Annotated in this window: 50 protein-coding genes and 2 pseudogenes (2 of these 52 cut by a window edge); 34 read left to right on the top strand and 18 right to left on the bottom strand. The window is 58.5% G+C overall.

Annotated elements, in window-relative coordinates:
* The 7 genes from AC3I0A_RS02915 to AC3I0A_RS02885 form a co-directional block, all read right to left on the bottom strand.
* On the bottom strand, nucleotides 1-304 hold the 5' portion of the coding sequence (locus AC3I0A_RS02915) for a hypothetical protein (RefSeq protein WP_489376159.1). The gene continues 398 nt to the left of window position 1, outside the view; the window shows 304 of its 702 coding nt (coding positions 1-304); its start codon is at nucleotides 302-304; its stop codon lies off the left edge, out of view.
* Between the two features lie 67 nt (nucleotides 305-371).
* A complete protein-coding gene (locus AC3I0A_RS02910) occupies nucleotides 372-1142 on the bottom strand; it encodes a hypothetical protein (protein WP_489376157.1) in 771 nt (256 codons plus the stop codon).
* A 209-nt stretch (nucleotides 1143-1351) separates the two neighbouring features.
* Complete coding sequence (cobJ, locus tag AC3I0A_RS02905; protein ID WP_489376156.1) at nucleotides 1352-3058, bottom strand: precorrin-3B C(17)-methyltransferase; 1707 nt, start codon at nucleotides 3056-3058, stop codon at nucleotides 1352-1354.
* Nucleotides 3058-3789 (bottom strand): precorrin-2 C(20)-methyltransferase, encoded by a 732-nt coding sequence (locus tag AC3I0A_RS02900; RefSeq protein WP_489378393.1) that lies wholly within the window; start codon nucleotides 3787-3789, stop codon nucleotides 3058-3060. The genes cobJ and AC3I0A_RS02900 overlap by 1 nt, the downstream gene beginning before the upstream one ends.
* Nucleotides 3789-4415, bottom strand: coding sequence for a precorrin-8X methylmutase (locus AC3I0A_RS02895; protein WP_489376155.1), 627 nt, complete (start codon nucleotides 4413-4415; stop codon nucleotides 3789-3791). Before AC3I0A_RS02895 ends, AC3I0A_RS02900 begins: the two co-directional genes overlap by 1 nt.
* Nucleotides 4408-5712: a precorrin-3B synthase gene (gene cobG, locus AC3I0A_RS02890; RefSeq protein ID WP_489378392.1), complete on the bottom strand. Its 1305-nt coding sequence runs from the start codon at nucleotides 5710-5712 to the stop codon at nucleotides 4408-4410. Before cobG ends, AC3I0A_RS02895 begins: the two co-directional genes overlap by 8 nt.
* 189 nt (nucleotides 5713-5901) lie before the next feature.
* Entirely contained in the window at nucleotides 5902-6690 is a 789-nt protein-coding gene (locus tag AC3I0A_RS02885; RefSeq protein ID WP_489376154.1) for a hypothetical protein, read from the bottom strand.
* Nucleotides 6691-7056: 366 nt separating this feature from the next.
* On the opposite strand from AC3I0A_RS02885, the gene cbiE reads away from it, so the two are divergent.
* From cbiE to ureC, 23 genes and pseudogenes are all read left to right on the top strand, one after another.
* Nucleotides 7057-8268 carry a precorrin-6y C5,15-methyltransferase (decarboxylating) subunit CbiE gene (gene cbiE / locus AC3I0A_RS02880; protein WP_489376152.1) on the top strand — a complete coding sequence of 404 codons (1212 nt, stop codon included), beginning with the start codon at nucleotides 7057-7059 and terminating at the stop codon, nucleotides 8266-8268.
* Nucleotides 8261-9358 carry a cobalt-precorrin-5B (C(1))-methyltransferase gene (locus tag AC3I0A_RS02875; protein ID WP_489376151.1) on the top strand — a complete coding sequence of 366 codons (1098 nt, stop codon included), beginning with the start codon at nucleotides 8261-8263 and terminating at the stop codon, nucleotides 9356-9358. Before cbiE ends, AC3I0A_RS02875 begins: the two co-directional genes overlap by 8 nt.
* The gene (locus AC3I0A_RS02870) at nucleotides 9355-10083 is read left to right on the top strand and encodes a cobalt-precorrin-6A reductase (RefSeq protein ID WP_489376150.1); all 729 of its coding nucleotides are present in this window, start codon (nucleotides 9355-9357) and stop codon (nucleotides 10081-10083) included. The genes AC3I0A_RS02875 and AC3I0A_RS02870 overlap by 4 nt, the downstream gene beginning before the upstream one ends.
* A 176-nt stretch (nucleotides 10084-10259) precedes the next feature.
* Nucleotides 10260-10562 (top strand): type II toxin-antitoxin system RelE/ParE family toxin, encoded by a 303-nt coding sequence (locus AC3I0A_RS02865; RefSeq protein WP_489376148.1) that lies wholly within the window; start codon nucleotides 10260-10262, stop codon nucleotides 10560-10562.
* A 4-nt stretch (nucleotides 10563-10566) separates the two neighbouring features.
* Nucleotides 10567-10857, top strand: coding sequence for an addiction module antidote protein (locus AC3I0A_RS02860; RefSeq protein WP_489376147.1), 291 nt, complete (start codon nucleotides 10567-10569; stop codon nucleotides 10855-10857).
* A 97-nt stretch (nucleotides 10858-10954) separates the two neighbouring features.
* Entirely contained in the window at nucleotides 10955-11356 is a 402-nt protein-coding gene (locus AC3I0A_RS02855; RefSeq protein WP_489376146.1) for a DUF2946 domain-containing protein, read from the top strand.
* Nucleotides 11357-11404: 48 nt separating this feature from the next.
* A complete protein-coding gene (locus AC3I0A_RS02850; RefSeq protein WP_489376145.1) occupies nucleotides 11405-11899 on the top strand; it encodes a copper chaperone PCu(A)C in 495 nt (164 codons plus the stop codon).
* 111 nt (nucleotides 11900-12010) lie between these two features.
* Entirely contained in the window at nucleotides 12011-12358 is a 348-nt protein-coding gene (locus tag AC3I0A_RS02845) for a DUF2946 domain-containing protein (RefSeq protein ID WP_489378390.1), read from the top strand.
* A gap of 113 nt (nucleotides 12359-12471) precedes the next feature.
* Nucleotides 12472-13854: a PepSY-associated TM helix domain-containing protein gene (locus AC3I0A_RS02840; RefSeq protein ID WP_489376143.1), complete on the top strand. Its 1383-nt coding sequence runs from the start codon at nucleotides 12472-12474 to the stop codon at nucleotides 13852-13854.
* 240 nt (nucleotides 13855-14094) lie between these two features.
* Nucleotides 14095-14631, top strand: a pseudogene (locus AC3I0A_RS02835) (ABC transporter ATP-binding protein); the annotation flags it as partial.
* Nucleotides 14632-14879: 248 nt separating this feature from the next.
* Complete coding sequence (locus AC3I0A_RS02830; protein ID WP_489376142.1) at nucleotides 14880-15839, top strand: ABC transporter substrate-binding protein; 960 nt, start codon at nucleotides 14880-14882, stop codon at nucleotides 15837-15839.
* The gene (locus AC3I0A_RS02825; protein WP_489376141.1) at nucleotides 15836-16846 is read left to right on the top strand and encodes a FecCD family ABC transporter permease; all 1011 of its coding nucleotides are present in this window, start codon (nucleotides 15836-15838) and stop codon (nucleotides 16844-16846) included. Before AC3I0A_RS02830 ends, AC3I0A_RS02825 begins: the two co-directional genes overlap by 4 nt.
* Before the next feature lie 307 nt (nucleotides 16847-17153).
* The gene (urtA, locus tag AC3I0A_RS02820) at nucleotides 17154-18419 is read left to right on the top strand and encodes an urea ABC transporter substrate-binding protein (RefSeq protein WP_489376140.1); all 1266 of its coding nucleotides are present in this window, start codon (nucleotides 17154-17156) and stop codon (nucleotides 18417-18419) included.
* A gap of 164 nt (nucleotides 18420-18583) precedes the next feature.
* Nucleotides 18584-20086 carry an urea ABC transporter permease subunit UrtB gene (gene urtB, locus AC3I0A_RS02815; RefSeq protein ID WP_489376138.1) on the top strand — a complete coding sequence of 501 codons (1503 nt, stop codon included), beginning with the start codon at nucleotides 18584-18586 and terminating at the stop codon, nucleotides 20084-20086.
* Nucleotides 20086-21170, top strand: a pseudogene (gene urtC / locus AC3I0A_RS02810) (urea ABC transporter permease subunit UrtC). The gene urtB and the pseudogene urtC overlap by 1 nt, the downstream one beginning before the upstream one ends.
* Complete coding sequence (urtD, locus tag AC3I0A_RS02805) at nucleotides 21167-22027, top strand: urea ABC transporter ATP-binding protein UrtD (RefSeq protein ID WP_489376137.1); 861 nt, start codon at nucleotides 21167-21169, stop codon at nucleotides 22025-22027. The pseudogene urtC and the gene urtD overlap by 4 nt, the downstream one beginning before the upstream one ends.
* A 115-nt stretch (nucleotides 22028-22142) precedes the next feature.
* Entirely contained in the window at nucleotides 22143-22841 is a 699-nt protein-coding gene (gene urtE, locus AC3I0A_RS02800) for an urea ABC transporter ATP-binding subunit UrtE (protein ID WP_489376136.1), read from the top strand.
* 30 nt (nucleotides 22842-22871) lie between these two features.
* A complete protein-coding gene (locus AC3I0A_RS02795; RefSeq protein WP_489376134.1) occupies nucleotides 22872-23711 on the top strand; it encodes an urease accessory protein UreD in 840 nt (279 codons plus the stop codon).
* Nucleotides 23712-23941: 230 nt separating this feature from the next.
* Nucleotides 23942-24244, top strand: coding sequence for an urease subunit gamma (ureA, locus tag AC3I0A_RS02790; RefSeq protein ID WP_489376133.1), 303 nt, complete (start codon nucleotides 23942-23944; stop codon nucleotides 24242-24244).
* 9 nt (nucleotides 24245-24253) lie between these two features.
* Entirely contained in the window at nucleotides 24254-24787 is a 534-nt protein-coding gene (locus AC3I0A_RS02785) for a GNAT family N-acetyltransferase (RefSeq protein WP_489376132.1), read from the top strand.
* 6 nt (nucleotides 24788-24793) lie between these two features.
* On the top strand, nucleotides 24794-25330 hold the full coding sequence (locus AC3I0A_RS02780; RefSeq protein WP_489376131.1) for a GNAT family N-acetyltransferase: 537 nt from the start codon (nucleotides 24794-24796) through the stop codon (nucleotides 25328-25330).
* A complete protein-coding gene (locus AC3I0A_RS02775; protein WP_489376130.1) occupies nucleotides 25327-25632 on the top strand; it encodes an urease subunit beta in 306 nt (101 codons plus the stop codon). Before AC3I0A_RS02780 ends, AC3I0A_RS02775 begins: the two co-directional genes overlap by 4 nt.
* A gap of 140 nt (nucleotides 25633-25772) precedes the next feature.
* Entirely contained in the window at nucleotides 25773-27473 is a 1701-nt protein-coding gene (ureC, locus tag AC3I0A_RS02770) for an urease subunit alpha (RefSeq protein WP_489376129.1), read from the top strand.
* 65 nt (nucleotides 27474-27538) lie between these two features.
* On the opposite strand, the gene AC3I0A_RS02765 is transcribed toward ureC, so the two are convergent.
* The 3 genes from AC3I0A_RS02765 to AC3I0A_RS02755 all read right to left on the bottom strand — a co-directional run bounded on the left by AC3I0A_RS02765 (nucleotide 27539) and on the right by AC3I0A_RS02755 (nucleotide 38149).
* A complete protein-coding gene (locus AC3I0A_RS02765; protein WP_489376128.1) occupies nucleotides 27539-32683 on the bottom strand; it encodes an NEL-type E3 ubiquitin ligase domain-containing protein in 5145 nt (1714 codons plus the stop codon).
* 255 nt (nucleotides 32684-32938) lie between these two features.
* The gene (locus tag AC3I0A_RS02760; RefSeq protein WP_489376127.1) at nucleotides 32939-35116 is read right to left on the bottom strand and encodes an NEL-type E3 ubiquitin ligase domain-containing protein; all 2178 of its coding nucleotides are present in this window, start codon (nucleotides 35114-35116) and stop codon (nucleotides 32939-32941) included.
* Nucleotides 35117-35245: 129 nt separating this feature from the next.
* Nucleotides 35246-38149, bottom strand: a complete 2904-nt coding sequence (locus AC3I0A_RS02755; RefSeq protein WP_489376126.1) for a dermonecrotic toxin domain-containing protein — start codon at nucleotides 38147-38149, stop codon at nucleotides 35246-35248.
* Nucleotides 38150-38405: 256 nt separating this feature from the next.
* On the opposite strand from AC3I0A_RS02755, the gene AC3I0A_RS02750 reads away from it, so the two are divergent.
* Nucleotides 38406-39542 carry a sensor histidine kinase gene (locus AC3I0A_RS02750; protein ID WP_489376125.1) on the top strand — a complete coding sequence of 379 codons (1137 nt, stop codon included), beginning with the start codon at nucleotides 38406-38408 and terminating at the stop codon, nucleotides 39540-39542.
* A gap of 63 nt (nucleotides 39543-39605) precedes the next feature.
* Here the strand turns inward: AC3I0A_RS02750 and AC3I0A_RS02745 are convergent, their stop codons facing one another.
* Both AC3I0A_RS02745 and AC3I0A_RS02740 read right to left on the bottom strand, forming a co-directional pair.
* Nucleotides 39606-39914, bottom strand: a complete 309-nt coding sequence (locus tag AC3I0A_RS02745; RefSeq protein WP_489376124.1) for a chaperone modulator CbpM — start codon at nucleotides 39912-39914, stop codon at nucleotides 39606-39608.
* Nucleotides 39915-39916: 2 nt separating this feature from the next.
* Entirely contained in the window at nucleotides 39917-40870 is a 954-nt protein-coding gene (locus AC3I0A_RS02740; RefSeq protein ID WP_489376122.1) for a DnaJ C-terminal domain-containing protein, read from the bottom strand.
* Nucleotides 40871-41156: 286 nt separating this feature from the next.
* Here AC3I0A_RS02740 and AC3I0A_RS02735 point away from each other — a divergent pair, with 286 nt between their 5' ends.
* Nucleotides 41157-42425, top strand: coding sequence for an Hsp70 family protein (locus tag AC3I0A_RS02735; protein ID WP_489376121.1), 1269 nt, complete (start codon nucleotides 41157-41159; stop codon nucleotides 42423-42425).
* 163 nt (nucleotides 42426-42588) lie between these two features.
* On the opposite strand, the gene AC3I0A_RS02730 is transcribed toward AC3I0A_RS02735, so the two are convergent.
* Together AC3I0A_RS02730 and AC3I0A_RS02725 are read right to left on the bottom strand one after the other, a co-directional pair.
* The gene (locus AC3I0A_RS02730) at nucleotides 42589-43599 is read right to left on the bottom strand and encodes an AI-2E family transporter (RefSeq protein ID WP_489376120.1); all 1011 of its coding nucleotides are present in this window, start codon (nucleotides 43597-43599) and stop codon (nucleotides 42589-42591) included.
* A 172-nt stretch (nucleotides 43600-43771) separates the two neighbouring features.
* Nucleotides 43772-44662 (bottom strand): esterase/lipase family protein, encoded by an 891-nt coding sequence (locus AC3I0A_RS02725; protein ID WP_489376119.1) that lies wholly within the window; start codon nucleotides 44660-44662, stop codon nucleotides 43772-43774.
* Nucleotides 44663-44968: 306 nt separating this feature from the next.
* Between AC3I0A_RS02725 and AC3I0A_RS02720 the strand changes: the two genes are divergently transcribed.
* A complete protein-coding gene (locus AC3I0A_RS02720; RefSeq protein WP_489376118.1) occupies nucleotides 44969-45733 on the top strand; it encodes a hypothetical protein in 765 nt (254 codons plus the stop codon).
* A gap of 99 nt (nucleotides 45734-45832) precedes the next feature.
* Nucleotides 45833-46561: a hypothetical protein gene (locus tag AC3I0A_RS02715; RefSeq protein WP_489376117.1), complete on the top strand. Its 729-nt coding sequence runs from the start codon at nucleotides 45833-45835 to the stop codon at nucleotides 46559-46561.
* A gap of 92 nt (nucleotides 46562-46653) precedes the next feature.
* Here the strand turns inward: AC3I0A_RS02715 and AC3I0A_RS02710 are convergent, their stop codons facing one another.
* Nucleotides 46654-48720, bottom strand: coding sequence for an AsmA family protein (locus AC3I0A_RS02710; protein WP_489376116.1), 2067 nt, complete (start codon nucleotides 48718-48720; stop codon nucleotides 46654-46656).
* Nucleotides 48721-49084: 364 nt separating this feature from the next.
* On the opposite strand from AC3I0A_RS02710, the gene AC3I0A_RS02705 reads away from it, so the two are divergent.
* From AC3I0A_RS02705 to AC3I0A_RS02675, 7 genes are all read left to right on the top strand, one after another.
* The gene (locus AC3I0A_RS02705) at nucleotides 49085-49555 is read left to right on the top strand and encodes a hypothetical protein (protein WP_489376115.1); all 471 of its coding nucleotides are present in this window, start codon (nucleotides 49085-49087) and stop codon (nucleotides 49553-49555) included.
* Between the two features lie 169 nt (nucleotides 49556-49724).
* On the top strand, nucleotides 49725-50357 hold the full coding sequence (locus tag AC3I0A_RS02700; protein WP_489067798.1) for a TetR family transcriptional regulator: 633 nt from the start codon (nucleotides 49725-49727) through the stop codon (nucleotides 50355-50357).
* Nucleotides 50358-50655: 298 nt separating this feature from the next.
* A complete protein-coding gene (gene ureE / locus AC3I0A_RS02695; protein WP_489376114.1) occupies nucleotides 50656-51156 on the top strand; it encodes an urease accessory protein UreE in 501 nt (166 codons plus the stop codon).
* On the top strand, nucleotides 51153-51827 hold the full coding sequence (locus AC3I0A_RS02690) for an urease accessory protein UreF (RefSeq protein WP_489376113.1): 675 nt from the start codon (nucleotides 51153-51155) through the stop codon (nucleotides 51825-51827). The genes ureE and AC3I0A_RS02690 overlap by 4 nt, the downstream gene beginning before the upstream one ends.
* Before the next feature lie 9 nt (nucleotides 51828-51836).
* Nucleotides 51837-52451 carry an urease accessory protein UreG gene (ureG, locus tag AC3I0A_RS02685; protein ID WP_489376112.1) on the top strand — a complete coding sequence of 205 codons (615 nt, stop codon included), beginning with the start codon at nucleotides 51837-51839 and terminating at the stop codon, nucleotides 52449-52451.
* A gap of 54 nt (nucleotides 52452-52505) precedes the next feature.
* The gene (locus AC3I0A_RS02680) at nucleotides 52506-53081 is read left to right on the top strand and encodes a HupE/UreJ family protein (RefSeq protein ID WP_489376111.1); all 576 of its coding nucleotides are present in this window, start codon (nucleotides 52506-52508) and stop codon (nucleotides 53079-53081) included.
* A gap of 233 nt (nucleotides 53082-53314) precedes the next feature.
* A complete protein-coding gene (locus AC3I0A_RS02675; RefSeq protein WP_489376110.1) occupies nucleotides 53315-54448 on the top strand; it encodes an AGE family epimerase/isomerase in 1134 nt (377 codons plus the stop codon).
* 159 nt (nucleotides 54449-54607) lie between these two features.
* Here AC3I0A_RS02675 and AC3I0A_RS02670 read toward each other — a convergent pair whose 3' ends face one another.
* The 3 genes from AC3I0A_RS02670 to AC3I0A_RS02660 all read right to left on the bottom strand — a co-directional run.
* Nucleotides 54608-55375, bottom strand: a complete 768-nt coding sequence (locus AC3I0A_RS02670) for an SDR family oxidoreductase (RefSeq protein WP_489376109.1) — start codon at nucleotides 55373-55375, stop codon at nucleotides 54608-54610.
* 792 nt (nucleotides 55376-56167) lie between these two features.
* Nucleotides 56168-56884 (bottom strand): ABC transporter ATP-binding protein, encoded by a 717-nt coding sequence (locus AC3I0A_RS02665; protein WP_489376107.1) that lies wholly within the window; start codon nucleotides 56882-56884, stop codon nucleotides 56168-56170.
* Nucleotides 56881-57671, bottom strand: partial view of an ABC transporter ATP-binding protein gene (locus AC3I0A_RS02660; protein WP_489376106.1) — the 3' portion only. Its footprint extends 85 nt past the window's final position; 791 of the gene's 876 nt are visible here — the last part of the coding sequence; its start codon lies beyond the right edge, outside the window; the stop codon is at nucleotides 56881-56883. The genes AC3I0A_RS02665 and AC3I0A_RS02660 overlap by 4 nt, the downstream gene beginning before the upstream one ends.

Below are 57671 nucleotides of genomic sequence, written 5' to 3'. Positions count from 1 at the left end.
CAAGCTGCGCCTTGAGGGCTTCATCCAACATTGTCTTGGCGACCATATCCTTGAGGCTGACGCAGGATCCAGCTTCAAACGAGTAAAACTGCTGCGTCTCCCGCCTGAGCGTCCAGGCGCAGCGCGTCAGAGAATAAACCAAAGCGCTATACCATTCGGAGCTCTCGCTCACGTGGCTCGACGCCATGATCCGGGAAGCGATCAACGAATACAGAATATCGCGCTTTAGTTGGCTTTCGACCGAGTCAGAAAAGACACTTATTGCAGCGGAATCGACATATGACTCCTGGCAAAAACTGTTCATATGCAAACCTGAATATTGTTGACACCTAAAAAAGTGAGAACTCCAAACCTTGAAGTTCTCGCTCGTATTACAGAGCTGTTTTGAAATACTCCAGCCTGTGCTTGTCAACCGCTGCTTGAATTACATCCTTGATAACGTTAAAAGCACGTCGATTCAAGGTGCGTCGCGTGGCAGCATTGTACAGTTTCACGTCTTCAGCCTTGTACTTGAAAAAGAGCACCTTATTGATGACGTCCTTGCTCTCCATTTGCATAGCACAGACGGTCATGGTTGCTCTTCCGCCCGAGACGATGCACGGCGTTAACTGAAAGTTGGCAGCGTTGTTCTTTTTGCTTTTCAACTCCATCAGTTTGATTGCGCCATCATCCTTTTCCAGTTTATCCAAAGCGCCAGAGATCAATGGCAAGATTTTCAACTTATCGACACCGGCCGCAACCGCGATAATTTTCAATGCTGCTTCATCCATTGTGAAGCTCAGCTCTTGACTGATGTACTCCTTGTAGGGGTCATTCAGCGTAGGCCAGCCGCAGTTCGTCAGTGCCTTGCTATATTCGCCATACCATTCGCGACGCTGGGTTTCACGCTGAAAAAGTTTGTCTGCACGAATTTCTGCATAAAGAATAGTGTCGTCGAACGCCTCGCGATCTGCCTCGCTCACGCCTTCGTCATAAGCAACTACTGTCGAGCCTAAAAGAGCGCCTGACTCATCCTCAATTTTTGTAGCGAAATGGCGGGCACGTGGAGCACGCCACTGATGTGCTGAATCATCAACACCTGCAAAATACCTGGCTTGCGCCGAATAATTAAAAGCTTCATCCACAACATCAAATTCGGTCATTTATATTACATCCTGTAGTTATTCAAGCTTACACCCTGTAAGCAACTAAAACCTAACCGTCAATCCAGGAGAAGTCAACGCGAACTAACAGCCATATCATTCAAAGCGTTACTGTCCTCCAAACACTAACAACAAGAACACAGCAGCGCATTTATACATCGCCAATTACACATCGGTAATGAAAAACGGCCCCGAAGGGCCGCAGTCACTCAAGAGGCGGGTTTGTCGCCGTACCAGCGCGGCGTATACACCCACTCACCACCCTCGGCACGAGGGAACACGCAGGTAGTGGACGAACCGATCAGCACCATGGTGCGCATGTCCACCTGGTCCGGGGTCAATTGGCCCAGGGTGGTGACACGCAAGGTTTGGCCCGGGCGGCCAATGTCACGACCCAACACCACAGGTGTTTCAGCTGTGCGGTGCTGTGCGACGATCTCCAGTGCCCGGCCCAACTGCCACGGACGCGAACGGGAGATCGGGTTGTAGAAGGCCAGGGCCAGATCGGCCTGGGAGGCCAGGTCGAGACGCTTCTCGATGATCGCCCAGGGCTTGAGGTTGTCCGACAGCGACATCACGCAGAAGTCATGTCCCAGCGGTGCGCCGGCCTGAGCGGCAGTGGCCAGGGACGCAGAAACGCCGGGGAGAATTTCCAGATCGACGTTGTGCCAGTTTGAATCGGACGATTCGTGCAAAGCCTCCAGCACCGCGGCAGCCATGGCGAACACACCCGGATCCCCCGAAGAAACCACCACCACCGAGCGCCCCTGAGCCGCGAGTTCGAAAGCGTGGCGGGCACGCTGCATCTCTTCGCGGTTGTCGGTGCAGTGCATCACCTGATCGGCGCGGAACGGGCCGGCCATGCGCACGTAGGTTTCATAACCCAGCACGTCATTGGCCCTCGCCAGTTCGGCCTTGACCGCCGGCACCATCAGTTCGGCCGCGCCCGGGCCCAGACCAATCACCGCCAGACGCCCGCGAGGACGGCCGACCAGCAGCGGATCGACAGGCTCGGCGGCGACCACGATGACCAGGTCGCTATTGGCCTCGATCACCTTCAACGCAGAGGGCGCCGCGTTCCGTGCGTGATCGAGCACACTGCCGGGCCGGGCGCTGAAACGCAGCGGCACACCCAGTTCAAGCGCGGCTTCGCGCAATGCGCCGTTGGCCATGTCGCTTTCGCCGGCCAACAAACAGGCCAGAGATTGCAGCGCAATGTTCGCCTCATGCAGAGCTGTGCGAATGGCGTTAGTCAGATCAGGCGTTGCCGCCGTCACGGCCACCACGACGTTGCGTGGATAAATCATTAGCTCGTCGGCACTTGGCTGGCGCTCGATATGACCGACATGAATCGTCAATCGCGCCTGTCGATCTTCCGGCAATTGCGCCTCGGCCAGCCAGGGCGCCGGACCTTCGATACGCACCGACTCGCCCGCGAGCAAATCGCTGACAAAGCGTTTGCCCAGTTCCAGATCGCCAAGGGTATAGCCGCTGGGCGGGTTGAGCAGACAGGTGCCGAAACGCAGTTCGCCGCTGGTAGTGATGGCCGCCGCGACGTCCAGGGCGGCAGCGATTTCCCGCGCTAAAACATTCACCCCGCCCAAGCCACCGAGCAGCGGCACCACGGCGCTGCCGTCCTCGGCCACGGCCAATACCGGCGGCTCGGCGCCTTTCTCCAGCAACAACGGCGCCAGGGTGCGGATGACGATACCGGCCGCACACAGAGCAATGATCGGCGTGTCCTGCTGATAGAACTCACGCAGGGTCGCACCGAACTCGTGATACGTGCGGTCGGCGCCTTCAACCCGTTCGGCCAGGCCGTGAATCAAGGCCTCTGGATAGCGCTGCTGGATCCTGCGCGCCGTAGCGAGGCTGCCGTTGCCCAGAACGACAATGGCCGGAGCAGGACGGGCCATCAACCTTGCCACCGTTCGCCGGGGACGATAATCAGCGAGAAGTACGGCGACGACATCGGCTCGACTTCACCCAGCGGAACAATCTTCTGATTGGCCATGGTCGCGCGCTCGACGTACAGCGCACGCTCAGCCAGACCGAGCTCTTCCAGCACTTGCCGGACCTTGGGGAAGTTGCGCCCCAGTTTCATGATGACCGCCGCATCAGCATCGGCCAGACGGCGCTTGAGGTCGTCGTGAGGCAGCACACCAGACAGCACCGACAGGCTCTGATTGCGATACACCAGCGGCGCACCCAGTACCGAAGCACCACCGAGCATCGAGCACACACCTGGCACCACTTCGGCTTCATAACGGCCGGCCAGGCGGTCATGCAGGTACATGTAGGAGCCGTAGAAGAACGGGTCGCCTTCGCAGATCACCGCCACGTCGCGACCGGCGTCCAGATGCGCCGCAAGCTGTGCACTGGCGGTGTCATAGAAATCGCTGATCACTTGCTCGTAGGACAACGGCGCGGGCAACGCTTCAGTAGTCACCGGATACACCAGCGGCAGCAGGTTTTGGGCATCCTGTAAATGCGCCTCGATGATGCCGAAGGCATTGCCCTTTTTGCCCTTGGCGACGAAGTACGCCACCACCGGCGATTCGCGTAGCAGGCGCAGGGCCTTGACGGTAATCAGTTCCGGATCACCAGGGCCGACGCCAAGGCCGATCAAACGTCCAGGTTGCTGCATCATTCGATCTCCGTGGCGAGGGCATTGACGGCGGCGGCGGCCATGGCGCTACCGCCCAGCCGGCCTTGCATGATGACGAAGGGCACGCCGCGACTGTCGGCCGCAAGCATCGCCTTGGATTCGGCGGCGCCGACAAAGCCCACCGGGAAGCCGAGGATCAGCGCCGGTTTCGGGGCGCCGGCGTCGAGCATTTCCAGCAGATAAAACAGCGCGGTCGGCGCGTTGCCGATCACCACCACGCTGCCTTCCAGATGCGGGCGCCACAGTTCCAGCGCCGCGGCGGAACGGGTGTTGCCCAACTCCCGGGCCAGATCAGGAACGCTGTCATCGCGCAGGGTGCAGATGACCTCGTTGTTCGCTGGCAAACGAGCGCGGGTCACGCCTTCGGAAACCATTCGCGCGTCACACAGAATCGGCGCACCAGCAGCCAGCGCATCGCGCCCGGCCTTGCCCGCGCCTTCGGAGAACTGCAGACCGTCAATCGCATCGACCATGCCACAGGCGTGAATCACCCGGACCGCGAGTTTTTCCAGATCGGCCGGGATTCGCTCGAGGTTGGCCTCGGCGCGAATGATCGCGAAGGAGTTGCGATAGATCTCCTGACCGTCGCGGATGTAATCAAGCATCAAGGGGGCTCCGTGAGCGGACGTCGAGCAAGGCGTCGACCGCTTCAATAGTAAGGTTGCGTGCGTGCAGGGCGCCGAAACCCGGCTGCCCCGCATCGAAGAAATAGAGGTCGTAGTGACCGGGGGCGACTGCCAGCAAAGTAACCGGCGCCACATGGGCGGCGGCGCAGGAACGCTGGCAGCCGGATAGATGCACGTTCAGAACATGACCATGACGTTGCAGCAGCGCGGCCAGTTGCAGGGCATCGCCCTTGGTCTCGGCCAGGCCTTTTGCGCAGCCGCTGGAGCCAGTGCAGGCGATCAACCGTGATAACGGCTGATCGGCTTTGCACAGCAGGCCCAGCTCTTCCAGGCGCTGGATGACCTCAGGCACATCCTCTTGGCGAACATTGGGCAACAACAGACTTTGCCATGGGGTGAACCGCAGGCAGCTGTCGCCGAACTCAACGGCCAGTTGCGCCGCGCCCCTGAGCATGGAGGGATCGAGACGCCCCAGAGGCGGCACGGCACCGACGTAGAAACGATCGGCTTGCGCCTGCGGATTAGCGCCGATATGCAGAACGTCCGGGCTCGATGAGCGCTGCCAATCACCGATGGATTTCAATGACAGGCGTTCGGCCAGTCGAGCGAGGAACCCGGCGACCGGGTATTCAGCCAGCAAATGACGCATACGCGTCTGTTCGGGACGCGCCAGCTCGAGAAACAACTCAAGCACCGCGACCACCAACGTGTGGCCGTCCTCCCGGCGCACCACGCCGGCCGGAGCCTGCGTCGGGCATCCGGCCAGACCGAAGGCCAGCCATTCCTCGCCGTCTCGTTCAACGGCGCTCAACCACAGATCATGAGCATGTTCGAGCATCGCCAACGCCTCGCCACCATCGAGTTGCACCGCAAACTTGGGGCTGAGGTCGTGGAAATGAGGGTGACTTTGCAAAGTCACAAGCAATTGCTCGGCCAACGGACGCGTGTCGAACAACATCTGCCGATCAATCCCGGCAGTCGGGCTGAGCATCAGGTTACGCACATCGTCGCCCGCCGCAGTGCGTGGGCCCAGGCCTGCGGCGAGCAGGCTGTCGATCAATGCCCGTTGCCCATCACCTATCCCGCGTATCTGCAGGTTGGCACGGTTGGTTGCCTCGATCACCCCCCCGGCGAAGCGCTCAGCCGCATCGGCCACCGCTTCGGCCTGAGCCGCACTGATCGAACCGCCATTCAATTTGATCCGACAGATCCCGCCATCCAGGGCCTGGACGATACGCAGCAACCCCGGGCAAGCCGAGGGACGCAGCGTCGAAATGGAAGAATGTACCGCAGCTGGTGTTTTCAAAATGCGCCCGTGGTGAAGCACTTCCCTATGGAAGGCGCCGTATTATGCCTGCTTTGAGCCGGGGGATGAAAAGCTGCCTGACAAGGTGCCGGATCAATGCCGCGCGAGACCTTTGCACCGGCACTCGTGTGCACTGATTCGACAATATTTATGGAAGGGTCACAGCTTCATATTCACCAGATAACTCATGCTTCGCTCGGTGATCTTATTACGCATCGCCTCAGCGAGTTCGCAAAAGCGCTTGCGATCGAGGGTAAACACACCGTAATGCATGACCAGCGTGACATCGTGATTCTCCCATCGCAAAAAGAGAAACTGTTCTGTGGTTTTGGCATAGGCAAACCACAAATGATGGAAGGCGATCGTCAAGTTACCCTGGCGATCATAGTTGCAAGGCATAACTTGAAGGTCCCGCCCCTTCTCCCGCGAACTTTTCAAACTCAGCGTCTGGGACGCCTCCAGATTCTCTTTCAATGCCAGGAACGCACGGGAAGTCACATCATACAAAGAGGGTGTGACGACGGGTTTTAGTTTTTCCAGAACAACATCGCAGATCGGCTCATAGAGCGTTGTCTTGAGCGACTCCAGCATGACCGGGCGTTCATGCCGCCATCCGAGCTGCCATAACCCCAACGTATAGTGCTGCAGCCACTCATACCACTGGGTTTTCCGATCGTAGACGGTATCGGTGTATTGCTCCAGGTACAGCGTGCAATCCAGTACTGCCTGCTGATCTTGCGCAGAAACATCCCCGGTAAAAGTAGCCAGCGTACTTCCCGCGACCGTTGCTCGTCCATTACTGGAAACAGAGCCGGCCTGGTTCGAACTGATCTCAGGGGAGCGCTTCGGTGTAGTCTGAAAGACTGGCTGTCCCGGTGAAGGACGCTCTAGCTGGAGAAAGTCCAATCGCTCTTCAAGACTCGCAGAATCCTTGGTTATTTCAAACATATCAACTTCCTTTTAAATGGCCAACCCACAATAAACACTCAGTAAAAACCCGGACAAGCAAACAACTGCCCTTGCCCAGCAACATACAAATAACGGATACAAGGGAAATTTCAAGCAATCAGATCAATCCCGTCACATTCAATCAAAACAGAATATTTTATGGCTCAAGTCAAATAACCAGCGATCCATTCGGCAGGCCGTAAAAATTTAAAGCACAACAAACCTCTTGCGAAAAAGCGGGCTGACGGAATTCTGTTTCTCCAACGCATGGCACACGAAAAAACACCTCAAGCGAGGTATCATCCCTGATTGATTCCAACTGATAACAACCGACGCAGTTGTGCAGTATTTTTCCGAGGAGCAGGCATGACGCCCTGGCTGACAGTAACAGGCATCGGTGAAGACGGCTTCAAAGGCCTGGGCAAGAACGCCCGACGCGCTCTGCTGGGCGCTTCACGCATCTTCGGTAGTCAGCGCCAGCTGGATTTACTGCCTGTATGCATTCGCGGGGAGCGCCAATTGTGGCCCAGCCCATTTTCACTTACGCCAGTGCTGGATCGACGCGGAGAGCAAGTCTGCGTACTGGCCAGTGGCGATCCAATGTTGTTCGGCGTCGGCGCCAGCCTGGCTCGGCAAGTTCCTGGCAATGAAATGTTGATTCTCCCGGCGCCCTCCTCTTGCTCCCTCGCTGCGGCGCGGATGGGCTGGCCGTTGCAGGACGTAGTGACGCTGTCGGTGGTCGCCCGCCCCATTGCCGCTCTTAACGCGCAATGGTTCAGCGGCGTTCGTTTACTGGTCCTGAGTAATGACGGCCAAAGCCCAGCCACCATCGCCACACTGTTGCGTGAGCGGGGCTTCGGGCCAAGCCGGATCACGGTGCTGGAGCATTTGGGTGGCCCTGCTGAACGACGCGTCGAAGGCATTGCCAACGACTGGAGCGAGCCGACCATCGCCGATCTGAACCTGATCGCCATCGAATGCATCGCCGAACCCGATACGCCGCGCCTGTCGCGACTGGCCGGCCTGCCGGACTCGGCCTTCAAGCACGACGGCCAACTGACCAAACGCGACGTGCGCGCGATCACCCTGGCCCGCCTGGCCCCGGTCCCCGGCGAACTCTTGTGGGACGTCGGCGCCGGCAGCGGTTCGATCAGCATCGAATGGATGCGTGCCCATCCGAGTTGCAGGGCGCTGGCCATCGAGGCTGATGAAGGGCGGCAGGCGTTGATCGAGCACAACCGCGACACCCTCGGTGTGCCCGGCCTGCAACTGATTCGCGGCAGTGCGCCGCAAGCCCTGGACGGACTCGAACGCCCGGATGCGATTTTCATCGGTGGCGGGGTAACCCGCTTGGGCGTACTCGACACTTGCTGGGCCGAACTCAAGCCCGGCGGCAGATTGATCGCCAACGCGGTCACGCTGCAAAGTGAAATGACCCTGATGGCCTGGCGCGAACAGCATGGCGGGGAGCTGACGCGCATTCATATCGCTCAGGCGCAGCCCTTGGGGGATTTCGATACCTGGCGCCAGGCGTTGCCGATTACGCTATTAGAAGTGACGAAGCCCTTCGATGCGTGACGAAACCGCCGAACAACCTGCCCCACTGCGCAGCGGCCTGACCACCGGTAGCTGTGCGACTGCCACCAGCCTTGCTGCCGCGCGCTTGTTGCTCAGCGGGGTGAGTCATGACGCGGTGGACATCGTCCTGCCTAAAGGCAAGAACGTGCAGATGCGCCTGGAGTTTTGCCGTCTGGCCGAGGGTGGCGCCGAAGCCGGAACGATCAAGGATGCCGGCGATGATCCGGACGTCACCCACGGCGCGCTGCTGTATTCCCATGTGCGCCTGAATGCCGAACCGGGGATACGTTTCAGCGCAGGCTTGGGTGTCGGCACGGTCACTCGGCCGGGATTGGTGCTGGGTGTTGGCGAACCGGCGATCAACCCGGTGCCGCGCAAGATGATCACCGATCACCTGCTGCAACTGGCGCAAGAGCGCAATTACGACGGCGGCTTTGAGGTCACGGTCAACGTCGAGGGCGGCGAAGCCCTGGCACTGAAAACCATGAATCCACGGCTGGGCATCCTCGGTGGTTTGTCGATTCTGGGTACCAGCGGCATAGTCCGGCCGTTTTCCTGCGCGGCCTATATCGCCTCGATCCACCAGGGCATCGATGTCGCCAAAACCAACGGCTACCTGCACATCGCCGCCTGCACCGGCAACGCCAGCGAAGACACCATGCGCCGCGTCTACGACCTGCCGGAAATCGCCCTGATCGAAATGGGCGACTTCGTCGGCGCGGTGCTCAAGCACCTGCGCAAAGTGCCTGTGGATAAACTCAGCATTTGCGGCGGCTTCGGCAAGATCAGCAAACTCGCCGCCGGACATATGGACCTGCACAGCCGTCATTCGAGCATCGACCTGCCGCAACTGGCGCAATGGGCAGCGGACGCCGGCGCCGATGACGCTTTGCAGCAAGCCATTCGTGGAGCCAATACCAGTCAACAAGCCTTGGCCATGGCCAGCGCTGTCGGAGTCGCCCTCGGCGATGCAGTCTGCCAACACGCCCTGGACTTCGCCCGCAGCGTGGTGCCGGCGCAGGTTCAGGTCGAGGTATTCGCCATCGACCGTCAGGGTGGCATCGTCGGCCATGCCGGAGGTTTTCAGTGAAACGTTTACTGCTGCTCGGCGGCGTTACCGAAGCCTTGGCGATTGCCCGCACCCTCGGCCCGCAACATATCTACAGCCTGGCGGGTGTCGGTCGGGTGCCAACGGACTTGTCCTGTCAGGTCCGGGTTGGCGGTTATGGCGGCGCGGCAGGCCTGGCGCAGTTTATCCAGGACGAAGGCATCGATTTGCTGCTGGACGCCACTCACCCCTACGCCGCGCAAATCAGCCAGAACGCTGCCACCGCGGCGCAATTGCGCGGCATACCCTGCTGGGCGCTGCGGCGACCGGCGTGGCAAGCACAAGCGGGGGATGACTGGCAGGAAGTCAGCGACTGGGCCGAACTGGTTGAAGCGCTCAAAACCTTCAAACGCCCGCTATTCACCCTTGGTCGTGAGCCGCTGCAACATCTGGATGAAATCCCGCAAGGGCAGTTCTGGACCTTGCGCGCGCTCGACAGCTATCCCGGCAATTCGCGTTGCGAAGTGATCGGCGCCCGTGGGCCGTTTCTGCTGGACGATGAGCGGGAGCTGTTCGAGCGGCGGCAGATTGATGTGCTGATCAGCAAAAATAGTGGTAGCAGTGCGACCGAGCCCAAGCTTGAAGTGGCGCGGGTACGTGGGGTCCCGGTGTTGATCTTGAAGCGGCCGGAGCTGGCGGGGGTTGAGCGGGAGTTTGGGACGGTGGATGAGGTATTGGAAGCTCTGGAGCGACAAGGGCTGATTTGATTCACGGCCTTGCGTACGCTGGCGACTTTACACACAGCACAATACGAAAGACCTGACTGGCTCAGCCAAAAGCCACTGCCCTATATTTCCTCGCCCCACTCCTCCTGCCGACATCGCCGCTCCTCCGCACAGCGTCGACAGCTTGCCAAATCGTATCCCAAGGAATACGCTTCAAGATGATCGATTTTGAACAATCCATTGAGTTCGCTAACTGGCTTACGGCCTTGAAAGACAAAATCGGCAAAGTCCGTGTCCTGGCAAGACTTAGAGCCGCGGAACTGGGAAACTTTGGTGATTGTGAACCCGTGGGAGAAGGGGTCTCGGAAATGCGAGTTCATTATGGTCCCGGGTATCGGATCTATTTCACGCGTAAAGGCGCAGTGATCTATCTGCTACTCACCGGAGGCGATAAATCGACTCAACAGCGAGACATCAAACGCGCTAAGCAAATGGCGCAAAACCTCGGAAGTGAGGAGTAAAAACATGACAGAACAATTTACCCGCTTCGATGCCGCCGAATATCTCAAGACACCCGAAGATATGGCGGCGTACCTTGATGCCTGTTTCGACGAAGACGCAGGCGACGGCGTACTTGTACGAGCAGCACTCAACGATATAGCCCGAGCTCAAGGCATGACTCAGGTTGCACGCGACGCAGGCCTCGGCCGTGAAAGCTTGTACAAAGCTCTGGGTAGCAACGGCAATCCTGAGTTCGCGACTATCATGAAGGTCATGAAAGCCCTCGGCCTGAAACTGCACGCCACTGCGGCCTAAGTGCGCTGCGACACCAAACCGCACGCGGTCTTTTTACTTATCGCCCTTGATCAGGCTAAATACCCCGCTTGATCGTCCACCTCAACGGATCTGACCGATGTCCCGACAACGGCTTGCATTTGCCTGGATCGCCTGCTTCGCAGTGCTGTTCAACATGCTCGCCATGCCGATTTCCGGGACGATGGCCCAGGCGGCGAATCAGTCGCCTGCCGAGCAGTTGTTGTGGGGCAGTTTCTGCTCCTCGAACGGCAGCAAACTGATGGCGACTTCGTTGGGCACGCTTGAGCAAAAAGCTCCGCAAAACGACGATCACTCCAACATGCAGCATTGCTGGTGCTGTTCGGGTTCTGCACCATTGGTGGCGCTGCCCGGGCATGTGCCGCAGTTGTATTTCGCGCACTTTGAATCCACCCAAAGCCTGCCAGCGCACTCCCTTGAAAAGCCCACGCCGCGCCAGCAATGGCCGAGCCTCAATCCCCGCGCTTCCCCTCTGAGCTGATTGCTTCTCGCAACTGATCTGCGTTTTCAATCGTTCTGGAGAACTGCCATGTTGAAACAATCCCTAGTGAAGCAATCACTGCTTCTCGCCGCGCTGCTGTTGCCTGCCTGCTTTGCCAATGCTCACGAATACACTGCCGGCGAGTTACACATCGCTCATCCGTGGTCACAGGAACTGCCACCTAATGCCCCGACCGTCGCGGCCTATTTCGTCATTCACAACAACGGCAAAACCGCCGACCGCCTGCTCAGCGTGGCCTCACCGATTTCCGGCAAGGCCGAGTTGCACGAGCATGTAAGGCAAGGCGATCTGATGAAAATGCAGCAAGTACCCAGTGTGGAAATTCCTGCCGGTGGCGACATTACTTTTGCTCCGATGGCGTACCACGTGATGCTGCTGGAACTCAAAGACCGTAGCCTTCTGAGTGACGGAAAACGCTTCCCGCTGACCCTGCATTTCGAGAAGTCCGGCGATGTAACAGTTGAGGTCGCCGTGCAGAAGCAAGCGCCAGCAGGCACTGAAAAGCACATGCACGCCCAGTAATCACAGACCACAACACCTGTGAACGCCCTGCGCTCGCCAAGCGGCAGGCGATCAGCGCCACGTCATGATTTGTTGAGGGTCAAGCGCGGTAGCTGGATCAGCCTGTTCGCCATGCTGATGATCTTTATCGGTCCGCTGATTTCCCAAGCGATGCCGATGGATCACGCCATGCCAATGAACATGTCGATGAACATGCGCATGGACGAGCCCGGCTGCCACGACACTGCGCAACACGATTCCAAACCCGTCAAGGCTCCCGCCAAGCAGCAAATGCTCTGGGAAAAGTGCGGGTATTGCAGCCTGCTGTTCAACTGCCCGGCGCTGCCCGGTAGCCTGTCGTTCTCGGCATTCGACACACCGCCGTCGACGAGCTTTTGCAGCCCTTCCCCGCACCTGGGTCATGCCCGGCAAGCAGTCTTCCCCGGTGCCCGCACCCGCGCCCCGCCCATCGTCACGTAAGCACCCACACCTCACATCGCCCGGCCGACTGTAGAAAAGACAGCCGCAGGCTGCTGGCCGTGCTGTTTACGATCGAACATTAAAAGATCCACTGTCGAAGCGGAGCACTCATGATGAGTCAACCCAAAGTGTCTTTCTACAACCTCGCCTGGCGCTGGCATTTCTATGCCGGGCTGTTTGTCGCGCCGTTCATGGTGATGCTGGCCCTGACCGGGATCATCTACCTGTTCAAACCCCAACTCGACCCGTTGATGTACGGCAACCTGCTAAACGTCCCCGCGGGTCATCACACGCTGAGTGCCGATGAACAACTGCGGCGCGTGCAAGCCGCTTATCCACAGGGGCAGATCAAGCAATACCTGCCGCCAGTCAACATTGAGCGCAGCGCGCAGTTCGTGGTGAAAAACGACGGTCATGAACTTAACGTGTTTATCGATCCTTATCGTGGGGAAATCCTCGGCGACCAGGACGCCAAGAGCAATCTGCAAGCCATCGCCCGCGCCATTCATGGTGAGTTGATGATCGGTACCGTGGGTGATCGACTGGTCGAACTGTCCGCTGGCTGGGGCATCATGCTGGTGATTTCCGGCCTGTACCTGTGGTGGCCACGAGGCAAGTCGTCGGCCGGTGTGCTGTGGCCACGCTTGAGCAATCGCGGGCGCCTGTTCTGGCGCGACCTGCATGCGGTGACCGGTTTCTGGGGCGCGGCGTTTCTGCTGGTGATGCTGCTCAGCGGCATGACCTGGACCGGTGTCTGGGGCAAGCAATACGCCGACCTCTGGAACCGCTTCCCGGCAGCCATGTGGAACGAGGTGCCCAAGTCCGATCAGGAGGCGCGCAGCCTCAATACCGCGACCCGCCAGACCGTGCCGTGGGCCATGGAAAACACGCCGATGCCGATCTCCGGCGACCATGCCGAACACATGGCTCATGGTGCGGCGACCTCCGCTCCCGCTGCTCCGACTATTTCCTTACAAGACGTGCAGAACATCGCGGTCCAGCGTCAGGTCGAGCCGGGCTACAGCATCACCTTCCCGACCACCGCCACCGGTGTGTTCACCATCGCCCTGTTCGCCGACGACCCGCGCAACGATGCCACCCTGCACGTCGATCAATACACCGGCAATGTACTCGCCGATGTGCGCTGGCAGCACTACAGCACCGTCGCCCGCGCCACGGAAGTCGGCGTGATGCTGCATGAAGGCAAGATGTTCGGCGCGTTCAATCAGCTAGCCGTCCTGCTGGTGTGCCTGATGATTTTGCTCAGCGCGGTCAGCGGTGTGGTGATCTGGTGGAAGCGTCGTCCACAGGGTCGACTCGGTGTACCGCCGTTACGCCATGACCTGCCAAAGTGGAAAACCGCGATGGTCATCATGTTCGCGTTGGCGGTGGCATTTCCGTTGGTGGGGGCTTCGTTGATTGTGGTGTGGGTCTTTGATCGGGTGCTGCTGTCGCGTTTGACGGGGAAAGCTGAGTCGGCCTCATCTTTAACCTGAAGACTGCGAGATACATAAAACGGCTTGGCAGGCTCTACAATGCCAGCCCGCACCGAATCGTCGACGAACGAGCTCTTGTGGCGAGGGAGCTTGCTCCCGCTGGGTTGCGAAGCAGCCCTGAAATCAGCGACCCGGTTCCATCAGGCAGACCGCGAGCGATGGTTTTACGGCTGCTTCGCAGCCCAGCGGGAGCAAGCTCCCTCGCCACAGGGTTACGCACGACCTTAGAATGAGTATCGAATGACCTCGCTGAACCTCACCAACCTGTCCTGGACCCCTCTGGGTCACGGCCATTGTCATCACCAGTTCCAATTGCGTGAGGCCAACCTGCATGTAGCGGCGGGTGAGTTCGTGGGTTTGATCGGGCCTAACGGCAGCGGCAAGACCAGCCTGCTGCGCTGTGCCTGGCGCTTCAGCAAACCGCAAAGCGGCGAGGTCAGACTCGAACATCACAACGTCTGGAAACAGTCACCTCGCTGGTGCGCGCAACGCATCGCGGTGGTGCTGCAAGAATTCCCCGATGCCTTCGGCCTGACCGTCGATGAAGTGGTCGCCATGGGCCGCATGCCGCACAAAGGTCTGTTCGATGGTGACAGCCGGGAAGACCGCCGCATCAGCCAGCAAGCACTGGAATCGGTTGGCCTGTCGGGCTTCGAGGACCGCGCTTTCGCCACCCTGTCCGGTGGCGAAAAACAGCGGGTAATCCTCGCCCGCGCACTCGCTCAGCAACCGCAACTGCTGCTCCTCGACGAGCCGACCAACCACCTCGACCCACGCTATCAGCTGGAGCTGTTGCAACTGGTCAAACGCTTGCAGATCGGTACCCTCGCGAGCATCCACGACCTTAATCTCGCTGCGGCATTTTGTGACCGGCTGTACGTCATCGACGGCGGGCGCATCGTCGCCAGCGGTACGCCGAGCGAAGTACTGACCGTCCCTTTATTGCGCGAAGTGTTCGGTGTCGAGGCCTTGATCGATCAACACCCACTGTCCGGCTACCCCCGAATTACCTGGATAACCCAACCATGATGTTGCCTTCCTTACTGCGCACCAGCCTGTCCATCGCCCTGCTTTTGGGCGCTGCCCAGGCATTCGCCGAGGCCACCCATTACCCGCTGACGATTCACAGCTGCAACCGGCAGGTGACCTTCAAACAGGCGCCGAAACACGCCCTCAGCCACGACATCAACATGACGCAAATGATGCTCGCCCTCGGCCTCAAACCGAGCATGGTCGGGTACAGCGGCATCAGTGGCTGGAAAGCGGTGACGCCTGAAATGCAGACCATTCTCGAGGGCTTGCCGGAACTGGCGGCCAAATACCCGTCGGTGGAAACCCTGCTCAATGCCAACGTCGACTTCCTCTTCGCCGGCTGGGATTACGGCATGCGCGTGGGCGGTGACCTGACGCCGCAGACCCTCGGCCCGCTGGGAATCAACGTCTACGAACTGACCGAGTCCTGCGCCTTCGTGATGAAGCGTCCGCCAGCCACTCTTGAAGATACTTACAACGACCTGCGCAACCTCGGGAAGATTTTCGACGTGCAGGATCGCGCCAACCAGTTGATCGCGCAGATGCAGCAACAGATCGCCGATGTTCAGCAGGGTCTGCCAGCAGAAAAACCCCGAGTCTTCCTCTACGACAGCGGCGAAGACCGCGCCATGACCTCCGGACGCCTGGGCATGCCACAAGCGCTGATCGACGCCGCCGGCGGGCGCAATATCCTCGATGACGTCGAGGCCAGCTGGACCCGGGTCAACTGGGAAAACGTGGTCGAGCGCAATCCGCAGGTGATCGTGATCGTCGACTATGGCGAAGTCAGCGCCGGACAGAAGCAGCAGTTCCTGTCGAGCAACCCGGCATTGCAATCGGTGGACGCAATCAAGAACCAGCGTTTCATCGTCATTCCCTACGTCCAGGCCACGCCGGGCATCGATAACGTCGCGGCGATTGAAACCATGGCCAAGGGTTTCCACGGCGAATGATCAACCGTCGTTATGCCTTGCTGCTGATCGGTCTCGGCGCGCTGCTGCTGGTGTCCTGCGTGGTGTCGCTGGGTTTTGGTTCGGCGCGGGTGCCGGTGGACGTGGTCTGGCGGATTCTGCTGCACAAGGCATTCGGTCTCGGCGAGGTGAGCTGGAGTGCCGGGCAGGAACACATCGTCTGGCTGATTCGCGTACCGCGGATGTTGCTCGGTGCACTGGTGGGCGCCGGGTTGGCGTTGATTGGCGCGGTGCTGCAAGCGGTGACCCGCAACCCGCTGGCCGATCCGCACCTGCTGGGCGTGACCTCCGGCGCCACGTTGGGCGCGGTGATCGTGGTGTTGCATGTCGGTGAAATCGTCGGCCTGCTGACCCTGCCCATCGCGGCGTTTATCGGTGCCTTGCTGAGCATGCTGGTGGTGCTGGCCATCGCCAATCGCAATGGTCGGCTGGACAGTGATCGGCTGCTGCTGTGCGGCGTCGCGGTGTCCTTCGTGATGATGGCGATCGCCAACCTGCTGCTGTTTCTCGGTGATCACCGCGCGAGTTCGGCGGTGATGTTCTGGATGCTCGGTGGCCTCGGTCTGGCGCGCTGGGAACTGTTGACGATTCCCGCCGCCAGTGTCTTGCTCGGGCTGGTTTTACTGCTGGGCATGGCAAGGCCGCTGAACGCCTTGATGGCCGGTGAACAAACCGCCGTGACCCTGGGCCTGAATGCCCGCACCGTGCGTTTACGGGTATTTTTGATCGCCTCGCTGATGACCGGCGTACTGGTGTCCATCAGCGGTTCGATCGGCTTTGTCGGGCTGATGGTGCCGCACATCGCCCGCCGCCTGGTCGGCGCCGAGCATCGGCGATTGCTGCCGGTGTGCGTGTTGCTGGGGAGTGTTTTTCTGGTGTGGGTCGATGTCGCAGCGCGGACATTGATCGCGCCTGAAGACTTGCCGATTGGGGTCGCTACGGCGGCGATTGGCGGACTGTTCTTCATCGGCCTGATGCGTAGACGCTGAAATCCTGTGGGAGCGTGGCTTGCCCGCGAAGAACGATAACGCGCAATACCTGAAAAACCGCGGTGTTCGCTTCGCGGGCAAGTCGGATCGCCGCACCGCCGCTCCCACAAGGGATGCAACCCTGCGCCCCAATCTGGCGCGCCCAGACGCACCGTCCTGCCGAGCTTGTTCACTCATGGTGCGCCGCTCGCCCTCTTCCCCCCCGCCAATACGACATTTCCTTGCCTTTCTCCGACTAGGCACAACCCTTGCTAATACCCCTTCAGCGCTGCCAATCAAAAAAACTCAAGTACATGGAGATCGCACAATGAAGCGTCGTAGCTTGATCAAGGCTTTCACACTGTCGGCATCGATTGCCGCAATGGGCATGACCTGGAGCATCCAGGCCGCCGAGACCATCAAGGTCGGGATCCTGCACTCATTGTCAGGGACCATGGCGATCTCTGAAACCTCGCTTAAAGACATGGCGCTGATGACCATTGACGAGATCAACGCCAAGGGCGGCGTCAACGGCAAGATGCTCGAACCGGTGGTCGTTGACCCGGCATCGAACTGGCCGCTGTTCGCCGAGAAAGGTCGGCAGTTGCTAACCCAGGACAAGGTCGCGGTGGTGTTTGGCTGCTGGACCTCGGTGTCGCGTAAATCGGTGTTGCCGGTGTTCGAAGAACTCAACGGCCTGCTGTTCTACCCGGTGCAATACGAAGGCGAAGAGATGTCGCCGAACGTCTTCTACACCGGTGCGGCGCCGAACCAGCAGGCGATCCCGGCGGTGGAATACTTGATGAGCGAAGAGGGCGGCAGCGCCAAGCGCTACTTCCTGCTGGGTACCGACTACGTTTACCCGCGTACCACCAACAAAATTTTGCGCTCGTTCCTGCACGCCAAAGGTGTCGCGGACAAGGACATTGAAGAGGTCTACACCCCGTTCGGCCACAGCGATTACCAGACCATCGTGGCGAACATCAAAAAGTTCTCGGCGGGTGGCAAGACCGCGGTGATCTCCACGGTGAACGGCGACTCCAACGTGCCGTTCTATAAAGAGCTGGCCAACCAGGGTCTGAAAGCTACCGACGTTCCGGTCGTGGCGTTCTCGGTGGGCGAAGAAGAGCTGCGCGGCATCGACACCAAACCGCTGGTGGGCAACCTTGCGGCGTGGAACTACTTCGAGTCGGTGGAGAACCCGGTCAACCAGAAATTCGTCGCCGACTGGAAAGCCTATGCCAGGAAGAAAAACCTGCCGGGCGCGGATAAAGCCGTGACCAACGACCCGATGGAGGCCACTTACGTCGGCATCCATATGTGGGCGCAGGCCGTGGAGAAAGCCAAATCCACCGACGTCAACAAAGTCCGCGAAGCCCTGGCCGGCCAGACCTTCGCTGCGCCGTCGGGCTACACCCTGACCATGGACAAGACCAACCATCACTTGCACAAACCGGTGATGATCGGCGAGATCCAGGCCAACGGTCAGTTCTCGGTGGTCTGGCAGACCGAAGGCCCGATCCGCGCCGAACCTTGGAGCCCGTTCATTCCGGGTAACGACAAGAAGCCGGATTATGCGGTGAAGAGCAACTAAGCACTGGATGTCTGACACGGGTGCAGAACCCGAGTCAGACGCAACTTCTGTGGGAGCTGGCTTGCCTGCGAATGGGCCAACACGGTCTTTCTGACCGAACGCCTTCGCGGGCAAGTCGGATCGCCGCACCGCCGCTCCCACAATGTCCGCGCAAGGCCAACGATATGCCCACTGCCCTTTACCGCGTCTTTCTCACTGTCTTGCTGCTATTACCTATAACCGCTCACGCCGGCGACGCCGAAGACTTCGTCGCAGCCAATCCGGTGCAGCAAGCCAAGCTACTGGAAACCTGGGCCGCGCAGCCCGATCCGGCCCGAGTCGAGCTGATCAACGCCCTGCAACAAGGTGCGTTGACCGTCGATGGCCAAGCCAAAACCCTGCGCCTGAACAACCGCCTGCGGGGTCTGATCGACACCACGCTGGCCAGTCATCAACTGCTCGCCGCTGACGTCAACATGCGTCTGAGCGCCGCGCAGCAACTGCAAAAAAGCGCAAAGCCGGCGCAACTGAAATTCCTCGACCAGCAACTCGCCGGCGAAAAAGACCCAGTTGTTCACGCCGCTCTGAGCCTGGCGCTGGCCAACCTGCAACTGGTGGACGGCGATCCAGTCGTGCGTCTGGCAGCCGTGCGCCTGCTCGGCGAAACCGGTGACCCGTTGGCCCGCACCCGCCTCGAAGGCCTGCTCGAACCCGGCGTTGAAGTCGACGCGACTGTTCGTACCGCCGCCGAAACCAGCCTGGCGCAGGTCAAACGCAAACTGATGGTCGGCGAGATGCTGGGGCAGGCGTTCAGCGGCATGTCGCTGGGCTCGATTCTGCTGCTTGCGGCACTGGGACTTGCGATCACTTTCGGCCTGCTCGGGGTCATCAACATGGCCCACGGCGAGATGCTGATGCTGGGTGCCTACTCCACTTATGTGGTGCAGTTGCTGTTCCAGCGTTTCCTCCCGCAAGCCATCGAGTTCTATCCGCTGGTGGCACTGCCGGTGGCGTTTTTCGTCACTGCCGGCATAGGCATGGCGCTGGAACGCACGGTGATTCGCCATCTCTACGGTCGCCCCTTGGAAACCCTGTTGGCGACCTGGGGTATCAGCCTGATGTTGATCCAGCTGGTGCGTCTGCTGTTCGGTGCGCAGAACGTCGAGGTCGCCAATCCGGTCTGGCTCTCGGGCGGGATTCAGGTGCTGCCGAACCTGGTGCTGCCGTACAACCGCATCGTGATCATCGCGTTCGCCTTGTTCGTCGTGGTGCTGACCTGGCTGCTGTTGAACAAGACCCGCCTCGGGCTGAACGTGCGCGCCGTGACCCAGAACCGCAACATGGCCGCCTGCTGCGGCGTGCCCACCGGACGCGTGGACATGCTCGCCTTCGGCCTCGGTTCGGGTATCGCCGGGCTTGGTGGTGTGGCGCTGAGTCAGGTCGGCAACGTCGGTCCGGATCTGGGTCAGAACTACATCATCGACTCGTTCCTGGTGGTGGTGCTCGGCGGTGTTGGCCAGTTGGCCGGTAGCGTGCTGGCGGCCTTCGGTCTGGGTATCGCCAACAAGATTCTCGAACCACAGATCGGTGCCGTGCTCGGCAAGATCCTGATCCTCGCGCTGATCATTCTGTTTATCCAGAAACGCCCGCAAGGACTCTTCGCACTGAAAGGACGGGTGATCGACTGATGAACCAGCCTCTGATGCTTACGGCGACAAAAAAAGCCGGACCCAAAGTCACCCTGATCGTCGGCAGTGTGGTGCTTGCGCTGCTGCTGGCGTTGCCGCTGTTCTCCCTGTTGTCAGCGGACAACCCGCTACATGTCTCGGCCTATACCCTGACCTTGGTGGGCAAGATTCTGTGCTACGCGATTGTCGCGTTGGCGCTGGATCTGGTCTGGTCTGGGGTTATGCCGGATTGCTGTCCTTGGGTCACGGCCTGTTCTTTGCCCTCGGCGGTTACGCCATGGGCATGTATTTGATGCGCCAGGCCGCGGGCGATGAGTTACCTGCGTTCATGACCTTTCTGTCATGGACCGAATTGCCGTGGTACTGGACCGGCACCAGCAGCTTCCTTTGGGCGATGTGTCTGGTCGTACTGGCGCCGGGTTTGCTCGCACTGGTATTCGGCTTCTTCGCCTTCCGCTCGCGGATCAAGGGCGTGTATTTCTCGATCATGACCCAGGCCCTGACCTTCGCCGGGATGCTGTTGTTCTTCCGCAACGAAACCGGGTTTGGCGGCAACAACGGCTTCACCAACTTCCGCAGCATTCTCGGTTTCGGCATCACCGAACCGGGCACTCGCGCAGTGCTGTTCGTGGCCACGGTACTGTTGCTGGTGGCCAGTCTGTTCATTGGCTGGCGCCTGGCGCAAAGCAAGTTCGGCCGGGTGCTGACCGCCCTGCGTGACGCGGAAAACCGCCTGATGTTCTGCGGTTATGACCCGCGCGGTTTCAAGCTGTTTGTCTGGGTGTTGAGCGCAGTGCTGTGCGGCTTGGCGGGTGCGTTGTATGTGCCGCAGGTGGGGATCATCAACCCCGGCGAAATGTCGCCAACCAATTCCATTGAAGCCGCCGTGTGGGTCGCCCTTGGCGGGCGCGGCACGCTGATCGGGCCATTGCTCGGGGCTGGCGTAGTCAACGGCATGAAGAGCTGGTTCACCGTGGCCTTTCCCGAGTACTGGCTGTTCTTCCTCGGTGCGCTGTTCATCGTCGTGACCCTGTATCTGCCTAAAGGCGTGATCGGCCTGCTGAAGAAAAGGGGTGAGCAATGAGAATTACTCCAACAGCGGAATTCATGCTCGAACCTATTCTTGAGCCCAATAAAGACCGGGGCAGCAGCCGCGATGCCATCGGCCTGGGACACAGTGCCGGCAAAGGCCTGAACACTCGCCACGGCACCATCCTGACCCTGGAAGACATCAGTGTCAGCTTCGATGGTTTCAAGGCGCTGAACGATTTGAATCTGTACATCGGCGTCGGCGAATTGCGCTGCATCATCGGCCCCAACGGCGCCGGTAAAACCACGCTGATGGACGTGATCACCGGCAAGACCCGGCCCAGCCACGGCAAGGCCTGGTTCGGCGAAACCCTCGATTTGACGCAGATGAGTGAAGTGCAGATCGCCCAGTCCGGGATCGGTCGCAAGTTCCAGAAACCGACGGTGTTCGAAGCCTTGAGCGTGTTCGAGAACCTTGAGCTGGCGCAGAAAACCGACAAGTCGGTATGGGCCAGCCTGCGGGCCAGGCTCAGTGGCGAGCAGAAAGATCGCATCGCCGAGGTGCTTGAAACCATTCGCCTCACCGCCTCGGTGCATCGCCCGGCGGGTTTGCTGTCCCATGGCCAGAAGCAGTTTCTGGAGACCGGCATGTTGTTGATGCAGGACCCGCAACTGCTGCTGCTCGATGAGCCGGTAGCGGGCATGACCGACGCCGAAACCGAATTCACCGCCGTACTGTTCAAGAGCCTGGCCGGCAAGCATTCGCTGATGGTGGTGGAGCATGACATGGGCTTCGTCGGCTCGATTGCCGATCATGTCACGGTGTTGCACCAGGGGAGTGTGCTGGCCGAAGGTTCGCTGGAGCAGGTGCAGGAGAATGAGCGCGTCATCGAGGTTTATCTGGGGCGCTGAACGCAATCTGCCTTTGTGGGAGCTGGCTTGCCTGCGAATGGGCCACCTCGGTTTTCCAGACAGGACGCCTTCGCGGGCAAGCCCGCTCCCACAAGATCTCAAGGGGAATTTGAACATGCTCCAAGTCGACAAGCTGCACCAGTACTACGGCGGTAGCCATATCCTGCGGGGGCTGTCGTTCGACGTGAAAGTCGGCGAAGTCACCTGCCTGCTCGGGCGTAACGGCGTCGGCAAGACCACCCTGCTCAAATGCCTGATGGGCCTGCTGCCCGCCAAAGAAGGCGCGGTGAATTGGGAAGGCAAGGCCATCACCGGTTACAAGCCGCACCAGCGAGTTCACGCCGGGATCGCCTATGTGCCGCAAGGCCGGGAAATCTTCGGCCGGCTGACGGTGGAAGAAAACCTGCTGATGGGCTTGTCACGATTCCCGGGGGCTGAAGCCAAAGAGGTCCCGGCGTTCATCTATGAATTGTTCCCGGTGCTGTTGCAAATGAAACAACGCCGCGGCGGCGACCTGTCCGGCGGTCAGCAGCAACAGTTGGCCATCGGCCGTGCCCTGGCCAGCCGCCCACGACTGCTGATTCTCGACGAACCCACCGAAGGCATTCAGCCGTCAGTGATCAAGGAGATCGGTGCGGTGATCAAGAAACTGGCGGCACGCGGCGACATGGCCATTCTGCTGGTGGAACAGTTCTACGATTTCGCCGCCGAACTGGCCGATCAGTACCTGGTGATGTCCCGGGGCGAGATCGTCCAGCAAGGCCGTGGTGAACATATGGAAGCCGAAGGTGTACGCGGGCTGGTTACGATCTAATCTGTAGCGTCCTGACAATAACTGGAAATCATGAATCTTCCTGCCCATACCGCACTGTTCACCCCAAGCTGGCACGCCGAGCTGGAACTCGGCTACGCCCGATTCGGCGACAGCACGCGTCCGGTCCAGCGCCGGCACAAAGGCCCGCTGCGGGTGCAGAAGCATCTGTATGCCGAAGGCCCGCAAGTCTGCCAACACATCATCGTGCACCCGCCGGGCGGGATTGCCGGCGGTGATCGACTGGACGTCCGCGCCCATGTCGGCACCGATGCCTGGGCGCAATTGACCAGCCCCGGCGCTGCCAAATGGTATCGCGCCGCCGGGCCGGCTTACCAGACACTGGATTTGCACGTGGCTGCGGGTGCGACACTGGAATGGCTACCGCAGGAAACCATCATCTTCAGTGCCGCTCAGGCTGAGCTCAGCACCTCTATCGAACTGGAAGGCGATGCCCGGTTGTTCTACTGGGATGTGATGGCGCTGGGTCGTCCGGCCAGTGGCGAGCGCTTTGATGCTGGGCACTTTCAATCGCAACTGGATATCCGCCGCGATGGCCAGTTGCTCTGGCATGAACGCCAGCGCATTGTCGGCAATGACGGCTTGCTCGACTCACCGATCGGCCTCGACGGACAACCGGTGTTTGCGACGATGTTGGTGACGGGCGACGTCGATAGCGAATTGCTGGAGAAGTGCCGCTCGCTGCCCAATGATGTGCGTGGGGATCTGACGCAGTTGCCGGGGCTTTTGGTCGCCCGTTGCCTGGCCAGTGAAGCGTTATTGGCTCGCGGCTGGCTGATCGATTTGTGGCGGTTGTTGCGGCCGGTGTTGCTCGGCCGTGAAGCTGTCCCCCCAAGAATATGGAGTACTTGAGGGCCACCCCTCACCCCCCGCCCTCTCCCCAGAGGGGAGAGGGAGCCTGACCGAGTTGAAATGGAAAAATATTTTCGACACAAAAATATAACTGACGGATCCGGCCCACACAAACAACCGAGATCAGTCCCCTCTCCCCTCTGGGGAGAGGGCTAGGGTGAGGGGTGGCTGTCACTGACACACACCTACTGCAAGCAACTCACGAAAACTGCCCAACTGACGGACCCCCAATGGACCTGACCCCACGCGAAAAAGACAAGATGCTGATCTTCACCGCCGGCCTCGTGGCTGAGCGGCGGCTGGCCCGCGGCGTGAAACTCAATTACCCGGAAGCCATGGCCTACATTTCCGCAGCGCTGCTCGAAGGCGCCCGTGACGGGCAGACCGTAGCCGAGCTGATGCACTACGGCACCACCCTGCTCAGCCGCGAACAGGTGATGGAGGGCATCCCGGAAATGATCCCGGAGATCCAGGTCGAAGCAACCTTCCCCGACGGTACCAAACTGGTCACTGTCCACCAACCCATCGCCTGAGACCGCGCCATGACCTACATCATTCGCGATGCGCAGCATGCCGACTTGCCAGCGATCCGCGACATCTACAACGACGCCGTGCTGAACACCACGGCGATCTGGAATGAACAAGCCGTCGATCTTGCCAACCGTCAGGCCTGGTTCGACGCCCGGCAATCTCAGGGTTATCCGATTCTGGTGATTGTCGACGGCGACAACAGCGTACTCGGCTACGCTTCGTTCGGTGACTGGCGGCCCTTCGATGGCTTCCGGCATACCGTCGAGCACTCGGTGTATGTGCGCAGCGACCAACGCGGCAACGGCCTCGGCCCACGGCTGATGGAGGTGCTGATCGAGCGTGCCAGGGGCTGCGGCAAACACGTGATGGTCGCGGCCATCGAGAGCGGCAACGCGGCTTCGATTCGCCTGCATGAACGGGCCGGCTTCATCACCACCGGGCTGATGCCGCAAGTGGGCACCAAGTTCGGCCGCTGGCTCGATTTGACTTTTATGCAACTGACCCTCAACCCAGGCGCGGAGCCGCCGAACGCCAAAACGGAGTGACCCTCGATGAACACCGCCCAACTGCGTCGTGTCCATGCTGAGAGCTTTGCGTACTACCGCCAGGGTTTGATTGAGCTGTTGCTCGATTGCGTGCGTAACGGCGCATCGATCGGCTTCATGGAAGATCTGGATGCCCGCCAGGCACAGGCTTATTACGATGAGGTCCAGGCAGAACTCGAAACAGGCAGTCGCCTGCTCTGGGTGGTGGTCCATGGCGAACAGGTGCTGGCCAGTGTGCAACTGAGCCTGTGCCAAAAGACCAATGGTCTGAACCGCGCCGAAGTCCAGAAACTGCAAGTGCGCAGCCATACCCGTCGCCGAGGCCTTGGCCTGCAATTGATGCAGGCGCTGGAGCAGACAGCGGTGCAATACAAACGCGGCATGCTGTATCTCGACACCGAAGCCGGCTCGCCGGCCGAAGCCTTGTACCAATCGCTGGATTACATCCGTGTCGGTGAAATACCGGACTATGCCTGCCGACCGAACGGTCAATACCACCCCACCGCCATCTATTACAAAATCCTCAGCGGAGCGAACCTATGATCCCCGGCGAATACCGGATCCAGCCCGGCGAAATCGAACTCAACGCCGGGCGCCGCACCTTGAGCCTGAGCGTCGCCAACAGCGGCGACCGGCCGATCCAGGTGGGTTCCCACTATCATTTTTTCGAAACCAATGACGCCCTGAGCTTTGATCGCGCCGCCAGCCGCGGTATGCGCCTGAACATCCCGGCCGGCACCGCCGTGCGCTTCGAACCGGGGCAGACCCGGGACATCGAACTGGTGGATCTGGCCGGATTGCGCCGGGTGTTCGGGTTTGCCGGGCGGGTGATGGGGGATCTGTAAGTAATGCAGTGTCTGCACCGGCCCCTTCGCGGGCAAGCCCGCTCCCACAAGGGAATGCGATCGAAATGTGGGAGCGGGCTTGCCCGCGAAAGCGAGCTACGCGAGCGGTCTCAAACTCAATTGAATCTCAAGGCAAGCCCATGAAAATCTCCCGACAAGCCTACGCCGACATGTTCGGCCCCACCGTCGGTGACAAGGTCCGTCTGGCCGACACCGAACTCTGGATCGAAGTGGAAAAAGACTTCACCACCTACGGCGAAGAAGTGAAATTCGGCGGTGGCAAAGTAATCCGTGACGGCATGGGCCAGAGCCAGTTGCTCGCCGCCGAGGTAGTCGACACTCTGATCACCAACGCCTTGATCATCGACCACTGGGGCATCGTCAAAGCCGACGTCGGCCTCAAGAACGGGCGCATCGCCGCCATCGGCAAGGCCGGCAACCCGGACATTCAGCCCGACGTGACCATTGCCGTCGGCGCCAGCACCGAAGTGATTGCCGGCGAAGGCATGATCCTCACCGCCGGCGGTATCGACACCCACATCCACTTCATCTGCCCACAGCAGATCGAAGAAGCACTAATGAGCGGCGTCACCACCATGATCGGCGGCGGCACTGGCCCGGCCACCGGCACCAACGCCACCACCTGCACTTCCGGTCCCTGGCATCTGGCGCGCATGCTGCAAGCCGCTGACGCCTTCCCGATGAACATCGGCTTCACCGGCAAGGGCAACGCCAGCCTGCCGGAACCGTTGATCGAACAGGTCAAGGCCGGGGCGATCGGCCTCAAGCTGCATGAAGACTGGGGCACCACACCAGCGGCCATCGACAACTGCCTGAGCGTCGCCGACCAGTACGACGTACAGGTGGCGATCCACACCGACACCCTGAACGAGTCAGGCTTCGTCGAAACCACCCTCGCCGCGTTCAAGGGCCGGACCATCCATACCTACCACACAGAGGGTGCCGGCGGCGGTCACGCCCCGGACATCATCAAGGCCTGCGGCTTCCCCAACGTGCTGCCGAGCTCGACCAACCCGACCCGGCCGTTCACCCGCAACACCATCGACGAACACCTGGACATGCTGATGGTCTGCCATCACCTCGATCCGAGCATTGCCGAGGATGTGGCCTTCGCTGAAAGCCGTATCCGCCGCGAGACGATTGCCGCCGAAGATATCCTGCACGACCTCGGCGCGTTCTCGATGATCAGCTCCGACAGCCAGGCCATGGGCCGTGTCGGCGAGGTCATCACCCGCACCTGGCAGACCGCCGACAAGATGAAAAAACAGCGCGGTCCGCTACCGGGTGACGGCGAAGGCAACGACAACTTCCGCGCCAAACGCTACATCGCCAAGTACACCATCAACCCGGCAATCACCCACGGCATCAGCCATGAAGTGGGCTCGATCGAAGTCGGTAAATGGGCCGATCTGGTGCTCTGGCGCCCGGCATTTTTCGGCGTCAAACCAACGCTGATCCTAAAGGGCGGGGCGATTGCCGCGAGCCTGATGGGCGACGCCAATGCTTCGATCCCGACACCGCAGCCGGTGCACTACCGACCGATGTTCGCCAGTTATGGCGGATCCCTGCATGCCACCAGCCTGACGTTTATCAGCCAGGCGGCGCAGGACGCCGGCATTCCCGAGTCTTTGGGGCTGAAGAAGAAAATCGCCGTGGTCAAGGGTTGCCGCGATGTGCAGAAAACCGACCTGATCCACAACGACTACCTGCCGAATATCGAGGTCGATCCGCAGACCTATCAGGTCAAGGCTGATGGTGTGTTGCTCTGGTGCGAGCCGGCTGAAGTGCTGCCGATGGCGCAGCGATATTTTCTGTTTTGACACAGCAAAAACCCCGAATGCTGCGCTCAACAACATTCGGGGTTCGATTCATCCACTATGGGTCGTCACACAGCGCTGTCGACATCTTCCAGGTTGAGTATTTCTTGCGGAGTCAGTAGATCAATGAGCATTCGCTCCACCGACCTTATCTGCGCGGACAACGCCCCGAACGTGCTGTTGTATTCGGCACTGGTCATTGTTCCCTTGGTTATCTCTAGCTGCTCCATGCGTTCATAGATTGGCTCGTAAGCCAAATCGAACCTGGAGCGGTATTTATCTTTCAGGTACTCGCCCCAGAAGTCACGACGAGCGATCGACTCAATCTCTGCCTTCGAATCTCGCAGGCTGTTCACATATTCCTCTGCTGCCCGCAGCTTGGCTCGAGGCACGTATTGCAGGCCAGTATATTCAGCCTGCGTGGGCTGCCCGGGCAAGTCAAGCCTGTCCCTGAGGTTCACCCGATAAGACAGCCGAACTTCGATTTGATCCATCAACAACAGTTGATTACCCTTTTCCCGCACAGATTTGTCGGAACGGACAATCAATTCAATACGCTCTTTTATGTCTTTCAGCGCGAACGCTTCAATCTCATCCAGACGGAAAAGCCCCTTGGCCAACTTGAGCAATTCGAGACCTGCCCCCTTGTCACCGACACGCGCCAAGGCTTGGTGAATCTGTACCTTGATTTCCAGCTGACTGAACACCAACGCGGCACGATCACTACAAGTCTCTGGCTCACCCGCCGCTTTGAACAGCTCGCGACGCAGTACTTCATTTTCTTCAGCTGCATCCAGCACCGCCCAAACCCGTGCCTTGAGGTCCGGGTAGGCCTTCTTGTACTCAGCCGTTTCACTCAGTTTTTCCAATAACCTGAAAAACTCCTCGCTTTCACTGACCGCTCTACCAGCCTCTCCTCCGGACGCTTCTCTATCGAGGGCTTCTCTATCGAGAAGCTCCCACTGCGCCTTTCTTGCACCGAGCTCAGCCTGAGGAATATCTCGTAGCCATCGACCAACTCGCTGCGCCGAAGGCGCTAAAGTGCCCCCTTGAGCACCCCGCACATCAGGACCATCGGGTGGAACTGGCATCAATCCGGCCTGATCGTCATCCAGGTAGATGCGTGTCAGGATGTCCGCATACTGCTGCAGGCCTCGATCAGAAAGGGGGTTGCCGTTCAGCTCGGTAATTTCCAATAGCCTGTTGATGGCTGCCGCCTGTTCCGGCGGCGGGCTCACCGCCCATTCCGGAAACGAGGTGAGCTGGTTATCACGCAAATCGATCATGACCAGATCTGCTTGATCACGGAGCCCGACCGGCCATTCAGTGATACCGGTCGCCTGCAATCGGACATCGATCAATGCCGTCATCTGACTGAAGTCCGGGAGTCGCGCCAGCGAATTGTGGCTTAGTTGCAAATATTCGAGATGATCCATTTTGGCCAGAGTGGCGGCAGCTTCGTCCGTTAGCCTGATGTTGTTTCTGGAAGCATCCAGATAGACGAGAGCGGGCATATCCGCCACCTGCGGCGGGAAATTACCCAGCCTGTTGCTCTGGAGCTGCAGATGCATCACGTTGGGAAATGAATCCATAAACTCATTGGGTGTCGCGGCAAGCTCCATGCCACTCAAGTCCAAAAACCGAACATGAGGGAAATACCCCGTCAGAGCAGGAAGCTCTCCGACAACTCGACCTCGCAGATCGAGTTCATAACCCATTTTATCGCCGTCGTCCGAGTATCTGATTGTCCTTTTTTGCCAGCAACGCTCGAGCAATTGCGCGACGACTTTCTTTTCATACTGGTCGACAGCTACAACACTTCCATCCGGCAGAACGCGCGTAGTAGGCGTCGACGCCCATTGCTGCGCCTCGTTGCGCAAGCCTTGAAGTTCCGCCTCAAAATTGACCAGGTACATCTCACGCCGGGTTCCCAGCCGCTCCAGAAACCTGTCAACTTGTGCATCGGTAAAATCGGGGAAAAGTTTCAATGCCCTTTCCCTGTCCGTTGCCAGCCGTCGGTCCACCCCTGCCCCACGCCCACTCAATGGATAACCCAGACGCCCATTGACCCAGCGCCTGGGTGCCTTGAACCAGGGTTTGATCGGCTGCATCTTCAACACCGAGCGCAGCTCCTCTCGTGAGAGCAGATGCTGTTTGATCAACGTTTTCAGTGCCGGCCCCTGCCCCACGTCAGGCAAACCCAACGTAGTGCGATGGGTATCGGACAAGGCATGTTGAAGGGCGAAGAAGAGATCGTCGGCTTCGTGCAAATCAAGATCATTCTGGCCACCGGTCTCGTACCGGCCGTCTTTGTTGTGCACAAGGACCTTGCGACTATCAGCCCCCTCGGCGCCGGCACTGGCCCGTAGTTTTCCACTGAACGCCCCCTCTCGAACTTCAATACGCAAGTCACTTGACCAACCGGGTAGCTTCTTCAGTGTATTAAGCACGAGCTTCTCTGCGTCCGGGTTGATCAGCGCGTCCAGATAAAGCCCCTCGTAGGCACGCGCCAGGCGCGCTTCGCGCTGAGCCAAACGCAAGGTCTCTGCCAACCCTGGGGGTATAGGCTTGGTTTGCAGCCCGTCGTCGAAGTCCCACTTGGCCATTTGTTGCCGTTCAGCACTGCCGGCATCGGCCAGAAGCCCTTCGATAACGTTCATGGGCACACGGGGAAAGCGCACTTTAATCAAGTTGGCCCGAGGATCGCTGCTGTTGGCCTTGGGCTTGGCCCTGTAGACATCATTGAATAGCAGGGCTTTACGGTTTTCAGCAACCTTGGCGATATTCCCGCGCAGTTTCGCGATGCGTTGATCCAGAGAACCACGCGGGGTTCCAGGCTTTTGCTCCAGTATCGTATTGGTTTCGTTCTCATTCAGGGCTTCCAGGAGCGTTTTCAGCAATTCCCCGTTGCGTAGCTGCGCCTCATGTATCTGCACGGTACGTATCTCGCCCTGCGCGCTCTTTGGACTGAGGTATCGCCAGACCGTCTTGGCCTGTGCATCGATAATCCGTATCGAGACCGTGTCCGGCCACTTGCCATAGCGTGTCATTACATGCAGCTGATTGATCGAATGATCCTTGGCAGACACCGTCGAGCTGTCGCTCTGCATGTCGGCGATAAACTCCTCGACCTGCTTGTAAGCATCAAATCGACTGATCGTATCAGCCAGCATTGGCGCAGGCGGCTCGTTCTCGACATGCATTTTGCGCAAGACGTTTTCAGAGGTGTCACTGATACTGCGGATCTGCGCAAGCTCGGTATCGCTGAACTCACTTACAGAGTGGCCCAGGCGCCTCATCAGCGTAGGTCCATGCCAGGTCCGGGGTTGCTCCATTTCATGACGCCAGGCACCGACACCGTTAGTGTTCAACTCGGGCCTATACGCATCCGGGCGAGCAGGATGCTCCATCTGGAATTTGCCAGTGACGGAGTCCTTCTTCACCGCATAGTGCTGACCGTCCAGCGGGAGAATGTCCTGAGCACCGTAGCGATGCAGGCCCAGCTCATTGGGCCTGGAGTTGGCCGGCAATGTGAGGTTCGGCTGTTCGTAGGGCTTGAGATCGGGATTCCACAGGCGGGTCTGGCCATCGGGTAACACGACGGGTTTCATGCCGTCGACGAAGGGCGAGAGCTTCAGGCGAGCCATCTGGCCAATCTGGGCGCCTGCGGCAAAGGCCGCCAGCTGAACGATATCCGTCACCACCCCCACGACATGCTCGGCTGCTTCGATCCACAGGCCTTCGGCCAGGTCCACGATGGATTCGATGACGTCGCTGGTCATTTGATAGGCGGTGTAGACCATCATCAGTTCGCCAAGACCTGGAACGAAGGGGGCTATGACCATTAGCGCGACGTTGAAGATGTCCGAGACTATTTTTTTGAAGTTGTCCCACCAGGCCCAACGGGCATTGCTATCGGTATCGGCGGTGGAGACGGCTATTTCTCGCGCATCATTGAGAATCTTGTTGAGTTTTTGCTGATAGAGATGCCCCCAGAAATCGCCGGTGATCGGTGCGACGCTGAACTGCAGGTTGGGGTTGGTCACGGGCTCTTCTCGCCACGTCGGACGTTGATCCAGCGCTTGTTTCTGATGCCATTGCACCTGGAACAGGCGTTGCTGGAGCCCGGCGAAAAAATGCCCTCGCTGTTGCTGATCGACGAACTGGCTGAAGTATTGTCGATAGGTCATCTGGGCAGACTCTATGAAGGCGTTGTCGCGTAATTGGCGAGTCAGCTCATTCAAGAAATCGGTCCCCGAGGCGTATTCTTTCAGCGGATGCTCGGGGTCATTGGGCACATAGGCAATCAGCCTTTCGACGTTACGGCTTTGTTCCAGGTCTGGGGTAATCAGCACGATGCCGGTCAAGGCAGCATCCAATATCGAAAGTTCAGCGAACTGCACCACCTTGCCTTTAAGGGTGAGGTTTCGCTGGCCATCGAGCATGGCCAGAATCAACCGCTGGCTGTCGCGGGTGATGTCCTTGGTCATCAAGGCCAAATGTGCGGCGGCTTTAAAGGCGGCTTTCTGGCTTTCAGTGACTTTGTTTTTTAACGAGGTCTTCGCTACCGAATCGCCGGCAAGCAAAATGCTTTCAAGGTGTTTGGTATAAAGTGCGCCGATATCCAGTTCACGACAAAGGGTCTGGAACTGCGTGATGGTCATTTTGCTTTTGATCGGTTTGATATCGAACAGCCCGCGCTCATCGGGCTTGCTGATGAAGTCGGAGCCGGCTGCGCATGTTTCAGACGCTGCGAAGTTGTGCAGTGCGGCGTCCAGTAAAGAAACGGTCCGGGTGGCGACGCCCCCCGTGAGGTCGATAGCGTACCAGGGGAGGTGTTTGGGGATATACAGGCGTAAATAAGTAGTCGTCACATCATCGTCGACTCCGTACTGCTCTTTCAGTGCGGCGCTGAGCAACGGCTTGGCAAATTCATGGACGCCTTGCAGTTCGTCAAGAAGCCGATCTATTTTATTCTGTGAGGTCCAGAGGTTGATGTTGGCGTCTTGCAACATGCTGTGATGGGTAGATGATGCGGTGCTGTACCATTCTTGAAGACCCAGCGCAGTAGCGCTCAGTTCCTGGACTCTCTTCAGCGAGGCAGTTTTGAAGGCAGGATCGATCTTGCCCGTGATGAGATTGTAGTGAGGGCCCTTATTGAAGTTTGTTTCGGAAATTTGAGGTGCGGTTATACGTCCTTGTAAGTCAGACATTGCGATAAACCTTGAGCATCTATAGGAGTTATCAGCCTATCCGTCAGGGCTCAAAATAAAAGCCTGAATCTTCGTTGTTAAATAAGGCGCTGCGCCTGTAAAACATTGAATATTGAAATGCCGAAAACAATTAATTACCGCCTTCTTGCAAGCGCAAAACTGCAGGGCTTCTCGATCAGCCCAGGTCTCTCATCAAGTCCTGAACACGAAGATTATGTGTCTTCGCACTCAGGGGCTTGATTTAAGGCCATCCGATTAGTTGCTCGATTCAACTTTAAAAGGGATTTCTACCCGTTGAAGTTTTGCCCGACCCATCGCTTCCCCGGTCAGTTTCTTGAGCAAGCTTTGCTTCTCGGCATCGATCGATACAAGCTCTGCGTTGTACTCGGCGTCGGTCATCACACGTCCAGGAAGAACATCACCCTGCTGCTTGCCAAGCACCGTCGCGAGCGCTGTGATCTTGCCGCGCAACTGGCGGCGCTCGGATAAATCAGCGCTCCGGGCCCATTCGGCCTGTGCAATCTGCAGATCCAGAGCCGCGTCGGTTCTGCGCCTGAGCCCGTTGAACGTCCTGCGGTTGGAGCCCTGAATATAGGTACTCCAGAAGTCCTGCTCGATGATTGAGTCTCTGAGTAAATCACCTTCCTCCAACGCCAATACGCGTCGGTAAGCCGCTTCGATCATCATGAGGGTGACATCAGGTTCCTCGAACCTCATGAGTCGCGATTGCCAGGGCAAGTCCAGACGCTCAGCCAGCGCCGTTGCGTACGCCATATGGACTTCTACTTCATCGATATACCTGACAAAGTTTCCATCCTCATCCTGGAGAGGAATAAGGTCGCCGTTAGCATCATATAAAGGATGTTGTCGGCCTTGCTCCAGCAGCTCCGATATTCTCGCTCGGGCAATCTTGCTCAGTTCATTCAGGCGAGACCTGCCCTGTGCCAGGCCCACCAGCTCAGCCTCGACCAGATCCTTGCTGACCAAGGCGTAGGCCTCATGAACAAGTACCTCGACGCCCATCGCATTGAAGAGCTGGGCTCCAGCATCGACACAGGTCGTGGGCGCCGCTGCCATGTTGAAAAGTTTTTCCCGTAGCCCGGCATCCTCAGCAGCCGCCTCGAGCATTCGCCAGACCTTACTGCCGAGGTCGGATCTGAAAGCATCAGAAGCATCTGCCGATTGTTCAAGCTTTCTGATCTCATTGAAAAAGGTTTCGGCGCCGAACTCATCGGCGACCGCCCTCCAGGTATCGCGTTTCAACGCCCGTTGTTCCGGTGTCGCCCGTTCTTCGGCCGACAAGGCTTTAATCCAGAAACTGCTATCCGATATCACGCTGGATGGAAAGCGTCGATCCGGATCAAGACCGACTGACTCTATGTAGACCTTGAGGGTCCGCAGGTTCTCGGGTGAAAGCCATTGAGGATCGCGACTGAGCAACGTACGCGCCAGAATCTCGGCCCGAAAGGAGCCAGGGGCAACCACAGGGATCAGGCTGATAGGGTTGCCCGTCATCCTCAGCTCGAAATGGCGGGGCCGGGACCGGAAAAAAATACCGGTGGGCCAGGTGTCGATACCGGTGTTCGACAAGCTCAGTATGTGCAAGTCAGGCATTCGGCTGACATCGGGCAGTAAAGCCAATGGATTGCGATCCATTACCAGGATTTTCAACCGGGTCAGGTTTCTGAGGTCTGCGACGGCTTGCCCGGTCAATACGATCTGGTTTGTGCCCAGATGCAATTCAAGAAGATGAGGCATATTACTTAGTGCTGTAGGGAGACGAGTCAGCTGGTTGTTGGACAGATTGAGGGCGCGCAGTTGGCGAAAATGCCCAAGAAAGCCCTCCACCTCATTGCTGAAACCCGTCCGACTCAATTTCAGCCGGGTGACATGATCGAAGTTCGCTTCCAGTACCGGCAAGCTCCGCAGTTGCCATTGCAACGAGGTGTCGTTCAAATCAATGCTCTGGCCGCGATAGTTGCCATAGGCGTCATAGTCCTGCGGACCCGTTTTTTGCCAGGCTTGCTTGAGCACTTTGATGATCTTGATCCTGGCGCCCCACTCGCGCATATATTCAGGACTGTCTCTTGTGCCAGACCATTGGTTCGGCGCTCTCAGCCATGTTTGCAGGGTGTGATCCAGTTTCTTGTATTCGCGTTCAAGCGCCTTCAGCTGACGGTCTGGCGAGTCCTCTGCGGCATTCAGGGTCTCGATGAAGGTATCGAGTTCTTCAACGGTGAAGGCGGGGTACAGCGTCCTGACTCTTTCCTCGATAATCCGGTCCCAAACACCTTGGCCGCGACCACTCAGGGGATAGCCGCGCCTGCCGTCAGGCAGTACCGTCAAAGGCCTGAAGAAAGGCTGCCGGACTGGCTGTATCTTCAAGGCCGAACGGAGTTCATCGCGCGAGAGAGCCTTTTGCTTGATCAGCATACCCAACTCGCCTCCCTGACCCACATGGGGCAAACCCAGCGCCATGCGCGCCTCATCCGGTAATGCGTGCTGAATGGCCGCATACAGGTCATCCCTGCCGTGCAGGTGATTGTCACTGGCATCGCGCGCTTAGTATTGTCCATCTCCTGTACGAACCAGGACCTTGCGCCGGGCAGAGTTCTCGAGGCCGACTCTGGCGCGTAACGTTCCGCTGAACGCGCCGTCCCGGACTTCGATACACAAATCGCTCTGCCAGCCCGGCAGTTTTTCCAGTGAGTGAAGCGCAAGGTTTTCCGTATCCGCGTTCATCAGAGCGTTCAGATAAAGTCCTTCATAAGCTCGCGCCAACCGCACCTCTTGTTGCACCAGGCGAGCCTTTTGCGCCAGCCGCAGCGGTACGCGCCGGGTGGTTTTCATCTGCTGCAGTTCGTCAGGTGTCGCATCAGCCAATAGCTCGCGGGCGATCCGGCTCGGCATGTTGGCAAAACTGCGTTGAATCAATTGGATTCGTGGATTTACCGATGGCTCCCGGTCGCTATATAGACTCTGGAATATCCGCGCCCTGGCGTGATCGGCATGATCGGCAAGTCGTGCTTGCAAGGTTTCGATCCTCTGGTCCGACGCGACCTCCAGACCGACCAGACGCTTGATTTGCTCTTCACTGAGGGCGCCGACGATTCGCTCCGGCAACTGCCCCGCCATGAGCTCGGCCCGGCTGACCTTGATGACATCTGCAGTCGGTGCAGCCACATCACCATATTGAATGGACGTGCCGCTCAAACCGGGGCCCTCGAAAACCTCTATCGCTTTCATCCGAGGCCACCTCGGCAACTCAACCATCAACGACGCCGCATAACCGCAATGATCATCCCTGAGCTGCCCGACACGGATCTGCGTCCCCACGCTGCCGGCATCGGCATAGGCTGCAAACCGTTGGATGGTATCGGCCAACAGCGACGGCGTCGGTTCACCCTCGACATGCATTCTGCGCAGCGCATTCTCATCCGTACCACTTACCGTGCGGATGTGTTCCCGTTCGATGTCGGTGAAGGAGTCCACGGCATGTCCCAGGCGGCGCAACAAGGTGCTTTTCGCCCATTGCAGCGGCGGGTCCATCTCATGACTCCAGGCACCGCTGCCGTTATGGTTCAGCTGCGGTTGATACGCATCCGGCCGGGTGGGGTGCTGGATTCTGTATTGGCCGGGGTACGGCTCCTTCTTCAATGCGTAATGCTTGCCCTCCAGGGGTAACACATTCTGACCCCTGTGTTGATGCAGCCCCAACTCGTTGGGCCTGGAGCTTTCCGGCAACCTGATGTTCAGTTCGTAGGGCTTGAGGTCGGGCTTCCACAAGCGTGTCTTGCCACTGGGTAGCGTGACGGGTTTCAAACCCTCGATAAACGGTGACACCGTGTAGTGGAAAACCGGCGCCAACGCCACCATCGTCGCAAGGTTCTCCAGCACATCGGTGATATGCGCCCAACCCGCCTCCCTGTCGCCCTGACTCAACTCGCGAACGCCCTCGATCGTCTCGAACAACAACTGGTCCGCTGTGACCAGCAACATGACCGCACCTACCGGAGGCAAAACGAACGCGGCGATGCCGACGACGAACAGGCCAATGTTCAGGTAGTTGGAGAGTCGGCGTTCACGGGTGATGTCGTCCTCGGCAGCGGTGGAAACCGCCAGGACCTGGGCGTCTTCGCGCATATGCCGACGTTTCTGGCGAAACATTTCAGTCCAGATACCCGCCATGCCAACCCATTGGAAATTCGACGAAAACTCAACATGTAAATCGATATTTTCAAGCGGATCTCGCCGCCCGTGCTGATCTTCTATGGGGCCGACCAGCCTTGAAACCGGGCTCAGGTACTTGAGATAGCCGCGCACCTGGTCTTTCCAGTAGGTTCCGGACGGCGCATCCAGGACCTTTTGGGTGAAGCGCAGGAAAAAATGAGCCCGGTCCTTTTCCGAAACGAAGCGGCTGAAAAACCGCTGATAATCGGTAAGCACATCCCTGGCACTATCGATCCCGCTACCCTGCGGCCTGTACATCAGTTGACGGGTGAGTTCCTGTTCGAAGTCAGCGAACGACGGGTATTTCTTTATCGGGTGCTCGGGATCGTCCGGGATGTAGGCAATGACATAACTGCCGTCGAACCGGTTGGTGTGCGTCGGAAAGAACAGTGCACATTCGGCGATCGCGTAACCCATCAGCCGGATCGGGCTATAGCTGATGTTCCGACGGCTGTCTTGGTCCTTGACGATATCCTGTTCATTGATCAGTTCGACTAACAACTGGTAATGCTTGAGCTCGATATCGCCCTTCAGAAGGGCAACATAGGCCGCGGCCTTCATCGCGGTTTTTTTGCGGTTGATGAATGCTTGACTGAGTGCCTGCTGGTGCGCAGAGCCACCCTCATAAAGAAAGCCATTCATATACTTTTCATACTGGCCACCGATATCCAGCTTTCGACAAATCGTTACGAACTGCTGGATTTTCAGCGCAGGCTGAATAACATCGAAGTGCCCACGCACGTCGGGCTCAGTAATAAATGAGGAGTCTTGGTCAAAGTAGCCCTCCTCGGCCTCGAAGGCCTCAAAGTTATGCAACGCCGCCTGCAGCAAGGAGAAGGTTCTGCTACGCACGTCGCCGGTATTGACGCCCACCGGGATACCGAAAAACCTGAACTCCACCGGGTAATAAAGTCGCACCCAAGTGTTCTCGACATCCAGGTCAACCCCCGCTTCGGCCAACGTCGCGGTCAGGAGGGGTTTGGCATAAGTGGTGATGTTCTGCACAGCCTCGATGGTCTTGTCCCACTTGTTTTGGGCATGACAATCAGCCTCCATTAACGTCTTTAATACGACCTGCTGCTCTGCCGAGCTATTTTCATACCACTGTGGCAGGGTGGGTTTTGTGTCTTTCAGTACCTTACGCCGTTGCGGCGAAGTCCGAATGAGACACTCGGGAATGACATTTTTTATTAAGTCGAAGTGAATACCTTTTTCGTTGTTTATCGATTCAGACATTTCGCACAATCCGTATGCAATTCAATTGAACAATCAATCTACTCATTACGGATCAAAAACAAAAAATCAAAATATGCCTGACAACGGCCCAATAGCCGCCATAACGATTCAATTAATAGCAGCAAAAAATAACTAAGTACCACCTTGTTAACACATCGAGGCAGACACCTTCGTCTGTGCTTGCAGGTGGAGAACGACAAAGGCGCCAGGATGCGCCACACTTAATGACAATCACTGCCCAGCAAGGTCACCGGCCATGCGCCTATCCGAATTCATCGTGCAACACGTGGATCGCATCGTCGATGAGTGGGAGCAGTTCGCCAAAGCCATCGCACCTGACGTCGACTCAATGAATCGGGCAATCCTGCGCGACCATGCAAAGTCGATCCTGCTGGCCGCGTCACGCGACATGAAGACCGCACAGACCGTCAGCGAACAAGCCGCCAAGGCCATGGGCGCAGGCCCGGAAAAAACCCCGAGCCTGGATCAAGCCGCGGCCAGCCACGGAGAGCTCAGGCACAACGTCGGGTTTGATCTGGTGCAGATGACTTCCGAATTCCGTCATCTGCGCGCCTGCGTGATCCGCTTGTGGGTCAACAGCCTGGAGTCACCCGATCTGGCTTATTTCCAGGACATGATTCGCTTCAACGAGGCCATCGACGAAGCCCTGGCGGAGTCCACCGCCGCTTATGCCGAACAGGTAAATCGTTCGCGGGATATCTTTCTGGCCATTCTCGGCCATGACCTGCGCGCACCGTTGCAGGCCGTGAGCATGTCCACCGAGATGCTGGTGCGCAAAGCCAAACTGGATACCGAAACACTGACCTACGTTTCACTGATCAAGAACGCTGCCCGCCATATGGCCGTGATGGTCAACGATTTGCTGGAGTTCGTGCGCAGCCGTCTGGGCAACGGCCTGCCCATCGAACCGACGCTCATGGACCTGGCCAGTGCTGCGCAGGCCGCCATCGATGAAGCCTGCGCCGGACAGCCCGATTGCCGGGCGCTATTGAATGTCGAGGGGGACACTCAAGGTATCTGGGATCGCGGGCGGCTTGATCAACTGCTGCAAAACCTGATCGGCAACGCCTTGCAACATGGCACCAATAGTCGCAGGGTGACCCTCACCCTCAAAGGCACCGCCGACAGCGTCACGCTGATCATGCATAACTATGGCTCACCGATTCCCGAAGATGCGCTCAGCACTATTTTCGACCCCTTGGTACGCAGCTCCAGCGAGGAACCGGGCGGCCCCTCCACCAGCCTTGGTCTGGGCCTGTTTATCGTCAAGGAAGTGGTTAACGCCCATCAAGGCAGCATCGAGGTCACCTCGAACGAAGCAGACGGCACGACGTTTACGGTGGTGTTGCCCAAGCATTCGCGGCCTGCGTAGTCCCTGTAGGGTCAGATGGATCAGCAGGAATGTAGCGGCTTCAAGGTCAACAATAATCCCGGATTACTCCACCACCAACCGCCCCAACCGCTGCTTGAGCATCCGGTTCTCGGCCCGCAGTTGCTGGACCTCCTCGAGCAGGTCCAGGGCCAGGGCGACCCCTTCCCATTCGAGTTCGAGATCCCGACGCAACTTGACCGCGCGCTTGGCCACCGCCAGTTCATAGTCGGTAAAACGCCAATCCTTGGGCGCCTTGCCCTGAGGTTCGAGGATGCCGTGTTCGACGATTTCGATCACGTAGGCAGCCGACAAGTCAGTCACCTCACAGAATTCTTCCATGTCCAGTAGCTGAACCATCAAGGTACCGCTCATGATCAACTCCAGTGTTCTCTCGGGTTAAAGGCGGCTTTTTCCGCCAGCTCCTGCCACAACGCCTTGATCTCATCGTTGCTGTGTTTGGGCAGGACTGCTTTCAATTGCACGAACAGATAACCACGGTGGCCAGCCTTGTGCAGCAGACCATGGCCTTTGACGCGCATGCGTTGGCCATTCTGGCTGCCGGCCGGAACTTTCAGATGGATCTTGCCGGTCAGGGTCGGCACCGCGACTTCAGCGCCCAGCGCCAGTTCCCAAGGGGCCAGCGGTAGGGTGACGATCAGGTTTTCACCTTCGACATCGAACTTCGGATGCGGCGCAAAACGGATGGTCAGGTACAGGTCGCCATTGGCCCCCCCGCCCACACCCGGTGCACCCTGGCCCTTGAGGCGGATGCGTTCGCCGTCGGCCACGCCTGCCGGAATCTTCACGTTCAGGCTTTTACTGGTATTGCTGACGTGCTGGCCGGCGGCGTTGTACTGCGGCACCTGGAAACTGACCTTCTTCGACTCGGTCGACAGGGTTTCCTCAAGAAAAACCGGTAATTCCATTTCCACGTCTTGTCCTCGACGACCGGTACTACGGCCTGATTGTCCACCGCTGAATCCACCACCGCGCGAGCCAAAGATCGAACTGAAGAAGTCCGAAAAATCGCCGGTATCCTGTCCATAACCACCTGCACCCGCTCCGCCACGCCTCTGCCAGCCCGGAGGGCCCTGGAACGGCTGGCCATGCTGACCGTATTTGCGCAGGTCGTCGTATTCGGCGCGTTTGTCGGCACTTTTCAGCGCTTCATAGGCCTCGGACGCGTCCTTGAACTTGCTCTCGGCGTCCTTTTCCTTGCTGACATCGGGGTGGTATTTGCGTGCCAGCTTGCGGTACGCGGCCTTGATCGCCTTGTCGTCCGCCGTCGGCTCCACACCGAGAATCTTGTAATAGTCTTTGAAGTCCATCGAGGGAATCACCATCCGTTATCGATATCGCGCAGCCAGGCACAGCATGCTCTCTTTGGCAGCGTTTGGATTGACCGATCTCAATCGTGTGACTGACCGGCACATCAGAATTTTATCGGCACTTTTTTGAGTGTGCCGAGGCTGCCAGGCCCATGCCTGCAAGTTTGGGGGCGAAGGATAGTCTTTCAAGGCGCTTATCGCTGCGATTTAGCAGATAGTCGGCCTACGAATATTCGCCGCACTGACATACACTGCGCGGCCGTTTTTTAACCGGAACTCGAAAGACATGAAAGACGCATCTCCAGCTCGTGCCTGCGGCATCGACTTCGGCACGTCCAACTCCACTGTCGGCTGGCTGCGCCCCGGCATGGAAACGCTTATCGCGCTGGAGGACGACAAGATCACCCTGCCATCGGTGGTCTTCTTCAACATCGAGGAACGCCGCCCGGTCTATGGCCGGCTGGCGCTGCACGAGTATCTGGAAGGCTATGAAGGCCGGCTGATGCGCTCGCTCAAGAGCCTGCTGGGTTCCAAGCTGATCAAGCACGACACCAGCGTGCTCGGCACGGCCATGCCGTTCAAGGACCTGCTCGGGCTGTTCATCGGTCAGTTGAAGCAGCGCGCCGAAGCGACCGCCGGTCATGAATTCGAGGAAGTGGTACTCGGCCGCCCGGTATTTTTTGTCGACGATGATCCGCTGGCCGACCAGGAAGCGGAAAACACCCTGGTGGACGTGGCAAGGGCTATCGGCTTCAAGGACGTGTCCTTCCAGTACGAACCGATTGCCGCTGCCTTCGACTACGAGTCAACCATCGAGCGTGAAGAGCTGGTGCTGATCGTCGACATCGGCGGTGGTACTTCGGACTTCTCGCTGGTGCGTTTGTCCCCGGAGCGCCGCGCCATAGACCACCGCCACGACGACATCCTCGCCACCGGCGGTGTGCATGTGGGCGGGACTGACTTCGACAAACAGTTGAGCCTGCAAGGCGTGATGCCGCTGTTCGGTTATGGCAGCCGGATGAAGAGCCAGGCCTACATGCCCACCAGCCACCACATGAACCTGGCGACCTGGCACACGATCAACTCGGTGTACTCGCAGAAGTCCCAGTTGGCCTTGGGCAGCATGCGCTATGACATCGAAGACACCGGCGGCATCGACCGCCTGTTCAAGTTGATCGAACAGCGCGCCGGACACTGGCTGGCGATGGAAGTGGAAGAGACCAAGATCCAGCTGACCCACGCCGAAAGCCGTCATGTGCCGCTCGATCGCATCGAACCGGGGTTAAGCGTGGAATTGAGCCGTGTGCTGTTCGAGTCGGCCATCGACAACCAGCTGGAGCGCATCCGCAACAGCGTTACCCGGTTGCTGAACGATGCCGATGTGCGCGTCGATCAGGTCGATACGGTGTTCTTCACCGGCGGTTCGAGCGGCATCCCGGCCCTGCGTCAGAGCGTTTCGGCAATGCTGCCGAACGCGCGGCATGTGGAAGGGAATATCTTCGGCAGCATCGGTAGCGGTCTGGCGATCGAAGCCATGAAACGGTACGGCTGCTGAGTACTGCCTGACAGACCGAGGCGACTCCATCGCGAGCAAGCTCGCTCCCACATTGAATCTCTACTGTTCACAATATTGATGTGCACAGGAGATCTAATGTGGGAGCGAGCTTGCTCGCGATAGGGCCAGATCAGACAACACAGCCTTCAACAGACTCCCTGCTCTAAACCAACCCCACCTGCTTCAACTCACTCTTCAGATACGCGTAATAAATCGGCCCTGCCACCACTCCCGGCAGGCCGAAGGCGGCTTCGAACACCAGCATCGCCAGCAGCAACTCCCAGGACTTGGCACTGATCTGCCCGCCGACGATTCGTGCGTTGAGGAAATATTCCAGCTTGTGGATAAAGATCAGATAACCCAGCGCCGCCATCGCCACCCAGATCGACAGTGACAAGCCGACGATGGTGATCAGCGTGTTCGATATCAGGTTACCGATGACCGGTAGCAGGCCGAGCAGGAAGGTCAGCACGATCAGGGTTTTGGTCAGTGGCAATTTGATCCCGAACATCGGCAGGACCACCGCCAGGAAAATCCCGGTGAAGAAGGTGTTGAGCAGGGAAATCTTGATCTGCGCGAAGACGATATTGCGAAACGCCCGGACCAGCAGCGTCAAGCGATCAAACAACGCCGCGGCCAGTGGTTTGCGCTGGGTGAGATCCGGCACCCGCTGCAAGGCGATGATCGCGCCGAGCACCATGCCGATCAGCAACGTCACGAACATGTGCGCCGCGTCCTTGCCGACCAGTTGCAGATCGCTCAGATGCTTGCTCAGCCAGTCGCCGATGGCCACCCGAAATTCCGCGGCACTGGCTGGCAGATAGGCGTCGATAAATGGCGGTAACTGCCCGCGAGCCTTGTCCACCACACCCATGAATTTGTCCAGGGAAGCGCCAGGGTTCTCCGCTTCGTGCAGCAGGAAACTGATGGCCCCGGCAAAAATCAGCGTCAGTACGCTGACCACCAGAGTGCCGAGCAGCGCCACCGCCAACCAGCGCGCCCGGCGCCCTTCAATCAACCGTTGCAGTTGCGGGGTGAGCATGTTGACCAGCTCGAACACCAACAAACCCGCGAGCAGGCTCGGCAACAGCCGCAGCGGCAAGACCAGCAACAAGCCGCCAAAAATGATCGCCCAACTGAAGAACAACAGATGACGCTGAGAAAACGTTGGCATACAGCCTCAAAACGATCGGCGTTAAAGGATTGGCAGTCTGCCAGCGTTCAGACGCTGAAGCGAGTGGAAGGATATCTGGGGCGAGGCAAGCCCGCACAGCTGACTGCGTACTCCTGTGGGAGCGTGGCTTGCCCGCGAAGAACGATGACGCGGTCGAACTGAAGAAATGTAACTACAAACCCGCCACTTTCAACCGCTGCGCATGCTCGACAAACAACCGTACCGGCTCGGCGCCCTTACCCACCAGTCCCAGCGCTTGGTTGACGATGTCGAAATGATCCAGCGGATACTCATCGCCGATCACTGTGCCCAGATGGGAGCTATAGCGTCCGACCATCCCGTCGCAATGCCCGGCTTCGCGGACGAAGGTTCTGGCAAACAGCCGGCAGCTGCGGTTGGTGCCATCGAACAGGTTGCACCCGCGATCGGTCTTGCCCGGCTGCAGGGTCCCGGACCAGGAGTAATAGCGCACGCCATTGACCACCTCAGCACCCTGCCCGCCCCAGGTGTCGGGCAAACCTTGCGGGTATTGCTGATTGAACAGCGCCACGCCTTCGCAGGTCAGCGATTGGTGCGAAGCCTGGATATCCACGGGCAATTTCGGCCCGCGATAGCCGGTTTCCAGCAGGCTCATCAAGGCGCTAATCAGCCACAGCGCAAAGCTCAGCAGACGTCCGCGAGGGCTGTCGGCCGGGTAATGAGTGTGCAGGTAATCCGCCAGTTCCGAACCATGATTCGGGCCCGCAACCGAGGTCACCGAGGCCACCCGGTCCGGGCGTCTGGCGGCAGCGTAACGCGCCGTGAGCGAACCCTGGCTGTGGCCGATCAAATTGACTTTGGCGGCACCGGTCTCGCGCAATATCTCTTCGATGCGCACCAGCAATTGCTCGCCACGCACCTCGCTGGAGTTGAGCGGCGACACCTGCACCGCGATCACCGTCGCGCCACCCCGGCGCAAGGCCGAAACAATCCCGTACCAGTACGGGTAGAACAGCAAGCGGATATACCCCAACATCCCCGGGACCAACACCAATGGATAACGCATGGCTGATTCTTGCGACATAGGCGAGTCCCTGACTGAGCTGAACTTCCCATCCTAGACGTAATGGCTGGGAAACGGTAAGGCGTTCATGGATCGATCCGCGCAATGACCAGCCAACGTTTTCATACGCAAGCACATACACCACTAAAACTGACCACTTCAATTATTGGCAAATACGCACAACTTACCATTACCAGCACCTGAAGCATTACATACTAAAAACAACTATTCAGTTACAAACCAGCATTGGACATCCTGAACGGTTAACTTATCTTTAAGACCGCAACCACATGGCTGCACACACTCATTCAGTAAAGGATTACTACTATGGATATGGAACAACGACTCGAGTTCATTGATTTATTGCCTGCTCTGCCAACACCCACAACCAGCAGCGTACGTCGAATCGCTTCTTTCACCCCACCCATCGACCCAACCAAAGAAAGCGGCACTGTCGGGCCGGAGATGATGAACATATACCTCCCCGGCGTATCCGAACAAAATCGCGAGGATGTCGACTGTTGCAAACTACTGATGCAGAACGCCGCCTCCCAGAAGTACGACCCGATTAAACAGCTGCACGAATGGTATAAATACTATACCGAAGGCCTTGCCAACCTCGGATGGGTCACTCAGGCCTTCCAGGTAAAAAACCAGACCATCAAAAGGACCGGTTTGACAATGGACGCTGTTGCCTTTGAAGTATTACAGGGCCTGGTCGGTGCTAACGCGCCTCGATTGCTGCAGCTCACCGGCAAAGCAGTGGAGGGTGTCAAAAAAGATCAGGGCCTGATCGGCATTTACAACCGCAATGCCAAAGCTGGCTATGAGGCCAAGTTTGACATGTCTCCGGTTTGGCAAACCCGCGAAGGTTCACCGATGATGATTCTTAACTGCACATCCGTGAATGTCAGGGAAAGTACCCGAGGCATACTCTGGTGGAGATCGACCACTCAATCTACCGATATAAAATCGGCGGCGTCGGCGGTTTATCTCAACGTGAGTGTCTACAATCGGGTGCGCTCCTCGGTCCTTAATAAGCTCGGAAAAGCTGCCGAAGATTTCCTGGAAGGTATCCCAAGCTTCCAATAATTTCTTTCAAGAAATCGATGGGTACCGGGATCAGTGAGTACTCATGGTCCCAGTGCCAGTCATGACTACCGGCTTTCACTTTAATTATCCGGATCCTCTATGAACTCTTTGACGCCAGATATTTACATCGTCGACGGAAATATCACTCTCTTTTGCGGTTCACACTCCGAAAACTTCAAGAAGGATATTCTGCACTCCAGCCTACTTGGACAATTAGTCGCCAACACATCGACCGCCAACAACACCCACCCCAACACCTGGTTCGCTTCTTACAGAAAAACACTCGGCAATTTGTTCTGGAACCTCAAAAATCTTGGCAATATCAGCATTAAAAACGAACCATCCAGTATTTTAAGCCTCGCCCAAATCGGCTTATCCAGATTGTTGCAAAAAGAGCAACTGCAACAATTAGCCAATGCTTTTTCCATCATAAAACAGTTACCAGACGATTCTCCGGTCATTGCAGCGATACTGAATAAATTCCAAAGGGAAAACATTTCTACTGCTGGAATCGGCGACGATCGGCAAGATGAAAAGTCCACCTTCACCGTCAGTACACTTTTGACCATCGTCTGCGAAAACAAAACCATTATCTCACTTCAAGTGTCGTTCGAAACATCCCATGCCGTTGACATCACGATTCTTGACCAAGTGCTTTCTGAAAAGAATATCCTTGGCGACCCTGAAACCACTTTGTGGTCGACCTACCTGATAGAAGACAAATACGCTTCGGTAAGAAATCAGATCATTGAAAAGCTTGGCACCAAAATGAAAACCCATCTGTTTCAAATAGGCTCGCCTACACTAACGCACAAACTAACCGAGTGAAAGGCTGAAATCCTGGGGCAGCCTGGATAGTCCCACAGCGCTAATGGCACCTTATGTTCCATTAGCGCTCAAGGGCGATAGGAGCGCCGTCTTCAGCCCTTGACGGTCTTGGGCGCCTTGCCGGCCTTCATCTGCTCCAGCAACGACGCGCACTGATTTGGCTCCCCGCCACTCGGTGCCACCAGCGCCAGCAAGCCGGCCGCAGGCCCGGCAAGTACGCCCAGCGCCACCATCCCCGTACCGCGCAACATCAACGGCACCGCCTTCACACCGGCATCGGGCTTGATGAATGGCCCACGTACATACAGCGGCGAGCGCAGCGAGAGCAAGCGCATGCCCTTGGACTCAGGGCTGATCGTCAAATCAAGCTGTTCGCTGGCCATATTGGCCGTGCCGTCGATATAGACGATCGCATTCTCGGTGTCGAAGACAAACAAGCGGGCCGTGGCCAATCCGGTCTTGATGTCAAAGTCCGCCGCTGCACAGTTGATCTTCACCTCCTTGTCGCCAAAGATTTTTCCGACCACGTAGTTACCGACGTTGAGTCCGATGATTTCCATCAGGCTGCGGCTGATAGCGCCGTCGTTGATCAGCATTTTCAGGCCACCGTTGGCGGTCCCCAGCAACGCTGCCACCGAGTTGCCGCGACCCGCGATGTCAGCATCACCGTTGAGCGCGCCGAAACTGGTTTTCATCGGTTCGAAAGTCGGGAACAGCTGCTTGAGTTTAAAGTTGCGTGCCGTCAGTTTCGCCCGCCCTTCCAGCGGTGCCGCGCGTCCGTCAAGACGAATCTGCGCATCCAGATTGCCGCCGGCCACGCCAAATCGCAGCGGTTCAAGGTTCAACTGGCCGTCATTGAGAATCAGATGGGTGTAGAGATCAGTAAAGGGCAATTCGGCGCTGTGGACGATACGCTTGCCGGTGAACTCGACGTCCGCATCCATATCGCGCCAGCGCTCGGTACGAAACTCTTCGACCGGCAGCACCTTGGTCGCCGGCTGCTTGCCTTCGCCGCCACGGGCTTTTTGCCTGGCGTTGGAGTCGGCGCCAATCAATGGCGCCAGGTCAGCGAACAGCAATTGATCGGAGACCAGCGCCCCACTGAGTTTGGGCCGCGGCTTACTGGCGACATAGGTCAGATTGCCGTGAATGTCGCTTCCGCCGATCGTGCCGTTGAATGCTTCATAACGAAACGAAGCACCATCCGGTTCATGCAGGCTGGCGATCAGATGACCATCGGTGGCGTAGGCCGATGTGTCCGGCAGTGTCACGCCGGTCAGCGGATAGAGGTTACCCAGGCTGGTACCGGCCAGTTTCAGATGCAAATCCAGCGCGCCGAGATTAAGCGGGTCAGTCAGGGTGCCAGCCAGTTCGACGCGGGTGTCCGCGATTTGGACCTGGGCTTGCAGCGGGAATGGCTCTGCACCCTGCAATGCCAGCAGGCCACCAATCTTTCCAGCGCCGGCGAGTCGCTGGCCGTGATAGTGGCCTTTGACCGTTAAGGCAAACGCATAATCCTGTGGCGCGGAGCCCTTCTCGAGTGCCTTTTGCGCCGTCTTGTCGCCGACGATGTCGCTGAACGGGATCGGCTTGCCCAGCGGATCAATCAGCAGGTCGAGCCGGGTTTTCAGGCTTTGATCGTTGAGGATGACATGACCCTTGTCGAAACCGATGGCGCCGATGTCCACCACCCAGCTGGAGGGTTCGGCGTCCGGGTCTTTCGGGTCGAACTGGAAGGTCCAGTTCGCGCGACCATCGGCCAGGCGTTCCAGAGCGGCATTGGGCTCTGTGAGATCAATACGCGGGATCACCACCCGCCGGGCCAGCAGCGCCAATGGCGAGACGCGCAATTCGACCCGCTTGAGGTTGGCCATCTGTGGGCTTTTCGACCATTGTGGGTTGCCCAGGGTCAAGTCTTCAGCCACCACATGCGGCCACGGCACCCAGGCCCGCCAGCCGCCCTCATCGGGCTCGCGCTGCCAAATTACCGCCAGGTTGCCGTTGATGGCGAAGGGGCGATGCAATTCTTCAGAGACCTTGGCGTTGAGCGGCGGTTTGATCCGGTTCCAGTCAAAGAACGCGATAATCAGAACCAGTATGGCCAGTAGAAAAACCAGGCTGGCGACAGTCCAGGCGAGAATTTTACGAGTGCGCGTCATTGCACGTGACTCCTGGTTACGGCTGAGCGCCCGAATTGCGACGCACGTTTGAAGCGGCAGGCCTGGAATCGACCTGCTATGAACATTACGACTGGAAAATCGCCCGCAGGTTTAACGCAAACGTCGACTGATTTCGATCGACCAGTCAAACATTGTCTACCCACACTTTTGTGAGGCGCAAATGGGTCGAAAACACCCTCCTCAGTGCAAGAATATCCGCCGAAGATGCCCGTTCTAGAGCCTTTTAGCAGAACAATCAATTCTGTTGATTATTACCATTGCCCTTATGAACTTCTATCTTGATTTAGCGCGAGTACCATTGACTCCGTACCCACTTTCATAGCCTTTCTACGGAGCACCCATCATGAAACGCCAATTACTGCTTAGTCTGACTCTCTCGATACTGGCCGCCAATGCTTTCGCCTTGCCAGCTGCCGAACAAGCCACTCCTCAAGTAAAAGCCAGCCATTCGGTTTTCAGCCAGACCGTTGCTGAAGGTGGCTACGAGCGCACCCCTCAAGGTCAAACCGTTGCCGAAGGTGGCTACGAGCGTACCCCACAAGGTCAAACCGTTGCCGAAGGCGGCTACGAGCGTACCCCACAAGGTCAAACCGTTGCCGAAGGCGGCTACGAGCGTACCCCACAAGGTCAAACCGTTGCCGAAGGCGGCTACGAGCGTACCCCACAAGGTCAAACCGTTGCCGAAGGCGGCTACGAGCGTACCCCACAAGGTCAAACCGTTGCCGAAGGCGGCTACGAGCGTACCCCACAAGGTCAAACCGTTGCCGAAAATGGCGGTGATCGTGTAATCGAACGCAACAGCACTGTGAGCTGAGCCCATGGTGACTCTGAAAAAAAGCCCGATCCCTGGATCGGGCTTTGACTTTGTATAAGTAGCACTCTCTCGCCCCATTCTCTTCTTGCTTGCACCACTCAAGTTCGACGTCGGCAAAGTTGATTTGCTAGAGTGCGTCGCTGTCCTTGATCAGAAAATCAGCCACCCGATGCTGCCCCGCGCCGAACAGAAACAACAGACCCGTAACGCCCTGATGGACGCTGCTCGCCACTTGATGGAATGCGGCCGAGGATTCGGCAGCCTGAGCCTGCGCGAAGTGGCGAAAACCGCCGGGATCGTACCCACAGGTTTCTACCGGCACTTTGCCGATATGGATCAACTTGGCCTTGTGCTGGTGAGCGAAGTCGGCCAGACCTTCCGTGCGACCATCCGCCTGGTGCGGCACAACGAGTTCGTCATGGGCGGCATCATCGATGCGTCAGTACGGATTTTTCTCGACGTGGTCGCGGCCAATCGCTCGCAATTTCTGTTTCTCGCCCGCGAACAATATGGCGGCTCGCTGCCGGTGCGTCAGGCGATTGCCGCCCTGCGGGAAAACATCAGCTCGGACCTGGCAGCAGACCTGGCCTTGATGCCCAAACTGCAACACCTCGACGTCGCCGGCCTGACAGTCATGGCCGATTTGATCGTCAAAAGCGTGTTTGCCACCCTGCCGGACATCATTGACCCTCCCGCCGAAGCGCTACCCGAACACCTCACGCCACAGGCGAAAATCACCCAGCAACTACGGTTTATCTTTATCGGATTGAAGCATTGGCAGGGATTGGGGAGTACAGAGTAGGTATTAGCTAACAACACGGTACCTGTGGGAGCCGGGCTTGCCCGCGAAGCAGGCGCTGCGGTGTACCAGACGGACCGCGTCATCGTTCTTCGCGGGCAAGCCCGGCTCCCACAGGACCTCACATCGCTTCAAAATGGTGCACCAAATCTCTCGCCGCACCAAACCCATCCGCCACCCCCCAAATCCCCCGCCCCATTTTCTGGCGCAAGCCACGTCCTGACGGAAATTTCCTACATCCAGCCCGATTGGCAAGCCCCTTGCTCTAGCCTGAGCATTGTCCTTTGCTGGAAGCCTTCCAATGCTGGTGATTCATCGCAGAATCGACCCTCAACCCCTCTGGGCCGCCGAACTGCACCTGAATTTCGAGGCGCGCAGTAAAAGCCGTCTGCGCTGTTTCAGTGCCGAAGGTGAAGACGTCGGACTGTTTTTGGAGCGCGGCCAGCCACCCTTGCATGACGGTGAGTTCCTGCAAGCCGAAGACTGGCGCATCGTTCGCGTCTGCGCTCGTCCCGAACAACTGCTGCATGTCACCTGCGCCAATGCCTTTGAACTGACACGTGCCGCCTATCACCTGGGCAATCGGCATGTCGCCCTGCAAGTCGGCGATGGCTGGTTGCGCTTGCTCGATGACTACGTGCTCAAAGCCATGCTCGAACAACTTGGCGCCCATACCGAAACCCTCGAAGCGCCGTTTCAGCCGGAACACGGTGCCTATGGCGGTGGACATCACCACTCCCGGCACGGCGACGAGGATTTCAACTACCCGCCGCGCCTGCACCAGTTCGGCGTACGTACATGAACCCAGCCTGGGCCTTGTTGCGCCTGGCCAGTCCGCAACTGCCGATTGGCGGCTACAGCTACTCCCAAGGTCTGGAAATGGCCGTGGAGCAAGCGCGAGTGATCGACCCGCCAAGTGCCCGGCGCTGGATCGGTGACCAGTTACTGCTCAATCTCGCGCGTTTCGAAGCGCCGCTGTTGCTCGCCCATTGCACCGCCGCGACGAACGAGGACTGGGCAGAACTGCTGCAACTCTGCGAACAACACCGCGCCAGTCGCGAGACCCGCGAGTTGCACCAGGAGAGCCGGCAAATGGGCTATTCCCTGCAACAACTGCTCAACGGCTTGCCGGAACTGGACGATTGCGCCCGGGGCTTTCTTGCACAACGTCCCGAACCGCATCTGGCCCTCGGCTGGGCGCTGGCCGCCCGCGCCTGGCAGATCAGCCCACAGGACGCGCTGGCCGCCTGGCTCTGGAGTTGGCTGGAAAACCAATTGGCAGTGCTGATGAAGACCATGCCCCTTGGTCAACAGGCCGCTCAACGCCTCACCAGCGAATTGCTGCCGCTGCTGCAACAGGCTCAGCAAAACGCTTCGAACATCGCTCCCCACCATTACGGCAGCGCCGCTTTCGGCCTGTCCCTGGCGTGCATGGCCCATGAGCGCCAGTACAGCCGTCTATTCCGTTCCTAGGAGAAACACATGAACGCACAACCATTGCGCGTTGGTATCGGCGGCCCGGTCGGCTCCGGCAAGACCGCCCTGACTCTGGCCCTGTGCCTGGCCCTGCGCGAGCGCTACAACCTGGCGGTGGTCACCAACGATATCTACACCCGCGAAGATGCTGACTTTCTGGTGCGCAACGAGGCGTTGGCGCCGGAGCGGATCATCGGAGTGGAAACCGGCGGCTGCCCGCACACGGCGATTCGCGAGGACGCCTCGATCAACCTGGAAGCGGTCGATCAACTCAATCGGCGCTTCCCGGGCCTGGACCTGATTCTGGTGGAGTCCGGCGGCGACAACCTGTCTGCGACCTTCAGTCCGGAATTGTCCGACCTGACGATCTACGTGATCGACGTCTCGGCCGGCGACAAGCTGCCGCGCAAGGGCGGCCCGGGGATCTGCAAATCCGACTTGCTGGTGATCAACAAAATCGACCTGGCGCCACTGGTGGGCGCGTCCCTGGAGCTGATGGACAGCGACACCAAGCGCATGCGCGGTAACAAGCCGTTCGTCTTCAGCAACCAGAAAACCGGTCTGGGGCTGGACGCAATTATTGCTTTTATCGAGCGCCAGGGGCTGCTGACTGCGGCCTGAAGATGCCTTTATTAACAAAGAGCATTAACGAAGCATCAACAAGGAAGCTTACTCATGACACTCAAACGTATTCTCGGCGCCCTCGCCCTGCTGCTGCTTACCCCTACCCTGGCGTTTGCCCACCCTGGCCATGGTGACAATGGTTTGATCGCGGGTATCAGTCATCCGCTTGGCGGCCTCGATCACTTGCTGGCGATGCTCGCGGTCGGTCTGTGGGCCGCGCAACAACAAGGCGCGGCACGCTGGGCGCTGCCGTGCACCTTTGTCGGCACCCTGCTGATCGGCGGCCTGCTCGGTTTTGAAGGGCTGAACCTGCCAGCCCTGGAAAGCGGGATCGCCGCTTCGGTGCTGGCGTTGGGCCTGGCCGTGGCATTGGCGGTACGTCCGCCGTTGAGCCTGGCGATTGGCGCAACGGCGCTGTTCGCACTGTTTCACGGCGTGGCCCACGGCCTGGAACTGCCGGACATGGCCAGCCCCTGGGCGTATGCGATTGGGTTTATCGCAGCGACCGCGGCCTTGCATGCGGCGGGTTACGCCGTAGTGCGCGTATTGCCGCAAGCGGCTGCGCCACTGGTTCGGCTGGCGGGTGCGGCGTCGGCGGCGACTGGAGTCTGGTTGTTGGCGGGTTGAATCTTTATCGCCTGTACCGGCCTCTTCGCGGGCAAGTCGGATCGCCGCACCGCCGCTCCCACATTATTAGATCTGCTTCAGAGCACCATGGTGTGCTCGACTCGGATCCTGTGGGAGCGGCGGTGCGGCGATCCGACTTGCCCGCGAAGACGGTCCGAAAGACACAACCGCTCTCAAGGCAACCTCTCTGCTACCATGTCGCGCAAACACCTCTGCCGTGACGACGCCAGCCGATGCCCGATGTTTCCAGCTCCGCCTCTCAGCCTGAATTGACCGCCCTGTTCGCTGTCGTGCAGCAGCATTTTTGTGAAGTGATCGTGCCGCTCTGGCAAGGTCCCGGCTGGAATGCTGAACTGGCGCTGCCCTATGAAGCGCTGGACGCCGAACATCGGCCATTGCCGCCTCAACGCTACCGGGCCATGGCCTGCGCGCGGCAGTTGTACCTGTTTTCAAGTTTGATCGGCGAACCCGCTGTACCCACCGCCCAGGATCGCGCAGCCGCATTGTTTCGCTCCTTGCAGCAACATTTCCACGATGCCGGGCATGGCGGCTGGTTCTATAGCATCGACGCCCACGGCACACCGCTGGACAAGCGCAAAGACCTCTACACCCACGCCTTTATCATTTTTGCCTGCGCCCATTACTGGGCCAAAGTCCGCGAGCCACTGGTGGAATCGGTGCTCAATGCTGCTCTGGAAGTGGTCGCCGAGCGCTTCGCCACGGACGACGGCTTGTATGAAGCCAGCCTCGATCGGGACTGGTCATCGCTCAAATCAGGGCCATTGCAGAACCCGTTGATGCACCTGGCCGAAGCCTTTCTCGCCACCCTGGCGGTTCGCGAAGACGCTGCCGTGCAAACCGCGCTCGGCACGCTGTGCGATGCCATGCAGCGACGCTTCATTGACCGCCAGCGCGGTGTGATGATGGAGAAACCGCTGGGAGCTGTGGATAACTGGTTCGAACCGGGGCATCAGTTCGAGTGGTTCTTTCTGCTCGAGTCTTCCCCGCGGCTCAAAGGCGCGCTGCTGCATACCTCCCTGGAGCGCGCCTTCGTCTATGCCGAACAGGTCGGTGTCGATCCGCAAACCGGTACTGTCAGCGGCATGCTGGATATCAATGGCACGGTTCGCGACGGCACCCAGCGCATTTGGGCTCAAGCCGAGTATTTGCGGGCGCTGACCTTGCGGCCTGGCAGCCAGCCGTTGCTGAACCGCCAATTGAACGCGCTGCTACAGCGGTTTTTGCATGCCGATGGCTGGTATGAGTGCCTGGATGCCGCCGGCACAGTCAGCCGCCGGGATATGCCGTCGACCACGCCTTATCATCTGGCGACCTGCTATCGCGGTCTCCTCGACTATTTCGGCTGACTGTCAGACCCTTGTGGCGAGGGAGCTTGCTCCCGCTCGGCTGCGCAGCAGTCGTAAAGCCAGCGAACGCAGTATTCCTGATGGATCGCGGTTGCAGGTTTTGGGGCCGCTGCGCGCCCCAGCGGGAGCAAGCTCCCTCGCCACAGAAGCAACTCGGTCTTAAGCCTTGGCCCCACGCTCAATGGCAAAGCCACCCCAGGTCTGGCTCACTGGCATCAGCTCAAGGCTGTTGATGTTGATGTGGGCCGGGGTGTTGAGGACCCAGAAAATCGTCTCGGCAATGTCTTGCGGCTGGATCGGCTCGGCGCCGGCATAGGTGGCGTCATATCGAGCCTGATCTCCGGCAAAACGCACCAGCGAGAACTCGCTTTCACACAGGCCCGGCTCGATGTTGGTCACCCGCACACCAGTGCCTTGCAGGTCGCAGCGCAGGTTCAGCGAGAACTGTTTGACGAAGGCCTTGGTCGCGCCATAAACGTGACTGCCCGGGTACGGGTAGTTACCGGCGATGGAGCCCAAATTGATGATTCCTGCGCCACGCCCATGAGCAATCAACCGTGGCAGCAACAGGCGAGTGCTGTACATCAGGCCTTTGATGTTGGTATCGACCATGGTGTCCCAGTCGTCCAGATCGCACTTGGGGGCTGGATCGACACCCAGGGCCAGCCCGGCGTTGTTGATCAGCCCGCGCAGCTTGCTGAAGGACGGCGGCAGGTTGGCAATTGCCGTCTCCATGGCCTTGCGGTCACGTACATCGAGCACCAGGCCATGCACTTCGGTCTGCTTGGAGAGTTCGGCGCACAAGGCATTCAGGCGCTCTTCACGACGGCCTGTCAGCACCAATGACCAACCGGCCTCGGCAAAACGACGGGCGCAGGCTTCACCGAAACCGGAGGTCGCGCCGGTAATAAACAGGGTGTTGGACATCGTGTTCTCCTTGCTGGGCTTCAAGCAGCCATTGGAATAGATAATCAACCGGCAGCATGCCCGGCCAGCGGCGTAGCGGCAACCAGAGCGAAGATATGTATGCGACACGGCCCCTCGTAGCGGCTGCCGAAGAGCGTGAGCACTGTACGAAATTTGATCACTCGATCCAAAGCCATGCTCGCCGTGGCCTACAGCCATGTGCACGCACCTTATCCACAGCCCCGTCCACAGTCTTTGGGGGCAAGTGCAAAATGCTCCGGGCCGCTATCCACAGGGCCTGCAGCGCGAATCTGGAAGTTTTTTGCTTGACCCGCAGAGCGCCACATGTAGCAGTCTGGAAATCGCGCGACTACTCAGTCATCGAGACGATGGCGCCACGCCAGTAACGACGCCGCCTTACCGAGTCTTTCCAGAGTTTAACCACAGACTTATCCACAGGCTGAACAGCTGTTTTCCAGCCTTCTTCCCATGCCAATAAAAAGGTTGACAACACCCATTCAAAGCCAGGTAAAAACGCCTGATCAAAAAACAATCACAACGCTACAAGCCACGCCATTCAAGGCTTGCAGCCAGCTACTCCCACGTTACCCACAGCCAGCTCCACAGCAAACGGGGACAAGTCAAAACCGTGGCAAAACAACTATTTGCAGCGGCTTTATGTCGCGTTTTAACAGGTTGCGAATATTGTTTTCCACAATTTCAGGATTAGTGCGAATGGGCTCCCACAAATGCGGTCCCAAAAAAAACGCCCTGACGGATAACCCGTCAGGGCGTTTTTACTACAACTGTTGTTTAGTGACCGCCGAGATAGGCGTTACGCACCTCTTCGTTGACCAACAGCTCCTTGCCGGTGCCGGTCAAGCGGATTTGGCCGTTGACCATCACGTACGCCCGATCCGACAACCTGAGTGCGTGGTTGGCGTTCTGCTCCACCAGAAAGATAGTCATGCCGGTTGCCGCCAGTTCACGCAGGGTGGCGAAGATCTGTTTCACCACAATCGGTGCCAGCCCCAGGCTCGGTTCATCGAGCAACAGCAACTTGGGTCGACTCATGAGTGCACGGGCGATGGCGAGCATCTGCTGCTCGCCACCGGACATGGTCATGGCCCGCTGGGTACGACGCTCCTTGAGCCGTGGAAACAGCTCGAACATGCGCTGCATATCCTCGGTGGCGTACTTGTCACCGATCGGGATGGTGCCCATCAACAGGTTTTCCTCGACCGTCATGTCAGGGAACACCCGTCGCCCTTCCGGCGATTGAGCGATACCGTTGGAGGCGATGTAGTGGGACGACTTGTGGGTAATGTCCACGCCCTGATAGATGATCTGCCCGTCAGCGGCCCGTGGCTGGCCGAAGATCGACATCAACAGGGTCGACTTGCCGGCACCGTTGGAGCCGATCAGGCTGACGGTTTCCCCTTCGTTGATGTGCAGAGAAACTTTCTTCAGGGCCTGAATCGGCCCGTAAAACACGTCGATCTCTTTGAGCTCGAGGATCGGTCCAGTCATACCAGCTCCTCTTCGTCAGCACCCAGGTAAGCAGCGATCACTTTAGGATCCTTGCGGATCGCTTCAGGCCCGCCTTCGGCAATCACGTTGCCGTGGTCCAGCACCACGATGTGGTCGGAAATGCTCATTACCATGCCCATGTCGTGTTCGATCAGCACCACGGTCAGATTATGATCATCGCGCAGCAGCCGGATCATCTTGCTCAGCGCTTCGGTTTCTTGAGGGTTGAGGCCGGCAGCCGGTTCGTCGAGGCAGATGATCTGCGGCCGGGTACACATCGCCCGGGCGATTTCCAGACGCCGCTGCTGGCCGTAGGACAGTTCACCGGCCAGACGGTTGGCGCAGTCCACCAGGTCCACCACTTCCAGCCAGTAGAAGGCGTGGTCCAGCGCGTCGCTTTCAGCCTTGCGGTAGCCCTTGGTGTTGAGAACACCCGACAGTATGTTGCGGTTGACCCACATGTGCTGAGCCACCAGCAGGTTTTCCAGTACCGACATTTCCTTGAACAGGCGAATGTTCTGGAAGGTCCGCGCCAGTCCTGCACGGTTCACCAGGTGAGTGCCGCCGAACATCTTGTAGAACAACCGGCTGGCGAAGACTTTCGGCGAGAAGAAGTCGGTTACGCGAAACGGCTCACCGAGCAGTTTGATGACATTGGTCTGGACGCCATGGGCCTTGAGTTCGATCCTGCCGCCGGAGGCCTTGTAGAAACCGGTCAGGCAGTTGAACACCGTGGTCTTGCCCGCGCCGTTAGGGCCGATCAAGGCAAAAATCGAGTTGCGTTTGA

The organism is Pseudomonas sp. KH_024_B2 (assembly GCF_057839965.1).
This window is presented reverse-complemented; position numbering and strand designations above follow the sequence as displayed.

Coding starts and splice junctions, on each gene's coding strand:
- AC3I0A_RS02910 (WP_489376157.1), bottom strand. CDS start 1,142: ATGACCGAATTTGATGTTGTGGATGAAGCTTTTAATTATTCGGCGCAA.
- cobJ (WP_489376156.1), bottom strand. CDS start 3,058: ATGGCCCGTCCTGCTCCGGCCATTGTCGTTCTGGGCAACGGCAGCCTC.
- AC3I0A_RS02900 (WP_489378393.1), bottom strand. CDS start 3,789: ATGCAGCAACCTGGACGTTTGATCGGCCTTGGCGTCGGCCCTGGTGAT.
- AC3I0A_RS02895 (WP_489376155.1), bottom strand. CDS start 4,415: ATGCTTGATTACATCCGCGACGGTCAGGAGATCTATCGCAACTCCTTC.
- AC3I0A_RS02885 (WP_489376154.1), bottom strand. CDS start 6,690: ATGTTTGAAATAACCAAGGATTCTGCGAGTCTTGAAGAGCGATTGGAC.
- cbiE (WP_489376152.1), top strand. CDS start 7,057: ATGACGCCCTGGCTGACAGTAACAGGCATCGGTGAAGACGGCTTCAAA.
- AC3I0A_RS02875 (WP_489376151.1), top strand. CDS start 8,261: ATGCGTGACGAAACCGCCGAACAACCTGCCCCACTGCGCAGCGGCCTG.
- AC3I0A_RS02865 (WP_489376148.1), top strand. CDS start 10,260: ATGATCGATTTTGAACAATCCATTGAGTTCGCTAACTGGCTTACGGCC.
- AC3I0A_RS02860 (WP_489376147.1), top strand. CDS start 10,567: ATGACAGAACAATTTACCCGCTTCGATGCCGCCGAATATCTCAAGACA.
- AC3I0A_RS02855 (WP_489376146.1), top strand. CDS start 10,955: ATGTCCCGACAACGGCTTGCATTTGCCTGGATCGCCTGCTTCGCAGTG.
- AC3I0A_RS02850 (WP_489376145.1), top strand. CDS start 11,405: ATGTTGAAACAATCCCTAGTGAAGCAATCACTGCTTCTCGCCGCGCTG.
- AC3I0A_RS02845 (WP_489378390.1), top strand. CDS start 12,011: ATGCTGATGATCTTTATCGGTCCGCTGATTTCCCAAGCGATGCCGATG.
- AC3I0A_RS02840 (WP_489376143.1), top strand. CDS start 12,472: ATGAGTCAACCCAAAGTGTCTTTCTACAACCTCGCCTGGCGCTGGCAT.
- AC3I0A_RS02830 (WP_489376142.1), top strand. CDS start 14,880: ATGATGTTGCCTTCCTTACTGCGCACCAGCCTGTCCATCGCCCTGCTT.
- AC3I0A_RS02825 (WP_489376141.1), top strand. CDS start 15,836: ATGATCAACCGTCGTTATGCCTTGCTGCTGATCGGTCTCGGCGCGCTG.
- urtA (WP_489376140.1), top strand. CDS start 17,154: ATGAAGCGTCGTAGCTTGATCAAGGCTTTCACACTGTCGGCATCGATT.
- urtB (WP_489376138.1), top strand. CDS start 18,584: ATGCCCACTGCCCTTTACCGCGTCTTTCTCACTGTCTTGCTGCTATTA.
- urtD (WP_489376137.1), top strand. CDS start 21,167: ATGAGAATTACTCCAACAGCGGAATTCATGCTCGAACCTATTCTTGAG.
- urtE (WP_489376136.1), top strand. CDS start 22,143: ATGCTCCAAGTCGACAAGCTGCACCAGTACTACGGCGGTAGCCATATC.
- AC3I0A_RS02795 (WP_489376134.1), top strand. CDS start 22,872: ATGAATCTTCCTGCCCATACCGCACTGTTCACCCCAAGCTGGCACGCC.
- ureA (WP_489376133.1), top strand. CDS start 23,942: ATGGACCTGACCCCACGCGAAAAAGACAAGATGCTGATCTTCACCGCC.
- AC3I0A_RS02785 (WP_489376132.1), top strand. CDS start 24,254: ATGACCTACATCATTCGCGATGCGCAGCATGCCGACTTGCCAGCGATC.
- AC3I0A_RS02780 (WP_489376131.1), top strand. CDS start 24,794: ATGAACACCGCCCAACTGCGTCGTGTCCATGCTGAGAGCTTTGCGTAC.
- AC3I0A_RS02775 (WP_489376130.1), top strand. CDS start 25,327: ATGATCCCCGGCGAATACCGGATCCAGCCCGGCGAAATCGAACTCAAC.
- ureC (WP_489376129.1), top strand. CDS start 25,773: ATGAAAATCTCCCGACAAGCCTACGCCGACATGTTCGGCCCCACCGTC.
- AC3I0A_RS02765 (WP_489376128.1), bottom strand. CDS start 32,683: ATGTCTGACTTACAAGGACGTATAACCGCACCTCAAATTTCCGAAACA.
- AC3I0A_RS02760 (WP_489376127.1), bottom strand. CDS start 35,116: ATGCTGATCAAGCAAAAGGCTCTCTCGCGCGATGAACTCCGTTCGGCC.
- AC3I0A_RS02755 (WP_489376126.1), bottom strand. CDS start 38,149: ATGTCTGAATCGATAAACAACGAAAAAGGTATTCACTTCGACTTAATA.
- AC3I0A_RS02750 (WP_489376125.1), top strand. CDS start 38,406: ATGCGCCTATCCGAATTCATCGTGCAACACGTGGATCGCATCGTCGAT.
- AC3I0A_RS02745 (WP_489376124.1), bottom strand. CDS start 39,914: ATGAGCGGTACCTTGATGGTTCAGCTACTGGACATGGAAGAATTCTGT.
- AC3I0A_RS02740 (WP_489376122.1), bottom strand. CDS start 40,870: ATGGACTTCAAAGACTATTACAAGATTCTCGGTGTGGAGCCGACGGCG.
- AC3I0A_RS02735 (WP_489376121.1), top strand. CDS start 41,157: ATGAAAGACGCATCTCCAGCTCGTGCCTGCGGCATCGACTTCGGCACG.
- AC3I0A_RS02730 (WP_489376120.1), bottom strand. CDS start 43,599: ATGCCAACGTTTTCTCAGCGTCATCTGTTGTTCTTCAGTTGGGCGATC.
- AC3I0A_RS02725 (WP_489376119.1), bottom strand. CDS start 44,662: ATGTCGCAAGAATCAGCCATGCGTTATCCATTGGTGTTGGTCCCGGGG.
- AC3I0A_RS02720 (WP_489376118.1), top strand. CDS start 44,969: ATGGATATGGAACAACGACTCGAGTTCATTGATTTATTGCCTGCTCTG.
- AC3I0A_RS02715 (WP_489376117.1), top strand. CDS start 45,833: ATGAACTCTTTGACGCCAGATATTTACATCGTCGACGGAAATATCACT.
- AC3I0A_RS02710 (WP_489376116.1), bottom strand. CDS start 48,720: ATGACGCGCACTCGTAAAATTCTCGCCTGGACTGTCGCCAGCCTGGTT.
- AC3I0A_RS02705 (WP_489376115.1), top strand. CDS start 49,085: ATGAAACGCCAATTACTGCTTAGTCTGACTCTCTCGATACTGGCCGCC.
- AC3I0A_RS02700 (WP_489067798.1), top strand. CDS start 49,725: ATGCTGCCCCGCGCCGAACAGAAACAACAGACCCGTAACGCCCTGATG.
- ureE (WP_489376114.1), top strand. CDS start 50,656: ATGCTGGTGATTCATCGCAGAATCGACCCTCAACCCCTCTGGGCCGCC.
- AC3I0A_RS02690 (WP_489376113.1), top strand. CDS start 51,153: ATGAACCCAGCCTGGGCCTTGTTGCGCCTGGCCAGTCCGCAACTGCCG.
- ureG (WP_489376112.1), top strand. CDS start 51,837: ATGAACGCACAACCATTGCGCGTTGGTATCGGCGGCCCGGTCGGCTCC.
- AC3I0A_RS02680 (WP_489376111.1), top strand. CDS start 52,506: ATGACACTCAAACGTATTCTCGGCGCCCTCGCCCTGCTGCTGCTTACC.
- AC3I0A_RS02675 (WP_489376110.1), top strand. CDS start 53,315: ATGCCCGATGTTTCCAGCTCCGCCTCTCAGCCTGAATTGACCGCCCTG.
- AC3I0A_RS02670 (WP_489376109.1), bottom strand. CDS start 55,375: ATGTCCAACACCCTGTTTATTACCGGCGCGACCTCCGGTTTCGGTGAA.
- AC3I0A_RS02665 (WP_489376107.1), bottom strand. CDS start 56,884: ATGACTGGACCGATCCTCGAGCTCAAAGAGATCGACGTGTTTTACGGG.